Annotated in this window: 63 protein-coding genes (2 of these 63 running past the window's edge); 8 read left to right on the plus strand and 55 right to left on the minus strand. The window is 39.3% G+C overall.

The features are described 5' to 3' along the window. The 11 genes from MKX82_RS13715 to rpsU form a co-directional block, all read right to left on the minus strand. Positions 1–326 carry the 5' portion of a diacylglycerol kinase family protein gene (locus MKX82_RS13715; RefSeq protein WP_233313119.1) on the minus strand. The gene continues 76 nt to the left of window position 1, outside the view, so only the first 326 of its 402 coding nucleotides appear in the window; the start codon lies at positions 324–326; the stop codon falls past the left edge of the window. Beyond that, complete coding sequence (gene ybeY / locus MKX82_RS13720; protein WP_233313118.1) at positions 304–774, minus strand: rRNA maturation RNase YbeY; 471 nt, start codon at positions 772–774, stop codon at positions 304–306. Before ybeY ends, MKX82_RS13715 begins: the two co-directional genes overlap by 23 nt. Positions 775–788: 14 nt before the next feature. Next, entirely contained in the window at positions 789–2,942 is a 2,154-nt protein-coding gene (locus tag MKX82_RS13725; RefSeq protein ID WP_233313117.1) for an HD family phosphohydrolase, read from the minus strand. 290 nt (positions 2,943–3,232) lie between these two features. Beyond that, on the minus strand, positions 3,233–4,198 hold the full coding sequence (locus MKX82_RS13730; RefSeq protein WP_233313116.1) for a PhoH family protein: 966 nt from the start codon (positions 4,196–4,198) through the stop codon (positions 3,233–3,235). Then, positions 4,195–5,388, minus strand: a complete 1,194-nt coding sequence (gene yqfD / locus MKX82_RS13735) for a sporulation protein YqfD (protein WP_341077841.1) — start codon at positions 5,386–5,388, stop codon at positions 4,195–4,197. The genes MKX82_RS13730 and yqfD overlap by 4 nt, the downstream gene beginning before the upstream one ends. A 14-nt stretch (positions 5,389–5,402) precedes the next feature. Then, positions 5,403–5,687: a sporulation protein YqfC gene (yqfC, locus tag MKX82_RS13740; RefSeq protein ID WP_233313114.1), complete on the minus strand. Its 285-nt coding sequence runs from the start codon at positions 5,685–5,687 to the stop codon at positions 5,403–5,405. A 94-nt stretch (positions 5,688–5,781) separates the two neighbouring features. Further along, on the minus strand, positions 5,782–6,228 hold the full coding sequence (locus MKX82_RS13745; protein WP_233313113.1) for a hypothetical protein: 447 nt from the start codon (positions 6,226–6,228) through the stop codon (positions 5,782–5,784). Positions 6,229–6,253: 25 nt separating this feature from the next. After that, on the minus strand, positions 6,254–7,255 hold the full coding sequence (gene floA, locus MKX82_RS13750; protein WP_233313112.1) for a flotillin-like protein FloA: 1,002 nt from the start codon (positions 7,253–7,255) through the stop codon (positions 6,254–6,256). Beyond that, on the minus strand, positions 7,255–8,595 hold the full coding sequence (locus tag MKX82_RS13755; protein WP_341077844.1) for an NfeD family protein: 1,341 nt from the start codon (positions 8,593–8,595) through the stop codon (positions 7,255–7,257). Before MKX82_RS13755 ends, floA begins: the two co-directional genes overlap by 1 nt. Positions 8,596–8,753: 158 nt before the next feature. Further along, a complete protein-coding gene (locus MKX82_RS13760; protein WP_233313110.1) occupies positions 8,754–9,197 on the minus strand; it encodes a GatB/YqeY domain-containing protein in 444 nt (147 codons plus the stop codon). Between the two features lie 15 nt (positions 9,198–9,212). After that, on the minus strand, positions 9,213–9,386 hold the full coding sequence (rpsU, locus tag MKX82_RS13765; protein ID WP_003152957.1) for a 30S ribosomal protein S21: 174 nt from the start codon (positions 9,384–9,386) through the stop codon (positions 9,213–9,215). Between the two features lie 284 nt (positions 9,387–9,670). Between rpsU and MKX82_RS13770 the strand changes: the two genes are divergently transcribed. Then, positions 9,671–10,591 carry a Na/Pi symporter gene (locus MKX82_RS13770; RefSeq protein WP_233313109.1) on the plus strand — a complete coding sequence of 307 codons (921 nt, stop codon included), beginning with the start codon at positions 9,671–9,673 and terminating at the stop codon, positions 10,589–10,591. A 45-nt stretch (positions 10,592–10,636) separates the two neighbouring features. Here the strand turns inward: MKX82_RS13770 and deoC are convergent, their stop codons facing one another. The 13 genes from deoC to gpr form a co-directional block, all read right to left on the minus strand. Beyond that, the gene (deoC, locus tag MKX82_RS13775; RefSeq protein ID WP_341079550.1) at positions 10,637–11,308 is read right to left on the minus strand and encodes a deoxyribose-phosphate aldolase; all 672 of its coding nucleotides are present in this window, start codon (positions 11,306–11,308) and stop codon (positions 10,637–10,639) included. A 100-nt stretch (positions 11,309–11,408) separates the two neighbouring features. After that, positions 11,409–12,761, minus strand: a complete 1,353-nt coding sequence (mtaB, locus tag MKX82_RS13780) for a tRNA (N(6)-L-threonylcarbamoyladenosine(37)-C(2))-methylthiotransferase MtaB (RefSeq protein ID WP_233313108.1) — start codon at positions 12,759–12,761, stop codon at positions 11,409–11,411. 11 nt (positions 12,762–12,772) lie between these two features. Further along, positions 12,773–13,519 carry a 16S rRNA (uracil(1498)-N(3))-methyltransferase gene (locus MKX82_RS13785; protein ID WP_233313107.1) on the minus strand — a complete coding sequence of 249 codons (747 nt, stop codon included), beginning with the start codon at positions 13,517–13,519 and terminating at the stop codon, positions 12,773–12,775. A 113-nt stretch (positions 13,520–13,632) separates the two neighbouring features. Continuing rightward, a complete protein-coding gene (prmA, locus tag MKX82_RS13790; protein WP_341077852.1) occupies positions 13,633–14,574 on the minus strand; it encodes a 50S ribosomal protein L11 methyltransferase in 942 nt (313 codons plus the stop codon). A 23-nt stretch (positions 14,575–14,597) separates the two neighbouring features. Next, positions 14,598–15,719 (minus strand): molecular chaperone DnaJ, encoded by a 1,122-nt coding sequence (gene dnaJ / locus MKX82_RS13795; RefSeq protein WP_233313105.1) that lies wholly within the window; start codon positions 15,717–15,719, stop codon positions 14,598–14,600. 198 nt (positions 15,720–15,917) lie between these two features. After that, entirely contained in the window at positions 15,918–17,750 is a 1,833-nt protein-coding gene (dnaK, locus tag MKX82_RS13800) for a molecular chaperone DnaK (RefSeq protein ID WP_233313104.1), read from the minus strand. Between the two features lie 33 nt (positions 17,751–17,783). Beyond that, on the minus strand, positions 17,784–18,383 hold the full coding sequence (gene grpE, locus MKX82_RS13805) for a nucleotide exchange factor GrpE (protein WP_411229262.1): 600 nt from the start codon (positions 18,381–18,383) through the stop codon (positions 17,784–17,786). Between the two features lie 176 nt (positions 18,384–18,559). Next, the gene (gene hrcA / locus MKX82_RS13810; protein WP_233313103.1) at positions 18,560–19,588 is read right to left on the minus strand and encodes a heat-inducible transcriptional repressor HrcA; all 1,029 of its coding nucleotides are present in this window, start codon (positions 19,586–19,588) and stop codon (positions 18,560–18,562) included. 160 nt (positions 19,589–19,748) lie between these two features. Beyond that, on the minus strand, positions 19,749–20,885 hold the full coding sequence (gene hemW / locus MKX82_RS13815) for a radical SAM family heme chaperone HemW (RefSeq protein ID WP_233313102.1): 1,137 nt from the start codon (positions 20,883–20,885) through the stop codon (positions 19,749–19,751). A gap of 86 nt (positions 20,886–20,971) precedes the next feature. Then, positions 20,972–22,813, minus strand: a complete 1,842-nt coding sequence (gene lepA, locus MKX82_RS13820; RefSeq protein ID WP_237941723.1) for a translation elongation factor 4 — start codon at positions 22,811–22,813, stop codon at positions 20,972–20,974. A 141-nt stretch (positions 22,814–22,954) separates the two neighbouring features. Then, complete coding sequence (locus tag MKX82_RS13825; protein WP_233314700.1) at positions 22,955–23,311, minus strand: DUF3679 domain-containing protein; 357 nt, start codon at positions 23,309–23,311, stop codon at positions 22,955–22,957. A 35-nt stretch (positions 23,312–23,346) separates the two neighbouring features. Continuing rightward, positions 23,347–24,528, minus strand: coding sequence for a stage II sporulation protein P (spoIIP, locus tag MKX82_RS13830; RefSeq protein WP_237941724.1), 1,182 nt, complete (start codon positions 24,526–24,528; stop codon positions 23,347–23,349). Positions 24,529–24,639: 111 nt separating this feature from the next. Then, on the minus strand, positions 24,640–25,761 hold the full coding sequence (gene gpr / locus MKX82_RS13835) for a GPR endopeptidase (protein WP_233313099.1): 1,122 nt from the start codon (positions 25,759–25,761) through the stop codon (positions 24,640–24,642). Positions 25,762–26,023: 262 nt separating this feature from the next. On the opposite strand from gpr, the gene rpsT reads away from it, so the two are divergent. Further along, positions 26,024–26,290, plus strand: a complete 267-nt coding sequence (gene rpsT, locus MKX82_RS13840) for a 30S ribosomal protein S20 (protein WP_233313098.1) — start codon at positions 26,024–26,026, stop codon at positions 26,288–26,290. Positions 26,291–26,386: 96 nt separating this feature from the next. On the opposite strand, the gene holA is transcribed toward rpsT, so the two are convergent. The 4 genes from holA to MKX82_RS13860 form a co-directional block, all read right to left on the minus strand. Further along, entirely contained in the window at positions 26,387–27,406 is a 1,020-nt protein-coding gene (holA, locus tag MKX82_RS13845) for a DNA polymerase III subunit delta (protein ID WP_282581438.1), read from the minus strand. Positions 27,407–27,845: 439 nt separating this feature from the next. Then, positions 27,846–30,170 (minus strand): DNA internalization-related competence protein ComEC/Rec2, encoded by a 2,325-nt coding sequence (locus MKX82_RS13850; RefSeq protein ID WP_341077862.1) that lies wholly within the window; start codon positions 30,168–30,170, stop codon positions 27,846–27,848. Between the two features lie 25 nt (positions 30,171–30,195). Continuing rightward, positions 30,196–30,783 carry a ComE operon protein 2 gene (locus tag MKX82_RS13855; RefSeq protein ID WP_233313095.1) on the minus strand — a complete coding sequence of 196 codons (588 nt, stop codon included), beginning with the start codon at positions 30,781–30,783 and terminating at the stop codon, positions 30,196–30,198. Between the two features lie 87 nt (positions 30,784–30,870). Beyond that, complete coding sequence (locus MKX82_RS13860; protein WP_341077865.1) at positions 30,871–31,464, minus strand: helix-hairpin-helix domain-containing protein; 594 nt, start codon at positions 31,462–31,464, stop codon at positions 30,871–30,873. 88 nt (positions 31,465–31,552) lie between these two features. On the opposite strand from MKX82_RS13860, the gene comER reads away from it, so the two are divergent. Further along, entirely contained in the window at positions 31,553–32,386 is an 834-nt protein-coding gene (comER, locus tag MKX82_RS13865) for a late competence protein ComER (protein ID WP_233313093.1), read from the plus strand. A gap of 144 nt (positions 32,387–32,530) precedes the next feature. Here comER and MKX82_RS13870 read toward each other — a convergent pair whose 3' ends face one another. The 8 genes from MKX82_RS13870 to MKX82_RS13905 are packed head-to-tail and all read right to left on the minus strand — an operon-like array spanning position 32,531 to position 37,563. Further along, complete coding sequence (locus MKX82_RS13870; RefSeq protein WP_233313092.1) at positions 32,531–33,274, minus strand: class I SAM-dependent DNA methyltransferase; 744 nt, start codon at positions 33,272–33,274, stop codon at positions 32,531–32,533. After that, the gene (rsfS, locus tag MKX82_RS13875) at positions 33,271–33,627 is read right to left on the minus strand and encodes a ribosome silencing factor (RefSeq protein WP_233313091.1); all 357 of its coding nucleotides are present in this window, start codon (positions 33,625–33,627) and stop codon (positions 33,271–33,273) included. Before rsfS ends, MKX82_RS13870 begins: the two co-directional genes overlap by 4 nt. Beyond that, positions 33,628–34,197: a bis(5'-nucleosyl)-tetraphosphatase (symmetrical) YqeK gene (yqeK, locus tag MKX82_RS13880; RefSeq protein ID WP_341077870.1), complete on the minus strand. Its 570-nt coding sequence runs from the start codon at positions 34,195–34,197 to the stop codon at positions 33,628–33,630. Next, entirely contained in the window at positions 34,187–34,759 is a 573-nt protein-coding gene (locus MKX82_RS13885) for a nicotinate-nucleotide adenylyltransferase (protein WP_341077873.1), read from the minus strand. Before MKX82_RS13885 ends, yqeK begins: the two co-directional genes overlap by 11 nt. 22 nt (positions 34,760–34,781) lie before the next feature. Further along, entirely contained in the window at positions 34,782–35,075 is a 294-nt protein-coding gene (gene yhbY, locus MKX82_RS13890; protein WP_233313088.1) for a ribosome assembly RNA-binding protein YhbY, read from the minus strand. Beyond that, the gene (aroE, locus tag MKX82_RS13895; protein ID WP_341077876.1) at positions 35,076–35,906 is read right to left on the minus strand and encodes a shikimate dehydrogenase; all 831 of its coding nucleotides are present in this window, start codon (positions 35,904–35,906) and stop codon (positions 35,076–35,078) included. Positions 35,907–35,940: 34 nt separating this feature from the next. After that, a complete protein-coding gene (yqeH, locus tag MKX82_RS13900; RefSeq protein WP_233313086.1) occupies positions 35,941–37,044 on the minus strand; it encodes a ribosome biogenesis GTPase YqeH in 1,104 nt (367 codons plus the stop codon). A gap of 3 nt (positions 37,045–37,047) precedes the next feature. Continuing rightward, positions 37,048–37,563 (minus strand): YqeG family HAD IIIA-type phosphatase, encoded by a 516-nt coding sequence (locus MKX82_RS13905; protein WP_233313085.1) that lies wholly within the window; start codon positions 37,561–37,563, stop codon positions 37,048–37,050. Between the two features lie 423 nt (positions 37,564–37,986). Here MKX82_RS13905 and MKX82_RS13910 point away from each other — a divergent pair, with 423 nt between their 5' ends. Continuing rightward, positions 37,987–38,127 (plus strand): sporulation histidine kinase inhibitor Sda, encoded by a 141-nt coding sequence (locus MKX82_RS13910; RefSeq protein ID WP_233313084.1) that lies wholly within the window; start codon positions 37,987–37,989, stop codon positions 38,125–38,127. 34 nt (positions 38,128–38,161) lie between these two features. Here MKX82_RS13910 and MKX82_RS13915 read toward each other — a convergent pair whose 3' ends face one another. Further along, positions 38,162–38,947 (minus strand): phosphatidylserine decarboxylase, encoded by a 786-nt coding sequence (locus tag MKX82_RS13915; RefSeq protein WP_237941728.1) that lies wholly within the window; start codon positions 38,945–38,947, stop codon positions 38,162–38,164. A 125-nt stretch (positions 38,948–39,072) separates the two neighbouring features. Between MKX82_RS13915 and pssA the strand changes: the two genes are divergently transcribed. Further along, on the plus strand, positions 39,073–39,612 hold the full coding sequence (gene pssA / locus MKX82_RS13920) for a CDP-diacylglycerol--serine O-phosphatidyltransferase (RefSeq protein WP_233313083.1): 540 nt from the start codon (positions 39,073–39,075) through the stop codon (positions 39,610–39,612). A gap of 29 nt (positions 39,613–39,641) precedes the next feature. On the opposite strand, the gene MKX82_RS13925 is transcribed toward pssA, so the two are convergent. The 4 genes from MKX82_RS13925 to MKX82_RS13940 all read right to left on the minus strand — a co-directional run bounded on the left by MKX82_RS13925 (position 39,642) and on the right by MKX82_RS13940 (position 43,216). Further along, positions 39,642–41,435 (minus strand): M3 family oligoendopeptidase, encoded by a 1,794-nt coding sequence (locus tag MKX82_RS13925; protein ID WP_233313082.1) that lies wholly within the window; start codon positions 41,433–41,435, stop codon positions 39,642–39,644. A gap of 161 nt (positions 41,436–41,596) precedes the next feature. Continuing rightward, positions 41,597–41,788: a sporulation protein YjcZ gene (locus MKX82_RS13930; RefSeq protein ID WP_233313081.1), complete on the minus strand. Its 192-nt coding sequence runs from the start codon at positions 41,786–41,788 to the stop codon at positions 41,597–41,599. A gap of 132 nt (positions 41,789–41,920) precedes the next feature. Then, positions 41,921–42,703 carry an N-acetylmuramoyl-L-alanine amidase gene (locus tag MKX82_RS13935; RefSeq protein ID WP_341077886.1) on the minus strand — a complete coding sequence of 261 codons (783 nt, stop codon included), beginning with the start codon at positions 42,701–42,703 and terminating at the stop codon, positions 41,921–41,923. Between the two features lie 60 nt (positions 42,704–42,763). Then, the gene (locus tag MKX82_RS13940) at positions 42,764–43,216 is read right to left on the minus strand and encodes a hypothetical protein (protein ID WP_341077888.1); all 453 of its coding nucleotides are present in this window, start codon (positions 43,214–43,216) and stop codon (positions 42,764–42,766) included. A 281-nt stretch (positions 43,217–43,497) separates the two neighbouring features. On the opposite strand from MKX82_RS13940, the gene MKX82_RS13945 reads away from it, so the two are divergent. Beyond that, entirely contained in the window at positions 43,498–43,809 is a 312-nt protein-coding gene (locus MKX82_RS13945; RefSeq protein WP_233313078.1) for a hypothetical protein, read from the plus strand. 56 nt (positions 43,810–43,865) lie between these two features. Here MKX82_RS13945 and sigK read toward each other — a convergent pair whose 3' ends face one another. Continuing rightward, entirely contained in the window at positions 43,866–44,588 is a 723-nt protein-coding gene (gene sigK / locus MKX82_RS13950; RefSeq protein WP_233313077.1) for an RNA polymerase sporulation sigma factor SigK, read from the minus strand. Positions 44,589–44,884: 296 nt separating this feature from the next. Here sigK and MKX82_RS13955 point away from each other — a divergent pair, with 296 nt between their 5' ends. Beyond that, the gene (locus MKX82_RS13955) at positions 44,885–46,822 is read left to right on the plus strand and encodes a fructose-1,6-bisphosphatase (RefSeq protein WP_237941731.1); all 1,938 of its coding nucleotides are present in this window, start codon (positions 44,885–44,887) and stop codon (positions 46,820–46,822) included. Between the two features lie 231 nt (positions 46,823–47,053). Here the strand turns inward: MKX82_RS13955 and MKX82_RS13960 are convergent, their stop codons facing one another. The 7 genes from MKX82_RS13960 to MKX82_RS13990 form a co-directional block, all read right to left on the minus strand. Next, the gene (locus tag MKX82_RS13960) at positions 47,054–47,194 is read right to left on the minus strand and encodes a YrzI family small protein (RefSeq protein ID WP_233313075.1); all 141 of its coding nucleotides are present in this window, start codon (positions 47,192–47,194) and stop codon (positions 47,054–47,056) included. A 35-nt stretch (positions 47,195–47,229) separates the two neighbouring features. Next, entirely contained in the window at positions 47,230–47,382 is a 153-nt protein-coding gene (locus MKX82_RS13965) for a YrzI family small protein (RefSeq protein ID WP_233313074.1), read from the minus strand. A 458-nt stretch (positions 47,383–47,840) separates the two neighbouring features. Next, positions 47,841–48,086, minus strand: coding sequence for a YrhC family protein (locus MKX82_RS13970; RefSeq protein ID WP_233313073.1), 246 nt, complete (start codon positions 48,084–48,086; stop codon positions 47,841–47,843). Between the two features lie 134 nt (positions 48,087–48,220). After that, a complete protein-coding gene (locus MKX82_RS13975; RefSeq protein ID WP_237941732.1) occupies positions 48,221–49,354 on the minus strand; it encodes a bifunctional cystathionine gamma-lyase/homocysteine desulfhydrase in 1,134 nt (377 codons plus the stop codon). After that, complete coding sequence (locus MKX82_RS13980; protein WP_341077893.1) at positions 49,355–50,278, minus strand: PLP-dependent cysteine synthase family protein; 924 nt, start codon at positions 50,276–50,278, stop codon at positions 49,355–49,357. Positions 50,279–50,435: 157 nt separating this feature from the next. Further along, positions 50,436–51,131, minus strand: coding sequence for a 5'-methylthioadenosine/S-adenosylhomocysteine nucleosidase (mtnN, locus tag MKX82_RS13985; protein WP_233313070.1), 696 nt, complete (start codon positions 51,129–51,131; stop codon positions 50,436–50,438). A gap of 19 nt (positions 51,132–51,150) precedes the next feature. After that, a complete protein-coding gene (locus MKX82_RS13990; protein ID WP_233313069.1) occupies positions 51,151–51,786 on the minus strand; it encodes a class I SAM-dependent DNA methyltransferase in 636 nt (211 codons plus the stop codon). A gap of 188 nt (positions 51,787–51,974) precedes the next feature. On the opposite strand from MKX82_RS13990, the gene MKX82_RS13995 reads away from it, so the two are divergent. Beyond that, on the plus strand, positions 51,975–52,181 hold the full coding sequence (locus tag MKX82_RS13995; protein ID WP_233313068.1) for a DUF2536 family protein: 207 nt from the start codon (positions 51,975–51,977) through the stop codon (positions 52,179–52,181). A 43-nt stretch (positions 52,182–52,224) separates the two neighbouring features. Here MKX82_RS13995 and MKX82_RS14000 read toward each other — a convergent pair whose 3' ends face one another. The 6 genes from MKX82_RS14000 to MKX82_RS14025 form a co-directional block, all read right to left on the minus strand. Next, positions 52,225–52,866, minus strand: a complete 642-nt coding sequence (locus MKX82_RS14000; RefSeq protein ID WP_233313067.1) for a YrrS family protein — start codon at positions 52,864–52,866, stop codon at positions 52,225–52,227. Positions 52,867–52,992: 126 nt separating this feature from the next. After that, entirely contained in the window at positions 52,993–54,753 is a 1,761-nt protein-coding gene (locus MKX82_RS14005) for a peptidoglycan D,D-transpeptidase FtsI family protein (protein WP_233313066.1), read from the minus strand. A gap of 64 nt (positions 54,754–54,817) precedes the next feature. Then, positions 54,818–55,294 carry a transcription elongation factor GreA gene (greA, locus tag MKX82_RS14010; RefSeq protein WP_233313065.1) on the minus strand — a complete coding sequence of 159 codons (477 nt, stop codon included), beginning with the start codon at positions 55,292–55,294 and terminating at the stop codon, positions 54,818–54,820. A 294-nt stretch (positions 55,295–55,588) separates the two neighbouring features. Then, positions 55,589–56,224, minus strand: a complete 636-nt coding sequence (udk, locus tag MKX82_RS14015; RefSeq protein ID WP_233313064.1) for a uridine kinase — start codon at positions 56,222–56,224, stop codon at positions 55,589–55,591. Positions 56,225–56,227: 3 nt separating this feature from the next. Continuing rightward, a complete protein-coding gene (locus MKX82_RS14020) occupies positions 56,228–57,496 on the minus strand; it encodes a peptidase U32 family protein (protein ID WP_233313063.1) in 1,269 nt (422 codons plus the stop codon). Between the two features lie 21 nt (positions 57,497–57,517). Then, positions 57,518–57,671 carry the end of a peptidase U32 family protein gene (locus MKX82_RS14025; protein ID WP_341077900.1) on the minus strand. Its footprint extends 776 nt past the window's final position, so the window shows 154 of its 930 coding nt (coding positions 777–930); its start codon lies beyond the right edge, outside the window — the gene reads right to left on this strand; it ends in the stop codon at positions 57,518–57,520.

The raw sequence follows: 57,671 nt of genomic DNA on the forward strand, positions 1-57,671 counted from the left end.
GCAAACAATACTGCACCTGCTGCAATATCCTTTGCTTGTTTTGCCAATGGATGATATTTCTCTGTTACAAGATCTACAACACGCTCAAGGGCAGTGTTCATCAATTCCATACAGATGACCAGCCCTATTGCAATAGAAAGGAACATCCAGTTTTGTACAGAAATATGAAAAACAAATCCCAACAATATGACAAGCGCTGTAAAACATAAATGTATCCGTAAATTTCTTTCTTTCTTCACAGCCGATATAATGCCAATGAACGCAAGGCGAAAGGAAGATAGCTGACTGTTCTTCTGAATCCTTTTATCTTTGGAGTCCGAATTCATCTAAAATTTCCTTTTGAAGAGTAAACATTACTTCTTCATCCTCTTTTGTAAGATGATCATATCCTAACAGGTGGAGAAAACCGTGAACAGCTAGAAAACCTAGCTCGCGTGAATAAGTATGACCATATTCCTCTGCTTGCTCCTTTGTCCTGTCGACAGATATGATAATATCGCCGAGCACCCGTGGCATATCCATTCCTACAAGCTCTATTTCCCCTTCTCCAAGCTCTTCCATTGCAAAGGAAATAACATCTGTCGCCTGGTCTTTATTGCGGTATTCTTTATTGATTTCCTGGATGCGGTCATTATCGACAAATGTAACCGAAAGCTCAATATTTCCCGACAAGTTTTGTTTTTGCGCCGCAAACATCAACAATTTCTCTACTAATTCTTGGTCTGCTGCTGCCACCTTTGTAGTTTCATCAATAAAATCTATTTCTAAATTCATATTCAATTCATCCTTTACTTCTTCATGTCGGGATATTCTATTCTTGAATGAAATATCCCTTTTAATGTTTCACAGAGTGTGTTGCGAACCTGTTCTAATTCCTTTAAGGTAAGATCACAATCATCGAGCTGCCCGTCTTGAAGGCGGTCTGCAATAATATTTTTAATCAGGCTTTCAATTTGATCTGGTGTAGGGGAGCTTAGACTTCGTACAGCCGCTTCCACACTATCAGCAATTCCTATGATTGCTGCCTCCCTTGATTGCGCTTTTGGTCCCGGGTAGCGGAAGTCGTCTTCTGCAGCATCAGGATTTTTTTCTTTTGCCTTATAATAAAAGAACTTTAGCAGGGACGTGCCATGATGCTGTTCGGCAATATCAATAATCTCTTTCGGCATTTTTGAGCTTTTTAAAAGCTGCGCTCCATCCGTTGCATGAGCAATAATAATATTTTTGCTGGCAGCAGGCGGAAGACGGTCATGGGGGTTCCCCATATTCATCTGGTTTTCAATAAAAAACTGCGGTCTTTTTGTTTTGCCTATGTCATGATAATAACAGCCAACTCTTGCTAACAAACCATTTGCACCGATTGCTTCACATGCTGCCTCCGCCAAATTAGCAACCATTACACTGTGGTGATACGTTCCCGGAGCTTCAGTCAAAATCTTTCGCAATAACGGATGATTAGGGTTTGAAAGCTCAATCAGCTTCATCGTTGACAGGATGTTAAAGCCAGTTTCAAAAAACGGCAGTATCCCTATTGTCAAAACAGCCGATATAATTCCTGATAGAATGGCACTTAATAGATAAAATCCATATTCTGTTGCTTCAAGCTGACCATTTTGCATATAGAGCATGCCAAGGATTGTAATGATATTAATCAGTGCAACTAGCAAGCCTGCCTGCAAAATATTGGAACGCTGATTATGCTTTTTCAAAAACTGGATGCCTGCAATTCCCCCTGCTAATATATATATTCCAATACCGACATGGAATGCTCCTGCCGTTCCTTCATTGAACATAATCATCCCGCATACTGCTAGGGCAATGGTTACAAAGATTGCTAATTTCTCTTCAATTAAAATTTTTATCAGCATAACAGCCATTGCTGCTGGGAAGAAATAGCCGATTTCAATAATGTCCTCCTGCTGAAACAGGCTGATTGCTTTCATAATGAGAATGGAAATGATGAAAATAATCGAGAACATTAAATCATAGCCTTTAGTCCCCTTGTTTCTTCGGTCAATGCCGGCTATATAAAAGTAAAATAAACAAACAATAGACAGGACGATTAAGCCAAGTCCTAAAAACGGCTTACTCGTGTGTTCTGTATCCAGCAAGCCGACTAAACCAAGCTGACGGTAAACCTCCCTGCTAATAAGCTGTCCTTCTTCTACAAGAATTTGCCCTTGCAGTATTTTAACAGGCTCTACACTGTCTACTGCTTGCTGTCTCAGCTCCTCCGTACCTGTCGGATCATAGAATTCATTTTGGATAATCGCAAATCTTCCTAAGTCAATAACAGCACTTTTTATATCGCTGTTAATGCCGCTGCTGTTCCTCAGCTCGTCTTCCACTCGCTTTTTAGCATTTTCCACATCATCTGCCGGTATTTTGCTGCTCATAACAGAGTTAATCGCGGTGACTGTAATATCCTCTGCAATTTCGAGTTCTTCCTCAGATGAAGCAAGCAGCTCCTTAAGCGTGCTGTCCATAATCTCATTTGTTACATTTGCAGTCAGCTTTTCCTTTAGCAAAGAAAGTTTCTTATCAGGAGTAATACTGCTTGTATTCGTAGCTTTACTGTCTGTTTCTCCACTATCTGCTGCCTTATCTGCCTCATTGTTCACCTCTGTCACAGAATCGAAAATAGAGGTAATTAAATCAACACGGTTTTGGGCAATTTCTTTATTTACAACGTATACATCTTGCACTTGGTTTTTATTATCTTCTTTTTTCTTTTCCGTGCTTTCCGTATCTTCCACCGTTAAGGGAGAGCGAATCGTCTCGTTGGCGACAGTAAACACATCTACATTTAACTTTTCCGGTTTAACATTGCTGTACATCGAGAAAAACAATACCGCTCCAATAAGCACAAATAGCAAGATCCGAATTGCTGTTTTGTTTAGAAAACGGTTCTTATTATGTATGATTTTTTGAAGAAATCCCATTGTAACCTCCTAACTAACTGACAGATACCTCATGATTATATGTAAAAACTTAAAAATACTTATTAAACCTGATATTTATGTAAAATAATATCAGTTTTTCGCCATGTTTTCATCTTTTTTCTCGATATATCGCTTTACTAGCAGGGTTTAAGCGTAAAAATCCAGTTTTTTTAGCAAAAAATGACTAATATCCCTAGTCTGACCCCTACTTAGACGAAACAAACTATAGGCGCAAAGAAAAAGGCAAACCATGCTTATCTGATTAAGATGGTTTGCCTTTTACACTTACATTAGCTCTCTTGTGCATCGTATGCTCTTATTATTTTCCCAACAAGGGGATGTCTTACTACATCTGTTTCAGACATATAACTGAAGGTTATCCCTGAAACATTATTTAATATATGCTCTGCTGCCACTAAACCGGACTTAACACCCTTCGGCAAATCAATTTGAGTACGGTCACCAGTAATAACCATTTTTGAGCCGAATCCAAGTCTCGTTAGAAACATCTTCATTTGTGCTTGTGTCGTATTTTGTGCCTCGTCCAAAATAACAAACGCATCATCCAATGTTCGTCCCCTCATATATGCGAGCGGAGCAATTTCAATTGTATTTCTCTCAATCAAACGCTGAGTATGCTCCATTCCAAGTACATCATGCAAAGCATCATATAAAGGGCGGAGATACGGGTCGACTTTTTCCTTCAAGTCACCTGGCAAAAAACCAAGACTTTCCCCCGCTTCAACAGCAGGCCTTGTCAGGATGATTCGGTTCACCTTACCGCTTTTAAGGGCGCTGACCGCCATTACAACAGCTAAATACGTTTTACCCGTACCAGCTGGTCCGATCCCGAAAACTAAGTCATTTTTTTTAATGGAACGGATATATTCACTTTGTCCAATTGTTTTAACCCTGATAGATTTTCCCTTAATTGTTTTCGCAATTTCTTCATCGTAAAGTGCTCCAAAATACTCCAAGGTTCCTTTTCTGGCCATTTCAATTGCATAACTGACATCGCGCTGGCTAACGGAAATACCTTTCCGTATTACCTGCAAAAGTTTTTCAACAATGTCTCCAACCAATTCAATGCTGTCTGGGTTTGTAGAGGAAACATGCAAAGTTTCGCCTCTTGTAACAATTTGGCAATCTAATTCCTTTTCGAGGATTTCCAGATTGCGATCCCCTGTTCCAAGCAAGGCTACTGCCTCTTCTGGGCCATTTAATTTTACATTCATTGTCTTTAAATCTTCTGTCATTCCAAGTCTCCTTGAGTTATAGGTTGTACTTCTGCAATATTTTCAATTGTTGTGAAATCTATATTCAGTATTACTTTACCATTCTTTACCGATTGTCGCAAAATTTTTTCTTTCTTAATTTTTCCGTCTTCGCCAATTTCCTTTTGCACATCCTTACGGGCTTTTTCCTTGCCTGCTTTAATGGCTTCTTTTTCCGTATAGCTTCTCGTCACTTCTTCCTTTTCCCTGTATGTCTTATTTGTAACCTTTATTGGCAGTTCCCATTTCAAGAACTTAAGATTTTTTTCGTTTTCCTCTTTTTCATATTCCTTGTACTCTACCTTCCCAAAACCCCAAACAGGAATTTCAAAACCGCCTACTTTAAGGTAATGCTTTTGCTTTTCATTGCCATTAAAAACTTGGAAGGTACTTTCTAAAGGAATTGTCACGGTGGAGCTGTACCAGGTTTCTCCCCATATCTCCCCTCTGGCTGAGACGGTTTTTGTATCTTTATCTTTCCCATATGTTCCGGTTACTAATAATTGACCTTTTTTTACCACATCATGAACGCTGAAAACTTGGTCTCCTTCTTCAATGAAGTAATCTACAATCGTTGCTTTTTTAGCAGCGATAAGATTTTGCGGTTTTTCCTCTTCTACTTTATCAGGCTCATTCTTTTCCACTACTTGAAAGTGGTAAGTTGTCCCTTTTAACTCCACGCCAATCCAGGTGATTGCGTCAATATTATTGGTCAGTTCAGCTTGTATCTCGTCCAATTCTTTTGCGAAAAATTGAAATTCCCCAATTTTAATATCCATTTTATCCAGTTGCTTGCGGATTTGATATTCAGTTGCAGGATTAGCTCCCTTAATCTCAATGCCCCATACCATATTGGAAAGGGTGAGAACTAGTCCTAAGAATAAAAAGACACCAATCGCAAAGCCGCTGTTTTTCCGTATTCTTTTATAAAGAAAGGGAGCTCCAGCGCCACGCTGAAACTCTATTTTGATGCCACTCCCTCTTACAACCTCTCGGAACTTATGGATGCTTTTTAAGCCCATTTGAAACGTGATAGAGTGAGGGCCGTGTTTTTTAACACTCCAGACGGCAATCTTCTTTCTCAGCAGATTATTTAAAAAACGCTCCAGCCCTTTCCCTGTTGCTTTAACTGTTACAATCCCAGTAAAAAATTCTATCCAATGATTTTTCATAGCTTCCTCCCATGTTATTCGTTTATGTACATCACCTGATCTATTTTTCCTTCCAGCAGTATTTCCTCTGGCAAGATCGTCTTTATGACAAAGCCTTTGCCCTTTATTAAAAGCTGTCCCTGTTTTAAGAGCAGCCTTAGCTCTTTGTCTGAAAAAGTCAGCAAACCACGGTGGTTCTCAATATAAATATGGATTTGGCCAATCATTGTGATCCTGGGTAAGTCCATCATGACATCTTGAGGAAGCTCTAGGTTTTTAATCATCCAGTTCCGTACCGTATTTCCCCATTTTTTAGCCATAAAAAAAGAACCCCCTTTCATCTCATGTGTATGAGAAAAAGGAAGGTTCTAGCACCTATTTTTTAGGAAAATTCAGCATTGCTGCTAAATATTTTTACTGTTTAATCATTTGCTTCTTGCGGGTTGCAGGATGGGGCCGTTTAGCCCTTGGAGGCCCAATAATTTCCGAAAGAATGACCGCCTCAGCAAGATTTGAACCGTTAAGCAGGTCTTTTGATTCTATTGGCAGAATCTCCTGCTGTTTGTGCTCGTGCTGGCTTCGTGCGATATTTCTTTCCATCAGCTTCAGCTTCTTTTTGAGGGCATCTCTTTCTTTTTTAATGGCATCCAATTCATTCGGCACTGGCACTGTTTCTTTTCTCACAGGTGCTTCCAATGCCTGCTCCACTCTTTTCATTACTTGCTTCTTAATATCAGGCATATTAACAGGCGCGGTTTTCTTCTTCGCCTTTTTGCCATTATCCTCCTGTTTTTCTTTCTCTTTTTGGAATAAGGAGAACAGGAAGCCTACTATCACGATAATAATTGAAATATATTCCAAGAGAGACTACTCCCTTCAGCGTGCCTTACTTTTTATCTTCATCTTTATTTTCATTATTTACTTTGCCGATTGAACCTCTCATTTCCGTATCTGCGGTAATGTTCTGCAAGTTCATATAATCCATAACACCCATATTTCCAGAACGAAGAGCGTCAGACATCGCCATTGGAACTTCCGCTTCTGCCTCGACAACCTTCGCGCGCATTTCCTGAACTTTGGCTTTCATCTCTTGTTCTTGTGCAACAGCCATTGCTCGGCGTTCTTCCGCTTTCGCTTGTGCTATCTTCTTATCAGCTTCTGCCTGTTCTGTCTGTAATTCAGCTCCGATGTTTTTGCCTATATCCACATCCGCAATATCAATGGATAAGATTTCAAACGCTGTTCCAGCATCTAGACCTTTTGACAATACAGTCTGTGAGATCATGTCTGGGTTTTCGAGGACCTTCTTATGATTATTCGATGAACCGATTGTTGAGACAATTCCTTCACCGACACGAGCTACAACTGTTTCTTCTCCAGCTCCCCCTACAAGGCGCTCAATATTTGCGCGAACAGTAATTCTAGCTTTTGCTTTTACTTCAATTCCATCCATTGCTACACCGGCAATAAATGGCGTTTCAATAACTTTCGGGTTAACACTCATCTGTACCGCTTCGAGAACGTCACGGCCAGCCAAATCGATTGCAGCACAGCGTTCAAACGAAAGCTCAATATTTGCCCTGTGTGCAGCTATCAATGCATTGACAACTCTGTCGACATTACCACCAGCCAAGTAATGGCTTTCCAATTGATTGATTGTTACATTAATTCCAGCTTTATGCGCCTTGATTAACGGATTAACAACACGGCTAGGAATTACCCTTCTCAACCTCATCCCAATCAATGTAAATATGCTGATTCTTACGCCTGCTGCTAATGCTGAAATCCACAGCATAACTGGGACGAATGTCAACAGGATTCCAAGCAAGATAATTCCAATCACTACTACTGCAACCCAAAAGATTGTCGTTGCGCTTAATGCTTCCATTAATTTTCCTCCTTGTGCAGATCAATATCGGTGAATTCTCTAACGACAATTCTTGATCCTTCTGCTTTTACAATTTTAACTTTTACATCTTTTCCAATAAAGTTACCTTCACTGACCACATCAATTCGTTCGTCTCCAATAACAACCGTTCCTGAAGGACGAAGCGCAGTCATTGTTATACCTGTCTTGCCAACAAGATCATTTCTTGTTTTATTGGAAACATATCCTTCTTCCGTACTCGTAGAGTCTCTCAGCACAATTTTTTTGAAGAATTTCATTTTTCTACCAAACACCTTTACTAAAAGAATAGTGGCGATAATCGATACAGCTATCGCAATACAAATGCTAATGGCAATATGATAAGCATTCCCTCCGGCAAGAAAGATACTGCCTATAATTGCAACAATGCCCAATGTTCCAGCTATTCCGCCGACTATAAAGAACTCCAGCAGAACAAGAAGTATCCCTACAGCAAACAGAATGATTGTTTCATATCCTGCAAGCCCTGAAACAAGGTGGCCATAGAAGAACAAAAGCAGGGAAGAGATTCCCACAAAGCCAGGAACACCAAAACCTGGAGAAAACAACTCAAATATCAAACCAAGACTGCCAATTGATAACAAAATCGGAATAATGAGCGGATTTGTCACAAAGCGTGCCACTTTGTCGGCAAAGCTTTCATCCATTCTTTCGACTTTTGCATTTTCCATGCCCAGCTCACCAAGCAGTTCATCCAAATTAGAGACTGTTCCATTTGAATATTCAACGTGAAGACTTTCTGCAGCTGTCAATGTAAGAAACTCATTCTCATCATCACCGAGCTCTGGTATGGCAATCGATTTATCAGCCATAGCCATCGCATAACGAGGGTCTTTGCCCCCTTTTTCAGCGGCTCCTCTCATCGCAGACAGCCAGTATGATTGCGCTTTTTCGCCGGCAGTGTTTCCTTGTCCATCTATGATACCAGCTGCCCCGAATCTTCCGCCCTCATCCATATAAATCATATTTGTATTTAAGGCAATATAAGAGCCTGCAGAGATAGCATCCTGATTGATATATGTGACTGTCTTTATCTTTGTTTCAGAAATCGTCTTTCCGATCGCAGCAGCTGCATCAACTGCTCCCCCAGGTGTATCCATGTCAAAGATAATAACGTCTGCCTTTTTTTCTTCTGCCGTTTTGATCCCCCTGTCGATAAACTCACTCAGGCCTTTTTCCACTGTATTCTTTATTGGAATGATATAGACTAATGATTGGTCGTTAGCAAAACTGACTACAGGAAAAAAGGATAATAATAAACTAAAAAGAAAAGGCAAAATCAATATTTTTTTCCTATTCAAGTTCCTCCTCCTTTCCTGAACATCGTGGCTATAGTAAATATACGATTAACTTTTAAAAAAGTTTCATACATTTATTATTATTATAGACTTCTTCATAACTTTCCAACACAATGTAAAAAGGCTGCAGTCTGAGACTGCAGCCTTTAAAACAATTTCATTTATGAAAGGTGTTGTTGTACAAGTTTATTTACTAGTGAACCATCTGCTTTACCTTTAACCTTTGGCATTAAAGCAGCCATCACTTTTCCCATATCTTTCTTTGAAGAAGCTCCAGTTTCTGCAATTACAGAAGTAACGATTTCTGTTAACTCCTCTTCTGAAAGCTGTTCAGGCATATATATTTCAACATGCTTTAACTCCGCACGTACTTTGTCAACAAGATCTTGGCGACCTGCTTTTTCAAACTCATGGAGGGAGTCCTTGCGTTGTTTCACTTCGCGAGAAAGGACAGTTAACTCATCCTCTTCAGAAAGATCTCCGCCAATCTTAATGCTTTCATTTTGAATGGCAGCTTTCAGCATTCTGATATTAGTGAGTTTATCTTTATCTTTGTTTTTCATCGCTTGCTTCATATCATTGTTTAAGCGTTCGAGAAGACTCAATTAATACACCCTCTCTTAGAACTTACGTTTTCTTGCTGCTTCTGATTTCTTCTTACGTTTAACACTAGGCTTTTCATAGAATTCGCGCTTTCTAGCTTCCTGCAAAGTACCAGTTTTTGATACTGAACGTTTGAAGCGACGAAGAGCATCTTCAAGCGATTCGTTTTTACGAACGACGGTTTTAGACATTCTCTTTCCCTCCCTCCGAAACACAACACACTAACATCAACATGGATTCCATGTACCTTGACATTATAATATATCAAGGAAGCAAGGTCAACTGTATTTAGCCTTGTACCGAAAATTGTTTTCATTTTTTTTGTGATTTCTAAACAAGTATCCCTCATTGTCCATCCTCACACTTATATATTACCACAAAATAGAACTTTAAATCTTGTATATTTCTATCATTTTGCATTTTTAGCATGTCCATTTCCTTTCTTTCATATATTTTTTTGAAGGAGTGAACATTCATGCTTTATATTGGACTATTTATCATCATGATATTGTTATTTATTTATGGAATGACGTTGCTGCGGACAGGCCTTTTCAACCTCTCTTCCCATTCACTTAAAGCCTTATTAGAGAAGCTTACCAATAAGCCTTGGAAGGGCATGGTTGCTGCAATAATCATCACTGCTGTCCTGCAAAGCAGCTCTGCTGTTATGGTGCTGACAATCGGATTAATTGCTGCACGGGTATTGACCTTTCCTCAGTCAATCGGCATCATTCTCGGAACAAATATCGGCACGACCTTTACGACGGAATTTATCACCTATGATATTAGTGACTTTTTGCTTCCATTAGCAATAATCGGAGCTGTTTTCATACTAGTCAACAAACATAAACTAAGAAGTATCGGGTTTGTATTATTCGGGATAGCGATTGTCTTTACGGCAATGAAAGGATTTAAACATTTTGCGTCCATCATTCAAGACAACCCTTTTATGCAGACCTTCCTCGCTCATTTATCTGACCGGATTATTTTGGCTTTAGCTGTCGGAATTCTCCTGACAGCATTAATTCAGTCAAGCACCGCAACAATCGGGATTATCATGGGCTTTTTGACTGCTGATATGCTGAGTATTGAAGCCGGAATTGCAATTATGCTTGGCTCTAATATCGGCACCTGTATAACCTCCTATCTTGCATCTATCGGCGCCGAAAAGCAGGCAAAGCTTTGTGCATATGCTCATATTTGGCTTAATGTCGGCGGGGTGCTTCTGTTCTACCCGTTCATTGGCCAATTAACAGATGCTGTGGAATATATGACGAGTGCTAAGGACGTTCAGCTTGCACATGCAAGCCTTTTATTCAATGTGCTGTCCTCTATCCTTGTCCTGCCGTTTGCTGAACAGTTCGGGAAATGGATTATGAAGCTGCATAAGGTTTAGACGCAATAAAAAAAGGATGGACCCTAATGGGTACCATCCTTCTTCTTAGTAGTCGCTGTTGCTTGTTAGTCCGTTAACAATCGCAACACCAGAACTTGCGCCAATGCGAGTAGCTCCAGCAGCAATCATTTTCTCCGTATCTTCACTGCTTCTTACACCACCGGAAGCCTTAACACCGATATCTGGTCCAACTGTTTTTCTCATAAGAGCAATATCTTCAACCGTTGCTCCACCTGTTGAAAATCCAGTAGATGTTTTCACAAAGTCAGTTCCTGCTTCGACTGCTAAAACACATGCTTTTTCTTTCTCTTCATCAGTCAGCAGACTAGTTTCAATAATTACCTTTGTAAGTGCTTTGCCTTTTGCTGCATCCACTACTGCTTTAATGTCTTCTTTCACAAGGTCATAGTTCTTGTCTTTAAGTGCACCAATATTAATAACCATATCAACTTCCGTTGCTCCATTTTCAATAGCATTCGTTGTTTCAAACGCTTTTGTTACAGAAGTAGTTGCGCCTAATGGGAAACCGATAACAGTGCACACTTTTACTTCCGTGCCTGCCAATAGCTCACTAGCATATTGAACCCAAGTTGGGTTTACGCATACTGAAGCAAAGCTGTATTGTTTTGCTTCCTCACATAATGTTTTAACCTGTTCTTTTGTTGCGTCTGCTTTCAATAAAGTGTGATCGATCATTTTTGCAATTTGGCTGCTCATCATTAATGGCTCCTTTTACATGGTATGTATGATTTTTGTCATTAGAAAAGCATCGCTTCAGATGCTTTTCCACTCTTTGAAACTGTTGTACTGCTGCTAATTATACAATCGCTTTTTCTGTTTCTGTATATTCTTCCAATAATCGGACGAATTGACCTTCGTTAACTGGATAGCCTGCTTTAGTAATTTTCACTTTTACGATTTGGCCAACCATCTCTTCTGTTGCCGGAAATACTACTTTCAGATAGTTATCTGTATAGCCGACATACAAATCGCCGTTTCCAGATTCCTTATATACTTCCTCTGGAATCACTTCCACGACTTCGCCTTCGTAATTAGAAGCATATTCTTTAGCAAGCTGGTCTGAAAGGGCAATCAGTCGATGAACTCGTTCGTTTTTCACATCTTCATCAATCTGGTCTTCCATTCTAGCTGCAGGAGTACCCGTTCTTTTTGAGTAAGGGAAAACATGAAGCTCAGAAAACTTATGCTCTTTAATGAAGTTGTAAGTTTCCATAAATTCTTCTTCTGTCTCTCCTGGGAAGCCGACAATTACATCAGATGTGACAGCGAGACCAGGAAGCGCCTCTTTAAGACGAGTGATTCTTTCTGCGAAGAACTCCATTGTATACTTTCTTCTCATTCTCTTCAATACAGTATCAGAACCGGATTGAATCGGAATATGAAGATGATTTACAATTATTTTCGAATCATTAAGAACCTCAATGACCTCGTCCGTAATTTGGCTGGCTTCAATGGAAGAGATACGAAGTCTCTTTAATCCTTTTACTTGTGATTCTAAATCACGAAGCAATCTTGCAAGATTATAGTCTTTCATATCCTCGCCGTAACCGCCTGTGTGGATACCTGTAAGAACAATCTCCTTATAGCCTGCATGTACAAGCTGTTGAGCTTGTCTGATTACTTCCTGCGGATCTCTTGAGCGCATTAAACCTCTAGCCCATGGGATGATACAGAATGTGCAGAAATTATTACAGCCCTCTTGGATTTTCAAAGATGCTCTCGTTCTGTCCGTGAAAGCTGGAACGTCTAATTCCTCATACACTCTGTTTTTCATAATATTGCCGACTGCATTAATCGGCTGGCGTTCTTCTTTATATTGCGTGATGTAATCAAGCATTTTCACACGATCCTGTGTTCCAACAACGATATCTACACCAGGAATAGCCATGATTTCTGCCGGCGATGTTTGCGCATAGCAACCAGTAACACAAATGACTGCGTCGGGATTTTTGCGAACAGCCCGTCTGATTACTTGACGACTTTTTTTGTCTCCTGTGTTTGTAACCGTACATGTATTAATGACATAAACGTCAGACATGTTCTCATAATCTACTCTTTCGTATCCTTGCTCTTTAAATAATTGCCATATAGCTTCTGTTTCATAATGATTTACTTTACAACCTAATGTGTGAAAAGCAACTGTTGGCATTATATTTCACCTCATCCATTCATTAATTCAAAATGATAGGAAACAGCGGAAAGCAAATACAATGGTGCTGTTTCCGTCCTTAATATTCTTGGTCCGAGTCCACAGGCAATAAAGCCGTTGTCTGTCAGAAGCTCGACTTCCGTATCTGTAAGGCCGCCTTCTGGGCCAAATACAGCAAGAATCGACTGCCCCTTCTTCATAGAGGAAAGCGCTCTCGCTAGATTAGCTGATTCTAAAGCCTTAGCTTCTTCCTCATAGGCAATGATTAATACATCATAATCAGCGGCCATCTTTATTAACTCTTTTGGCGAAACCGGGGCTATTACATTGGGAATCGCAGCGCGGTGTGACTGTTCTGCCGCTTCTTTTGCAATCTTGTTCCAGCGGCTGATTTTTTTATCGGACTTTTTTGCGTCCCATTTAACAATCGAGCGAGATGCAATAAAAGGGATAAACTCGTGCGCACCTAATTCTGTGCCTTTTTGGATAATCCATTCTAGCTTATCCCCTTTTGGCAGGCCGCTTACTATTGTTACCTTGACAGGGAGTTCAATGTCTTCCTCTACCCATTGTATCACCTTTGCCACTACTTCGTTTTCGGTAATATTTTCAATTTTACAGCGGGCGGTTTGCTGATTTGAATTGACACAATAGATTTCTTCATCAGGCTTCATGCGCATGACCCTTGTAATATGATGGAAGTCATCTTCTTTTATTAGGAATGTGTCCTCTACATTTTCCGCAAAATAACGTTGCAATGCATAAAACCTGCCTTTACATATAATCAGGAATAATTTGACAAAGCACTACTTAAGCATTATAAGCATGCTAAAAGAAGTTTGCAGTGTATCAAACAAACTTCTTTTTTACCTTACTTTCCTTTTTTCGCTGTGATGCTGATCCAATCTTCCATTTGAACCGTTTCAACAATTTCAAGACCTGATGCTATAATCGCTGCTTTCACTTCTTCTTTTTTCTGAAGAATGATTCCTGATGCGATAAAATAGCCATCCTGTTTTAATAAACGGTAAACATCATCCGTAAAGCGGACTATCACCTCAGCAAGGATGTTCGCCACAATGACGTCTGCCTCCTCGCTGATACCGTCAAGCAAATTATTCTGCTGAACATGAGCCGTTTCATGCACTTTGTTCAGTTTAAGATTAAGTTTTGCTGACTGAACAGCCACTTCGTCTAAATCAAGGGCAAGAACAGATTTAGCTTTAAGCATAGCTGCTGCAATGCTCAGAACACCTGAACCTGTGCCGACATCAATGACAGCATCCCCTTTTTTTACTATTCTCTCCAAAGCCTGGATACATAATACAGTCGTTGGATGTGTCCCCGTACCAAATGCCATGCCTGGATCCAATTCAATGATTAGTTCATCACTGTGAACTGGTGTATAATCTTCCCAAGTTGGCACAATAGTGAATTTCTCCGAAATCTTAACAGGATGGTAATATTTCTTCCATGCTGTTGCCCATTCTTCTTCATTCACTTCCATAATGGAAACTTTATTTAAACCAATATCAATATTAAAAAGGATCAAATTATTGATTGCCTCTTTAATTTCCTCTACCGTTTCTCCCAAAAAGCTGTTGATGGGAAGATAAGCTTTTACCAATACGCCTTCTTCTGGATAATCGTCAGGATTGAGTTGGTAGATTTCGCCAAAACGGTCTTCTCTTTCTTTAATCAAATCGAAGGGATCTTCAATTACCACCCCGCTTGCACCTGCTTCATGCAATATGTTTGAAATAGGTTCAATCGCTTCATTTGTTGTATGAATTGTGATTTCAGACCATTTCATTTTCTACCAACTCCAATCAATCTTTATTCACCTTTAAAGGCTCTTTTAACTTTTGAAAAAAAGCTTTCTTCTTCTTCCCCTTGAGGAGCATTTCCTGTTACCTCTGCAAATTCCTGCAGCAATTGTTTCTGTTTATCGGATAGTTTTGTCGGCGTAATCAAGCGGACAATAACATGCTGATCCCCTGTACCGTAGCCGCGCACATTGGCAATACCTTTACCTTTTAGACGGAATTTCGTTCCTGTCTGTGTTCCTGCCGGCACTTTCAATTTCACTTTACCGTGCAGTGTTGGTACTTCCACTTCATCACCAAGGGCTGCTTGTGCAAACGTAATAGGCATTTCGCAGTATACGTCCTCACCATCACGCTCAAAGAACTCATGTGTTCTAACATGGAACACCACATATAAGTCCCCTGCAGGTCCGCCATTAACGCCTGGTTCCCCTTGGCCGCTGACGCGAAGCTGTTGACCGTCATCAATTCCAGCAGGAATTTTCACTTTAATCTTACGGCGTTTTTTCACTTTACCTGTTCCGCCGCATGTTCCGCATTTATGTTTAATTTCTTTACCAGTACCATTACAATGCTGACAAGTTCTTCTGTTAACAATTTTTCCGAATGGCGTATTTTGCTCCACATTCAATTGCCCTGTACCACTGCAATGTTTACATGTTACAGGTTTTGTTCCAGGCTTAGCACCTGTTCCGCTGCATGTTTCACAAGTTTCCTCACGCGGAATTTCAATTTCTGTTTCTTTTCCAAAAGCTGCTTCCTCAAAGGACAGAGTCATTGTGTACTGCAGGTCTGCTCCTTGTCTTGGTGCATTCGGATCACGTCGGCGTCCGCCGCCGCCAAAGAAACTGCTGAAAATATCTTCAAAGCCAAAGCCGCCGAAGTCTCCAGCTCCACCACCAAAGCCTTGGTTAGGATCTGTGTGGCCAAATTGATCATAATGGGCACGTTTTTGATCATCGCTAAGTACTTCATACGCTTCTTTTACTTCTTTAAACTGATCATCTGCTCCCGGGTCTTTATTAATATCCGGATGATACTTTTTTGACAGCTTACGATATGCTTTTTTGATTTCATCCTTGGAAGCCGTTTTTGCAACTCCAAGGACTTCGTAGTAATCTCGCTTATCCATTTATGATTGCCACTCCCCGATTCTTTTCACATAGATGATATTGTATCATTTTGCATTTCTAATGTACAATAGTTTATTCTAAACGATTAAAAAAAGCCTTTACTTTTATAGGTTAGAAAGGAACGCTAAAAATTAGCTCTCATAAAGAAAAAGCCAAAGCCAAGGATAACCTGACTTTGACTTTTCGAAAATTAGTGCTTATTTGTTGTCGTCATTAACCTCTTCGAATTCTGCATCAACTGCATCATCGTTTTTGCCAGCAGATTGACCTTCAGCACCTTGTGCTGCTTGTGCTTGTTTAGCTGCTTCTTCATAAAGCTTTGCAGAAAGGTTTTGAACGATTTCTTGAAGCGCATCTTTTTTCGCACGAATTTCTTCTAATTCGTTTTTCTCGATTGCTTCTTTAAGCGCATCTTTCGCTTCGTTCGCTTTTGCAACTTCGCTTTCGTCCACTTTGCCTTCCAAGTCTTTTAGTGTTTTTTCTGTTGTGAACACTAATTGGTCAGCTTCATTGCGCAATTCTACTTCTTCTTTGCGCTTTTTATCAGCTTCTGCGTTTTCTTCTGCTTCTCTAACCATTTTATCGATTTCTTCATCAGATAATCCTGTTGAAGACTTGATTGTGATAGTTTGCTCTTTGTTTGTTCCAAGATCTTTCGCACGAACATTCACAATACCGTTTTTATCGATATCGAAGCTAACTTCGATTTGTGGAATTCCACGTGGTGCTGGCGGAATGTCAGTCAATTGGAATCTACCTAATGTCTTGTTATCTGCAGACATTGGGCGCTCCCCTTGAAGAACATGAATGTCAACAGCTGTTTGGCTGTCAGCAGCAGTAGAGAACACTTGTGATTTAGATGTCGGAATTGTTGTATTGCGTTCAATAAGCTTTGTGAATACGCCGCCCATTGTCTCAATTCCCAATGAAAGTGGTGTTACGTCAAGAAGAACTACGTCTTTAACATCACCAGTGATAACTCCACCTTGAATAGCTGCACCCATTGCAACTACTTCATCAGGGTTAACGCCTTTATGCGGCTCTTTACCGATTTCTTTTTTGATTGCTTCTTGTACAGCAGGAATACGAGTAGAACCACCGACAAGAATTACTTTATCGATTTCAGAAGCGCTTAAACCAGCATCTTTCAACGCTTGACGAGTAGGACCCATCGTGCGTTCAACTAGATCAGAAGAAATTTCTTCGAATTTAGCGCGGGACAATGTTACTTCCAAGTGAAGCGGTCCAGCTTCACCAGCAGTGATGAATGGAAGCGAAATTTGTGTAGATGCTACACCAGACAGATCTTTTTTCGCTTTTTCTGCTGCGTCTTTCAAACGTTGAAGCGCCATTTTATCCTTGCTTAAGTCAATTCCGTTTTCTTTTTTGAATTGATCTACTAGATAGTCAATGATTACTTGGTCAAAGTCATCTCCGCCAAGACGGTTGTCACCAGCTGTAGATTTAACTTCGAATACGCCGTCACCCAATTCAAGGATGGAAACGTCGAAAGTACCGCCACCAAGATCGTATACTAGGATTGTTTGATCTTCATCTGTTTTGTCTAGACCATATGCAAGTGCTGCTGCAGTAGGCTCGTTAATGATACGCTCTACTTCAAGTCCAGCGATTTTACCTGCATCTTTGGTTGCTTGACGCTCAGCATCGTTGAAATAAGCAGGAACTGTGATAACAGCTTTTGTTACCTTTTCACCAAGATACTCTTCTGCATAGCCTTTCAAGTATTGAAGGATAATCGCAGAAACTTCTTGAGGTGAATAGTTTTTGCCTTCAACTTCCACTTTATAGTCTGTCCCCATATGACGTTTGATGGACATGATTGTGTTAGGGTTTGTAATAGATTGGCGCTTTGCCACTTCCCCAACTTGACGCTCTCCATTTTTAAATGCAACTACGGATGGAGCAGTGCGGTTACCTTCTGGATTCGGGATAACTTTTGGTTCTCCGCCTTCCAATACAGCAACACATGAGTTTGTTGTACCTAAATCGATTCCAATAATTTTACTCATGGAAAAATTCCCTCCAATTCATTTATGTAGACCTTACTGGCTAACCTTAACCATGGCTGGTCTGATTACTCTGTCTTTTAATTTGTAGCCTTTTTGGAACTCTTCTACTACAATATTAGGTTCTGTATCTTCCACTTCTACTTGCATTACTGCTTGATGAAGATGAGGATCAAATTCAGTTCCGACAGACTTGATTGTTTCAACACCCTCTTTTTCAAGTGCATCCAACAATCCTCTGTAAACCATTTCCATGCCTGTATATAGGCTTTTCGCTTGTTCTTCTGTTGCTTCTACCTTCAAAGCTCTCTCAAAGTTATCGATAGCTGGTAGCAAATCCAAAACTAGGCTTTGTGCTCTATATGTTTGCGCCGCTTCCATATCAAGCTTCGCTCTGCGGCGGGAATTATCAAAGTCTGCTTGCAGACGCAAATATCGGTTTGTTTCACTCTCTATTTTCGCCTCTAGCTCAGCAATTTTAGCATTTGCTGCTTCGAGATCCTCAGCAAGTGAGTTTGTGTTTTGAGCATCAGCAGTTGTTTCATCTTGCTGAACTTCTTCAAAGACCGCTTCCGTATTCTCTTCAGCATTGTCCTCTTGAATCTCTTCATTCATTGTTGTTTTATCTTCTGCCAACTTGTTCACCTCCCTCAAATGAATTAAATCTTTGTAAATAGTCTTCACAGTGAACTATTATACATAATCAACTTATATAAAGCTTCCAATAACTATCATTTTTTTTAAATGGTTTCCCTACTACCGTTTATCACTGATAATAGGGAGTTACTACATATTAACTATATCCTTCGCTGCTAGTTTTGATACAGCTTTGTCAACACTTTTGTGAGATCATGCGCCATCAGATTTAGCAGGCTGACTACCCGTGAATATTCCATTCTCGTTGGTCCCAATATGGCAATGGACCCTAGCTGCTTTTCCCCTAATGCATAAGAAGCGGAAATAACACTGCAATTATCCATTGCGGTAATATTGTTTTCTGTCCCAATCTTAATGTTGATGTCTGTTGTGTTATTACGGATTAAGTCATGGATGCCTTCCTCTTTTTCAATCATATTGAGCAAATCGCGAATTTTGCTGACATCATGAAATTCCGGCTGACTCAGCATATTCGTCTTGCCGCCGAAGAAAAGCTTCTCATGTGTGTCGATTTTAACAGCATCATAGATTGAATTCAAAAACAAATCATAATGGTTAATATGACGTTTTAAGAGTGTGGCAACTTCCTTATATATTTTGTTGTGCAGCTTCTCAAGAGAGACTCCTGCGAGCCTTTCATTAAGAATATTCACAAGCTTTTCAATTTCGTTTGCATCTGTCGATTCCGGCAAATGAAACATTTTATTTTCGACATGCCCAGTATCTGTGATGATAATGGCAATGGCTGTCTGGGCATTTAATGGCACAATCTGAATTCTTTTCAGTTTGTTTTCCTTTACAGCTGGCCCCAGCACTATTGTCGTATAGTTCGTTAACTCTGAGAGTATTTTTGCTGATTTTTGGACGATGTTCTCCAACTCATAAATCTTCTCAGCAAAAACAGAATTCAGTGTTAACACCTCTTCTTTACGAAGCTTTTGCGGCAATAATAAGTGATCGACATAAAATCGATAGCCCTTTTCGCTTGGAATTCGTCCAGATGAAGAATGGGTCTTTTCCAGATATCCCGATTCCTCCAAATCCGCCATTTCATTTCTAATTGTGGCAGAGCTAAAGGATATTTCCGGTTTTTTCGACAAGCTTCTAGAACCAACCGGCTGAGCAGATGCTATAAAATCATCAATAATCACTTGCAATATCAATAATTGACGATCTGTTAACACATTCATCACCTCTGTTAGCACTCATTAGCACCGAGTGCTAATTCTACTTATAAATTATCAAATAAAAGGGGAGTGTGTCAATAATTTGGTTTTTATTTCGCAAAAGAAATTCTTTCCTAATTAAACAGACAACCTCCCCCTATTTTAGGAGGAGGTATTGTTAAAGAATTCCGATGAAAGATTGAAATACTTCATTTCCTAAAAAACGGCCATTATATGTGAGTTTTAAATTCCCATCCTCAATGGAAATTAATCCTCTTTCCAATAATTTCTCCAGTTCAGCAGCAAACAGCGTCTCAATGTCTTGCTTATACTTTTCCTTAAACACAGCGAGACTGACGCCACTGTTTTTTCTCAGTCCTAAAAACAGCTCCTCTTCCATCATTTCTGCTAAAGTAACCTGATGATTGTCGAGAAGAGGCAGACTTCCTGCAGCCAAAGGCTCCATGTATTTTTTTAATGGGCCGAAGTTAGAGCGGCGGTAGCCATTAACGTAACCATGTGCTCCTGCACCAAATCCGTAATATTCTTCATTATTCCAATACGTTATGTTATGGATGCTTTCATAGCCCTCTTTTGCGAAATTACTAATTTCATACTGCTTGTAACCATGCTGTGCCATCTCCTCCATAAGCAGGCGGTACATGCTTGCTTCTGCATCTTCACCAGGTGTAAGCAGTTTGCCCTTGCGGAGAAGATTATAAAATACTGTCTTTGGCTCAATGATCAGCGAATAACCAGAAAAATGCTGGATATCTAAAGTAAAGGCCTGCTTTAAGGTAGCGGCAAAATCGTCTAATGTCTGACCTGGCAGACTGTACATTAAATCGATGCTAATATTGTCAAACCCGATCTTTTTGGCAGCCTCTACCGATGTGAAGACATCTTTAGCTCTGTGCGTTCTGCCTATCCTTTGCAATAGGTCATCATTAAATGATTGCACACCGAAGCTCAAGCGGTTGACTCCACCTTCATACAAGGCTTTCAGTTTATCTGGTGACAAGTCTCCAGGGTTTGCCTCAAATGTATATTCAGCATTTTCTGCTAGGTGCAGATTTTCACTGATAATCGCACATAACCTCTCCAGCTGCTTAGCATTAAGGCTTGTTGGTGTTCCGCCTCCGACAAAAACGGTTTTAAGCGGGGCATTATTTTTACTTGCCGTCAGCTTTATTTCCTGTTCCAGTGCATCCAAATATTCGTCCACAGGCTGGCCTTTTAAAAACACTTTATTAAAATCACAATAATGACATATATGTTCACAAAATGGGATATGGATATATGCTGCTTTAATCAATATGTCACAGTCCTTTCTCTTTGCAAAAAATAAGAAAAGAGGTTAGCACTGCTCTAAAGCTGCAGCCTAACCCCGATTTTAGCTCATTAATTATTTTTCGTCGTGTTATTGTCATCCATGCGCAGTACAGCCATGAACGCCTCTTGCGGTACTTCTACGGAACCGACTTGCTTCATCCGCTTCTTACCTTCTTTTTGCTTTTCAAGCAATTTACGTTTACGGGAAATGTCACCGCCATAACATTTTGCCAATACGTTTTTACGCATAGCTTTAATCGTTGAACGGGCAACAATCTTTTGGCCGACAGCAGCTTGGATAGGCACTTCAAACTGTTGGCGCGGAATAAGTTCCTTCAGCTTTTCAACAATGATTTTTCCTCGTTCATAAGCAAAGTCCTTATGGACAATAAAGCTTAATGCATCGACTTTTTCTGCGTTAAGGAGAATATCCATTTTTACAAGCGTCGACGTTTTGTAGCCGATTAGCTCATAATCAAAGGATGCATAGCCTCTTGTATTTGATTTCAGCTGATCAAAGAAATCATATACAATTTCAGACAGCGGAATTTCATAAATTATTTTAACGCGCGTCTCGTCCATATATTGCATATCAATGAACACACCGCGTTTTAGCTGGCAAAGCTCCATGATTGCACCGACATATTCGTTTGGCGCCATCATTGTTGCTTTTACATACGGTTCTTCAATATGATCAATTTTTTGCGGATCCGGCATTGCCGATGGGTTATCCACCTTCAATTCCGTTCCGTCTGTCATAATTACATCATAAATAACACTTGGAGCTGTCGTGATTAAATCGATTTTGAACTCTCTTTCAATTCTCTCTTGGATAATTTCCATGTGCAGAAGTCCTAAGAAACCACAGCGGAAACCAAACCCTAACGCCTGCGACGTCTCTGGTTCAAATTGAAGGGCAGAATCGTTCAGCTCTAATTTTTCTAATGCTTCGCGAAGGTCATTAAATTTCGCACTGTCGATTGGATACAATCCGCAATATACCATCGGATTCAGCTTGCGGTATCCAGGCAGCGCTTCTACCGCTCCGTTCTTCGCACTTGTAATTGTGTCCCCGACACGTGTATCGCCAACGTTTTTAATTGCTGCTGTAAGGTATCCAACATCACCAACAGACAGCTGATCTGTATTGACAGCCTTTGGCGTGAAAACACCGACCTCAATTACTTCAAACTCTTTGCCTGTCGCCATCATTTTAATCTTATCCCCAGGTTTAACTGTACCTTCGACTACACGAATATAAGTAACAACACCTCTATAAGCATCATAAAGGCTGTCAAAAATAAGCGCTTTAAGCGGCGCTTCCGGATCTCCTTGAGGAGCAGGAACCTTTTCAACCACTTGTTCAAGGATATCTTCGATTCCAATACCAGCTTTCGCAGAAGCTAGGACTGCTTCAGAAGCGTCTAATCCAATAACATCTTCAATTTCATTGCGGACACGTTCTGGATCTGCACTTGGCAAATCAATTTTGTTAATAACAGGAACGATCTCCAAGTCATTGTCAATTGCTAAATATACATTCGCAAGTGTTTGTGCTTCAATTCCTTGAGCAGCATCGACAACTAGCACAGCTCCTTCACAAGCTGCTAAACTGCGGGATACTTCATAGGTGAAATCGACATGTCCCGGTGTGTCAATCAAGTGCAGTGTATAAATTTCACCGTCTTTTGCTTTATATTTAAGCTGGACAGAATTCAGCTTGATTGTAATTCCGCGCTCTCTTTCTAAATCCATCGAATCAAGGAGCTGGTCCTTCATTTCACGGGCTGTCAGCGCATTTGTCTTTTCTAATATTCTATCTGCTAAGGTAGATTTTCCATGATCAATATGAGCGATGATGGAAAAATTACGGATTTTTGATTGTCTTTTAAGCATTTCTTCTCTGTTCATCTAGTTCACTCCTACAATAATCGCGCATATACACTATTTCTGATTATAGCAGTGTGATGGGTAAGATTCAATGAAATTATCTGCAAGAAAAAGCATTCATAGACACTTTGTCAGCATTCAATGGATTTTTCGCACCTGCTATTATGGCTGTTCACCGCTGTCTTGGCCCTTATTCATAAAACCGCCCACCAAATCAACCCCTTTTTGCGCAAGGGAAGAAACACCGTCAGCGACGCCCTTCCCAATCCCTGAAAGAAGATTAAAGGTTTTCATCTCCTCCATCTGCTCTTTCTTCTTCTGCAGATCATGGCTTGTTACATCCGTCCCTAGTATCGACGCCTCTAACCCGCCCTGCTCATTGCTGATTGATAGTGCACTGTTAAAGTTTTTATCTTCATATCCTTTCAAGCTTAGGATACCCCCATTTGCCTGCTGCATGCCGAATAACACACACGCAAACATTAATAGCGCAATCCCAACTGCCCGCAAAGTAAACATCTTCACGTATTAACACCTCTTTCTAAAACGCAAGTTTAGCCGCCGTTCACACTTTCTGCTTTCCAATAGTACTCACTGAAAGCATCAGCTAACGCCTTCGATGTTCGATTTAATTCTTCAAATGTATTATCAACACCGCCGATTTCGACCAACATGCTGTTCTCTGATAAATCCTGATTAAATTTTCCGTTTGTATAAGCACCTTTTTTTAGAATGACTCCTCGAGACAGAGATTTATATTTTTTCTTTAAAATAGAGTGGAGCTCTTCAGCGAGCTGCTGATTTTTTTCAAAATTATTATTGTTTCCGCCGATGACGAAGGCGATTTTCGCATAATCTTTTCCGTCTATTGTCGTCGTTGTGTTTTTTCGTCTCTGGGAATCACGGTGCACATCTATTAGGTAGCTTAAATCCTTATTGTCAGTCATCGCCGCTGTTACTACTTCTCTTGAACCTTGATAGGATTGAGTATAAGTCCAGCCTTTTTTATCTAGCAGTTTTTGAATATCCTGTTTTTCGACTGTTGTGCCAATCCCCTTCATTTCCAGTTCTTCCTTGATGACATCCCCTAATTTTGTAATGTTAATTTTAGAATGCTGAGCTAAGTTAGGATCTGTGACTCCTTTGAGGTACGGCAAAAATGATTCTCGGTTATGGGAAAAGTATAGATAGACAATTTTCTTGTCGCCAGTTGTAGGAGCGGCCGCAGGTTTTTGTTTCTCTTGCTCTTCCAGTCTTTTAATTTCATCTGTCCGCTGCAATGCCGCTTCTTTTCCAGCCTCAATAAATGGCTGAGGAGGTGCTGATTCTAGAGGCAGGTTCGTATAATTGGTTCCATCCCCAGCTACTAGTATTTCACTGTCATATAAGGAAAAGGCGGGAAGCTCTCTTCCTAATAAACTGCGGGGATCATCCAAATTTATATTTGTTGCTAGTTTTATAAACACTTGGCTGAAGCTTGTATTTTTCTGTTCTTCTGACAGTACGGACAAAAAGTGATGATTTTCTGCACCAAGCAGAGAATAAAAGAAGCTCCCATCTATTTCGCTAGGCGATTTCTCAAGTAAGGTTGAACTCATATTCATTTCCTGCTTTACAGAAGAAATAGCAATTACTGAAATAAAAATTAAAATAAAAAGGATAAATAATACTGGCAGGATGTTCAGCGCATTAGCATTCCATATATAAACTTCTGGTTTTTTTCGTAGTGGTTTCATATTCACCTCTCCTAGCAAGTCTATTAATAACTATGTAAATGCTAGGAGAGATAGAACTAGTAATTTAAATTGGAATGCTAGATTTCTCTATTAAACGAACAGCTTTCCTTATTAATGTGTATTAAATCCGGCATTATCTTGATTGATTGCACTGTGCAGTGCTGCATTCAGTCCGCTTGCGATGAGATTGGACATGTCTTCAATAAAAACATCGACTTCTTTCGGCGTGACCATCAAATTATGGCCAATTGGCGAAAGAACTTCATGAATAAGGCGGCGCTTCTCCTCTTCCGGCAGTGTGCCGATAATCCCTAAAAATGTTTTCCGATGGTGCTCCTCTGGTAAATCTTCGTCTGTCAGCACTCTTTTCTCCCCAAAGCTCAAACCAGCAGGCGCAAGTGCTCTTGACGGCCTGTCTCCTTCTCTAAGCTCCTTTCCAAAATGCTTCAGGATATAATCTATCGTGTCACTAGTAATGGAAACTGCATCAACTACTGTCGGAACGCCGATTGCTATTACAGGCCTGCCTAATGTATCTTCACTTAGCTCTTTCCGTTTATTTCCTACACCAGATCCAGGATGGATGCCTGTATCAGAAATTTGGATAGTAGAATTCACTCTATCAATACTTCTGGATGCAAGTGCATCTATTACGAGGACAAAGTCAGGATTTGTCTTTTCCACTACTCCTCTAATAATGTCACTTGTTTCAATTCCAGTCAGTCCCATGACTCCAGGAGAAAGTGCACTGACAGGTCTGTAGCCTTCTTCTACATTTTGCGGTTGCAATTCGAATAAATGCCTTGTAACAAGAATGTTTTCGCAAACTTGCGGACCGAGTGCATCAGGGGTCACATTCCAGTTCCCTAAACCAACGACAAGACAGGAGGCATCAGCGGGAATATTGCTAGTAACAAGAAATTGAGAAAACTCTTTAGCAAACACTTTTTCTACTTCTGCTTGAAGCTTGCTATCCTGCTGGCGAATACCTTGAACTTCTAAAGTTAAGTATCTGCCTTTTTTCTTTCCAATCAGCTCCTCGCCTTTTTCCGTCACTTCCACATAAGAAACTTTTATCCCTTTTTCTTCTTTTTCTTTAATAATGACACCATCTAGTTGTGATTGATTTGGTTCTGTTTCAATAAGGGATTTCTGTGCTAGCGCCATGTCTGTTGCTTCAATGGCCAAATCTGTTCGGACGGCATACTTGCTTAAATCCAGCTGTTCACTCATACAGTTTCTCCCTTCATAGAAAGTAATATATTTTTATCATGCCCGTGCAGCAGCCAAAAAATTCATGGAGAAACATACAGAAAAGGGAGGTTTTTTAACAGTTACAACAAAAAAATAGCTGTTAACGGTTCAAATTAAGTGGAGAGTATTGCATTATTAGAAACGGTTTGATAAAATATCATTTGTTCTTTAAGTTTTTTAGGAATGTAAAAATCGAGTTTATATATGATTCTCGATGCTTCTTTTTAGGAGGTGAACGTAAATGCCAAATATTAAATCTGCTATCAAACGCGTAAAAACTAGCAATGCTCGTAACGCTCAAAACACTACAGTGAAATCAGCAATGCGTACTGCTGTTAAAAAAGCTGAGGCTGCTATTGCTTCTGAAGATAAAAATGCTGCGAACGAAAGCTTTGCAGTAGCTGCTAGCAACCTAGACAAGGCTGCTGCTAAAGGTCTTATCCATAAAAATGCTGCTGCTCGTAAAAAATCTCGTCTAGCTAAGAGAAACAACGCGATCAACGCATAATAAGCACAAGCACAAACAAAATTGGCTATCCATTCGGTAGCCTTTTTTATTGCCGCAAATTAAAAACGCTGCCATCAAGGCAGCGTTTTTTTAGGTTTATTTAGCCTGTCCCAATTTAAATAGAATCATCTCAATAATCATTGTTTTATTCGCAGCGCCCGTCTTCATCTGGTAGTCGGCTTCAGCAAACATGCTGATACACCTTGTTAGCTCTTCATCAGTAAAGCGGTTAGCTTGGCCTGCAGCGAGCTTGACACGAAATGGGTGAACTTTTAAAACAGACGCAATTTGCTGTTGTCCGTAACCCGTTTTCGATAGTGCTTTAACTTGATAAATAAGTCGGAATTGGTTTGTGATAATTGCTAGCATTTTTAACGGCTCTTCATTTTGTTTCAATAAATCATAATAAATTCTTAATGCCTCATCAATTCGTTTGTTAATGATTTTTTCCACAAGCGCAAAAATATTTTGTTCCAATGATTTAGAAGCGAGTTCTTCCACTATTTCCTTGGTAATCAATTTAGAATCCTGTACATACAGCGCCATCTTATCTACTTCACTTGTTAAAAGGAACAAATTTGTTCCAGCAATGCTGAGCAAAGCTTCAAGGGCATCATTGTCCAGTTCGACTTTATTGTAGGATGCTCTTTGTTTCATCCAGTTTTTTAATTCCTGTTCATTTAATTTCTTAGCTTCTAAAATTTCTGCGGTTTTTTTTAGTTCTTTCGTAATTTTCTTCCGCTCATCAAGCTTTTCATAACTGCCTGTAAAGACAACAATCGTATAAGGAGAGGGCTCCTTTAAATAAGCTTCAAGTCTCTTTACATCATGTTCCACTTTCGATTTTGTCTTTTCACTTGTTAGAAAAAACGGGTTCTGCAGAATAACAACCTTTCTGTCTCCAAAAAACGGAATTGTTTCCGCATCTTCTATTGCCAGTTCAATACTGACTTCCTCTAAGTCGTATACAGACAGGTTAAAATCTTCTTCATCAGGATTTAAAGCTGTTTGAACCAATAATGTTCTTGTTTCATTTATTAGAAATGATTCCGGCCCATACATTAAATAAACAGGCGCAAATTCTTGCCTTTTAATTTTTTTCCAAATTTCTTGCATCAAAATTCTTCTCTCCGATCATGTCCTTTTACTTGCAAGGACAGCCTGATATTACATATCAAGCATGTTTTTAGCATCTATATTATATCGTAAAGAAGCATTTCTATTTTGACAAGCGTTAAACTAAAAAGCGGACAACTGTTTTTACGAAAAGCTCCAGCCTTCTTTGAAAAACTGGGAAGATGCTTTTCAAAGAAGGCATTCGCTTTTATAACAGCTGCCCGCTTTCAATCTATAATGAACGCAGCATATTAAGGCCTAGGATACTTAACATGCTCCGGTACACTAAGGTTAGTTTTTACACTCACCTATAGCTTTATATATGAAACTCAAATCCAAAACAGGAAAATTTCCGCTTTTGCATGGTAATCGAAATGTAAGTATTGCCCTAGGGATATTCACTATTTATTGCAGCTAATTTCCTCTGTTTTGTTATATGTTATGGCTGTTGCAAAAAAAAGGTGCCTTTTTTTTGAGAAAATTTAAAAGAAATGGTTCCATTCACATCTGTTCTCCACACAGTTATCTTTTTTGCTTGTAAACGTTTAAGCACCCCCTTATCCGGATGGCCGTAACGGTTGTTTTTTCCTGCTGAGATAATGGCAATATCAGGATTCACTTCTTCCAGAAATGCTTCTGTAGTGGAGGTTTTGCTGCCATGATGGGCTACTTTAAGTACATCTGTTTCTAGATTGGATTGTGCGGCAAGGAGCATTTCCTCCCCATTTTCTTCTATATCCCCTGTAAACAGCCATGACAGCCCTCCAATTTGTGCAGAAATGACAATTGATCCATCGTTCTCACCGCTGCTGTTCACAGTATTCCTACCTGGTGCAATAATTTGAAAAACGGAATTTCCATTTGTCCAGCCATCTCCCTCTCCTACAAAAAAGACAGGAATATTTTTCTGCCTTGCCAGCTCCCATATTTCCTTTTCCTTATCATTTGGTTGGTTACTAGATTTAGGCATAAGAATCTGTTTAACTGGAATGCTCTTTATTAGCGCAACACTTCCGCCAATATGATCCATATCACCATGGGTAAGAACTAGCTTGTCAATTTTGGTAATTCCTTTGCTTTTTAAGTACGGAACTAGAGTATCTTCACCGACCTCATAACTATTCTCTCTTTCCTGCCACTCTTCTTTTTGATATTCCATTGTACCGCCTGTATCAATTATATATGTCCCCCTATTGAACGGCTCATTAATAAGAATACTATCTCCTTGTCCAACATTAATAAAAGTAACTTCACCATATTTACTCCAAAATTCTCCTGTGTATTGAAATAAGAGCAAGCAAAAGGGGATTAAAAATGCACGTTTTCTCAAATGGGGCAAAGCTTCATAAAGGCAGAAAAACACTGGTATGAAACAAAAATACAGTATCAATTCAAGATTGTTCGGTTTACCGAAAATAATCATAATATAGGGAATGTCTGCTGTTTTTGTTACAAGCCAGTCTGACAGCTGACATATTTTGTCTATGGGGTAAAGAAAAGCTATGGTGACTTTAGGTAAAAGGAACGATAGAAAAAATACAAGGATGAAGTATGGGAGCAGAATCGAAAAAAGGGGGATATATACAAGGTTTGCAAGGAGTGACAAAGCAGGAAGCTCATAAAAATAACTCAATAGAAAGGGCAGCACAGAAAGCTCGCAAAAATAAGCAGTAAGCAGATATATTTTCACCGGCTGCTTTTCGCCTTTAAGAATAGACGTACTCAGCAATAAAAACAAGCTGACGATAAAGGACAATTGGAAGCCGATATCAGTCACAATTTTCGGAAACAGAAAAAGATAACCGAGGAACGCGATACTCAGCAAATCGATCGAGGAGTAACTCGATAGCCGCCACCTCCTCTGGAGAAGCATTAGGCTGGCAGTAGAGACTGCTCGGATAACAGAAGGACTTAAACCAGTCAAAACCGTATAGGCAGGCAATATAAGCAATATTATCGTGATGCTTCTCTCTTTCGTCATACCAACTCTCAACAGGAAATAATAACCTAATCCAATCAAAAGCAGGACATGAGAACCTGAGATGGCCAGCAAATGTACAATCCCTAATTTTTGATAGGCGTTTTGAATATCACTTGCTATATAATCCCTGTCACCAAACAATAAAGCAATGGCAACTGGTGCCGTATTTTCGGAAAAAACGGCTTCAATCCAAGCGATTCCCTGCTCTCGTAATACTTTAATGGCAGACAGCAAATCGAAGCTAAGCTCTTTGCAGGAGGTGATATCCTTCACTTGTAATACCCAATGAATGGACTGCCTTTTTAAATAAAGCTGATAATCAAACATTCCTTCATTGGCAGCTGCTGCCGGCTGCGCTAATTGCCCTGATACCACACATGTATTTCCAAGGAAAGACTGTTCCGTAACATCTAGCTTCTCTTGAAAAGTGTTTAATTGGTAATGAAGCAGCAGCTTCTCATCAGACTGATTGTCTTTTGCAACGGCTGTCCACTTGTCACCATCGATTTTAGTTGTTTCCGTTATTGTCAGTGAAAAGTTTGTTTGGGTACTTTTTAAGGAGGAGAAATTATTTTTGACATCTAAATGGGCCCTGTAAAAAAAGATAGCACCTATAAAAACTAGTAATAATAATAAGGGGATTGTCCATTTCTTTACAATAAACAGGAAGAATATGAACACAATTAAAGCAAGAAGGAAGATAAGAGAGGAGAAATTCGCTAAAAGAACAGCCAGAAGTGCGGCTACGGCAAAATAGAGGATATTATTATAAAGAAAATTCATGATTATTTAGGGAGAAACTTCTTCTTTAAACAGAAGAAGTTTCTGTAGGTATGATGGAGAACAGTTCTTCTGCTTGCTTTTCTAATTCCTCGATTCCCTCGCTGTCTTCCCCGCTCTCTTTCAACTGATTCAGCAATTGCTTTACAAGCAGTTTCTTTTCCTTATGCTTCTCATCAAAAATAACCTGCTGTGCTTCTACCTTTTCAACATGCACATTTGCCTGTTGAAACAACTCTAGCGCATATGGATGGTTTTTATAGTCATGAGCATAATAAACAGTCTTTATGCCAGCCTGTACAATTGCCTTACAGCATTGCAGGCACGGAAAATGCGTAACATAAATATCTGCCATGGATGTCGCCACACCGAATTTAGCGCATTGTAATATCGCATTCATTTCTGCGTGAATGGTGCGAACACAATGATGATCAATGACATAACAGCCTTCATCAATACAGTGCACGCCTCCGGCAATGCTGCCATTATAGCCCCCGGCGATAATCCGCTTATCTCTTACAATCGTTGCACCTACAGCAAGCCTTGTGCATGTGCTTCTTAAGGCAAGCAATTCGCTCTGTGCCATAAAATATTCATTCCATGATAATCTATCCATTTAATACATTCACTCCTAGTAAAAGTTTAAAAAGTATCCTTATTAGTTTATATGCAAGAAACCATGGCGTCAATTTCACCTATCATACTAGTTCACTCTTATTAAATCCAATAACTTCTCCAACGTCTTTTCTCCAATGCCGCTTATTTCCTTTAATTCCTCCTTCTCCTTAAAGCCGCCATTTTGCTCTCTGTATTCAATAATGGCTGCAGCTTTTGCTTCTCCGATCCCAGGCAATGTCATTAACTCCATGGCTGACGTCTCATTGATGTTTATCAAGCCGCCTTGCTCGTTTCCCCCACCAGCTGGAGTGTGAAGCTGCTCTTCCCCTTCTGTCGGAACGTAAACGACCATTTCATCTTTCAATCGCTCTGCAAGATTTACAGCATCACTTTCTGCATTCTCCGCGAACCCGTTTGCCCTTGCAATAATATCCATCACCCGTTCCCCAAGTTGCGCTTCATACAGACCTGGGTTATTTACAGCACCCTTTACATCGACAAAAATTTCTGTCTCATCCCCCGATTTCTCCTTATCCTCCACATCTGATACAGGCAACTCCTTTGCTGCTATTCCTAAGTTTTCTGTCTTATTGGCTGAAGTGATAAAGTGAAATACTAGCAGTGCGATAATTGCTGCACTAAGCAGCAGAACAAGTTTATGTTCTGTAATCCATTTCATTTCATTAATCCTCCTTTACAGGTATATTCTATTTGCAACTGTCATATCGTTATATGAGAAACCGCTCATTATAGGGGGGAAATAAACCGTGAAAATAGGAATGATTGGAACAGGTAATATGGGGAAGATTCTTATTGAAGCATTGCTTGACAGTAAGGCTATTTCTCCTGAAGATATGCTGATTCAAAACCGGACACTCGCAAAAGCATTTCAGATCAAAGAGGCATATCCGGCTGTCACAGTTTTAAAAACTGCCAAAAAAATTGCGGAAAGTGCTGATCTTATTTTTTTATGCGTCAAACCGCATGACATCTTTAGTGTAGCAGCAGAAATTACTCCACATATTTCATCCGATAAATGTGTTGTTTCGATTACTAGTCCTATCAACACAGAGCAGCTTGAATATATGCTGCCATGCTCTGTTGCCCGGATTATTCCGAGCATCACCAACAGGGCGCAATGTGGTGTGGCGTTATTTTCATACGGAAGCAAGTGCACACAAGAATGGAAGCAAGGATTAAATACACTGTTTAGTCACTTTTCCACTCCAATTGAGATTGAGGAGAATATTACAAGAGTTGCATCCGATATCGTAAGCTGCGGACCTGCTTTCTTCAGCTACTTGACACAGCGTTTTATAGACGGAGCTGTCGAGGAAACAGATATCGATGCGGAAACTGCCACAAAGCTAGCAAGTGAAATGTTAATTGGACTCGGTCAGCTGTTAAATAAAGGCTATTACACCTTGCCGACACTGCAGGCGAAAGTAAGTGTAAAAGGCGGAGTTACGGGAGAAGGCATCAATGTGTTAGAGAGAGAACTCGGAGATACGTTTAACCAGTTGTTTCAAGCGACACAACATAAGTTCGAAGAGGATTTAAAGATGGTGAAAAATTCGTTATTGATCAATAAACACCGATAGTTTCTTAGTTTGTATTTTCGAGATATAAAAGGATTTTCCTGCTTTTTTTTGTTTTTTTCCAGCCATGGATTTATACTTCATGGCTTCTTCACACTATATGTACATAAGAAAACACACCTATTAACTTTTAGGTGTGTTTTCCGCTTACTTCCGGCAATAAAAGAAGATTCTTTCCGCATCTTCCCCTAATTCTCCATCATGGAAATCTGCTGTTACCTTCAAAATAGAAAAGCCGGCATTTATTAGCCAACTGCTATATTGCTCAACAGAATAAGTCCGCTGAAAATGCAGTTCATCATAACGATCATATTTTTGGGAAGCCTCGTCAAGCTGGAAAAAAGATAAATCATGTTCCACACTGTCAGGATACTCCCCTTCATAACACAACCAGATGAGACTGACATCTTCATCATTTAGTGCGTATGTTTGGTTTTTGAACAAATGGTTCATTTTATATAAAGAATGAACATCGAACAAAAATAACCCGCCTTCATCTAAATGCTCATACACCCCTTTAAAGGTGTTTACTACTTGTTCTTCTGTTTGCAAATAGTTCAATGAGTCGCAAAATATACCGATAATATCAAATAAAGGCAGGTCTTCAAGCTCAGACATATCCTGCTCCATAAAAAACACGGAAAGTCCTTGTTCTGCAGCTTTGTTTTGGGCAACACTGAGCATATCAGAAGAGAGATCTGCTCCTGTTACCGTAAAGCCCTTTTCCGCCAGCCTGACAGACAGCTCCCCTGTTCCGCACGCTAGGTCCAGAAGCTTGCTGCCTTCAATTTGGTATTCCTCTTTTGCAGCTATCAGAATCTCAACCCACTTATCGTATGGAACGTCATCCATCAACCTGTCATATAGATAAGCGAATTTCTGATAACTCATTGTCCGATCTCGCTTTGAATATTTTCAGCCGGCGCATCGCCCCATAATCTTTCCAAGTTATAATATGTTCTTTCATCACGGTGGAACACATGGACAACAATATCCCCAAGATCTACAAGAATCCATTTTGCTTCTTGGTATCCTTCTAGTCGTTTTACAGGAACACCGATTTCTTCACATTTATCTTTAATTTCGCTGGCAATTGCTTGTACCTGCTTATCGGAATTACCATGGCAAATCACGAAATAATCCGAAACAAGAGAGATACCTTTCATATTTAATGCCACTATATTTTCTGCTCTTTTATCATCTGCTGCTTTAACTGCAGTCAGAAGCAAATTGCGTTCATCCATTTATTCAACCTCCGTTTTCATTACAATACTATTATACATCTCGAATGTCGCAGGAAAAACCGGCTGTCTGCGGCTCATTAAAAATGCTATTGTGTTGGTTACTGATTTCAAAAAAGCCTCATCCAAGCTAATCATCGCTAATTCCCTTACTTCATCCACTCCTGGAAAAACTCTTCCCGGTTCGATATAATCAGCTAAGTAAATTATTTTTTCAAGCTTGTTCATTCCAGATCTTCCAGAAGTATGGTACTTAATCGCATTAAGCACTGCTTCATCTTTTATGCCCGCTTCCTTTTCCACTAAATAAGCTCCAACAGGTGCATGCCACAGCTCTGAATGGAAGGAAAGCAATCGATTATCCATATTCTGCTCTAAAATGATTTGTTTCATTTCTTCTTTAGGGCGAAATTTCGCATAGTCATGAAAAATAGCGGCTAATTCTGCCTTGGCCGTATCTTCATCATACCGGTTAGCCAGCTCAATCGCTGTTCCCATAACACCCATTGTGTGTACATAACGCTGTTCCGTCAATTGTTCCTTCACTATAAGAAGCGCTTGTTCACGATTCATATAATCTATTCTCCTTAATGTATCGTTCCACTTCATCCTTAACTAGAAACGATATTGTTTCTCCCTGTAAAAGGCGGCCTCTGATTAGTTTAGAGGAAATGTTGACATCCGGTACAGCTACATAAGTGACAGGATAATTTGTATCATTACTGTAATTCGGTCTGTTCACACTTATAAATCTAACCAGTTTAAGCAATTCTTCTATCATATACCATTTTGGCAAATATTCAACCATATCTGCTCCGATAATAAAATGAAAGTCAAAATCCGGATACATCTCTTTTAATATCGTCATCGTATCAAATGTATAGGACTTGCCTTCCCTGTCCATCTCGATCGTCTGGACATGGAAACCTTCCTTGTCTTGAATAGCCAGCTCAAGCATCTTAAGACGGTCTTCATTTGATACGCTCCCTGATTTCAGTTTATGCGGAGGATCATAATTTGGCATAAACCATATCTCATCTAAACTTTCATGATGCATGACTTCATTTGCAATGATAAGATGACCAATATGGGGAGGATCAAAAGTGCCTCCCAATATTCCAATCTTTTTTTTCAAGATTATCGCCTCTTCTAACCCATTATGATGGTAAGTTAATGGTTTTGTTCTCTTTTGATTCCTTGTAAAGAACAATTGTTGAACCGATCAGCTGAACAAGCTCAGCCCCAGTTCCTTCTGCAAGCTCACTTGCCACAACATTCTTATCTTCTTCACAGTTTTGAAGGACACTCACCTTAAGAAGCTCTCTTACCTCAAGCGCCTCTGCGATTTGTTTAATCATGTTTTCATTGACTCCGCCTTTTCCAACTTGAAAAATTGGATTCAAGTGATGTGCCATTGCACGTAGATATCTTTTTTGTTTTCCTTTTAGCATTTAATTGCCTCCTAGTTGTTTCCATACATTTTTTCTCATTCTGTCTGTGTCCGGCATAAGACCGATCCACTTCTCAAAGGCTAATGCTCCTTGATATACAAACATCTCAATTCCATTTTGAACAATTGCCCCGCGCCTACTGCCTTCTGTCAGAATCTTAGGCTCTAGAGGGTTATATATTATATCACTTATAAGAGCATTTTCTTTTATGTTTTCAACATTTAACGGGGTTTCATCAACATTTGGAGACATGCCGATAGAAGTTGTCTGGATAATTAAGTCGTATTCACCAAGCTGCCTTTCTGCTTCTTCCCGTTCAAGTATTGCTGTCTTAACCGGAAACGGACAAGAGCTTTTCAAGCTTTGCGCTTTTCCAACAGTCCGATTTGTGATATCAATCGTTTCTACTCCATAATGGGCCAGCGTAAAATAAATGGCTCTTGCTGCACCGCCAGCTCCTATCATCAATGTTTTTTTATCCTTAATGTCAGGCATGACCTTAAGAATACCAGTAAGATATCCAGATCCGTCTGTATTATAACCAATCCATCTCCCCTGCTCGTTCACAACCGTGTTAACAGCACCAATTGCTTTACAAAGTGGGTCGAGTTCATCCAAAAAAGGGAGGATATCCGTCTTATGGGGAACGGTCACGTTAAAACCTGAGACACCGTCTTTCTTAAGCAGTTCAAGCCCTTTTTCAAGCTTTCCCTTTTCTATATGAACCCTATCATATTGGGCATCGATTTGATAGTGCTGGAACAAGTCGTTATGCATAAATGGTGACATGGAATGTTTAATTGGATCACCAATAACCGCAAACCTCTTCATATCCACTCTCTCCCGTATTTTCTCTTCTCTTTATTTAAATAAGCGACTTTCTAATCATTGCATGTACACCTTGGGGAACATGCACGGAAACTTTAATGTTTGGTTCGTTGACAGTGATCCAGCCTAAGCCAGAAAATACGATATCTGTTTTTGCTTCCCTAATAGTGAAATCATGCTTCACAAGCTTAGGAAAATGGTCCATTTCGTCTCGCTTCGGCGGTGTCAGCATTTCACCGGCATGTTTTTCATAGAGAGCATCTGCATTTTCCGTCTTTGTGCGGTGTATGTCAAGCTCATTAGAGAAATAACAAACAAATGAATTCCGATCTCCGCTTGTGAAATCAAAGCGCGCCAAACCGCCAAAAAACAAAGTTTGTCCTTCATTAAGCTGAAATACTTTTGATTTTATTTCTTTTTTCGGTGTAATGACTTTTAAGTCCCGCTTATCGACAAAATGGGCCATTTGGTGATGGTTGATAATCCCAGGAGTATCAACCAGCGCCTTGCCGTCTGCTAAAGGAATCTCGATAATATCGAGAGTTGTCCCTGGAAAATGGGATGTTGTGATAACATTTTCTTCTCCTGACACCTCTTTCAGAACAGAGTTTATAAACGTAGATTTGCCGACATTCGTACAGCCCACCACGTAAACGTCTTTTCCTTCGCGATGAGATTCAATAGCTTCCAGTACCTCTTTAATACTTTGCCCTTTTTGTGCGCTTACTAAAAAGACATCCGCAGGTCTTAACCCCAGATCTTTTGCTTCTTTTTTCATCCAGTTGATCACTTTTTGCTTGTTAACAGACTTTGGAAGTAAATCAACCTTGTTCCCTATTAATAATACTTTATTCTTTCCTGTAAATCGATGAAGTCCTGGAAGCCAGCTTCCATTAAAATCAAAGATATCAACAATCTTTACAATCAGGCTGTCGCTTCTGCCAATTTCGTTTAAAATTTTCAAGAAATCATCATCTGTTAATGATACATCCTGAACTTCATTATAATGCTTTAAGCGGAAACAGCGCTGGCAAATAACCGTCTCTTTCTGCAAAGAAGAGGCAGGTGCATACCCAAGTTCTTCTTTATTTTCTGTTTGAATGGCAACTCCGCATCCAAAGCAATGTATTCTTTCAGTCACTTATTAATCCTCCCATGTCAATTTTCCTTTTCTCCGGAACCAATTCAATATTCTTCTTTCAATTTTTCTGTTTATCCTTGTCGCAAAACCATCTGTTTGGGCAACAGGCACAACGAGAATAGTATGAAAGCCGCTGCGGTTCCCGCCAAGAACATCTGTAAGAAGCTGATCTCCTATTACGACTGCTTCTTCTTTACTTAACTTCATTTCTAAAAGCGCTCTTCGAAAGGCTTTCCCCATCGGTTTTCTGGCCGCAAAGATAAAAGGAATGTTTAAAGGATCAGAAAAAGACTTTACTCTTCCTTCCTTATTATTTGATACGATTGTAACTTTTATATTGTTTTTCTTCATATCTTCGAACCACTCTATTATCTTTGGTGTCGCCAAAGGGCGGTCCCATTCAACAAGCGTGTTGTCAAGATCTGTAATAATTCCCTTTACTCCCTTTTCTTTCAGAAGTTCTGGTGTTATTTCGAATATATTTTTGACAAACTGATCAGGCAAAAAATTATTTAACAATGATTGACACCTCTTTTATCTACTAGTTGATCAGAAATTATTTGCATTTAAGGTTTTTCACGTTGTATGTATGTCACACTGATTATTTTCCATCCGAAAAACAATTTTAATGAAAGTAATATTATACCTTTTTCTACCCGTGAAAAGAAGTTTATGTCTGTTTTTTTTTATATTCTAAAAATATTTTTCGACAAAAATCGCAAAATTCCGCATTTGTGGATAACCTTATTCACATTATACCCTTTGTTATAATAAACATCTTTATACTTACAAACAACTTAACCACAGGTTATCCACCATAGATTGTGGATAAGAGAACAGTTGTTCTAAATGTTTATTTTTGTTAAAGTTAGGTTACTAGATAATATATTCACTAACCGTTTACAGAATTTACAAAATATGGATTGGAGGTGATTTCCTGACATGCGCAAACTGTCAGATGAATTGTTGATTGAGTCATATCATAAGGCTAGGGAATTGGATTTAAGCCCTGAATTTATACGTCTCATTGAAACAGAAATCCACCGACGTTCATTAAGCAATAAGATAAAAGTTTCCTCCTAACCCGCCTACCGCGGGTTTTTTTTATTCTGTGCATTTAGCTTTTTAATTCGCCGATAAGCTCTCCCATTTTAACTTGGAAAGGTGCTTTTATATCTTCCCGAAGTTGAAATGCATCTTTTTCAAACAACAGAATAACGGTTGATCCAAAAGAAAAATAAGCAATTTCCTCACCCATATCAACCATATTTTGCTGATGACTTAAAATAATAGAGTTGATGAACATTGCTCCTACCTTAACGACCGCAACATTATGGCTACTATTTGTTTTCACTTCCGAAATTGTTCGGTAGTTTTTAGAAAGAGGATTTTTTCCGTATTTTAAGCCATATTTATTAACAGGGTATGATTTTTCTCCTGCAGTCCATTGCTTAACTATTTCTCCGGCAACAGGACTGTGAATGCGATGATAATCACTTGGGCTCAAATAGAAGATCAAATAAGTACCGTCCTCATAATCTCCTATTGTGTCGTCTTTGTCCAGCATCTCTTCAATGGAGTATATCTTGCCTTTCACTGTAATTGTTTTGTCTTTTTTAATTTTGCCGATGTCTTCAATAACAGCATCAACAGGACTTATTACACCATTATGCTTGTTATGTATTGCCCTGACGCCAGATTTTAACTTTCTAACAAAAAATTCATGAAGATTCGAAAACGATTCAACACTTTCTTCCGCTTCCCCAAGGTTTATTTGGTATACTTTGGAAAAGGAAGGGATCACCTTGGTGCTGATTTTTGAATGAGCAAATTTTTTTATCAGCATAGAACTCCACCTGCTGTTAGTCAGTTCTATTAATAATCGGTAAAAAAACTGTTTCAACGAAGAATCCTCCAGTAAATTGTAAATTTTTCTTTACGAACAATCATATATTACATTAAAATTAAATATTATTATATAAAAAATAAAGTTTGTATGAAATAAATTTCATACGAGGAGTGAATGGGATGTTTCTACATGAAGTGATAGAACAAACCGCAAAAAAGCTAAAGGCACAGATTGCCAATTTCCTTACCCTGACAAATCTAGGTCTTGGCGGGTTTTCCATTATTTTCAGCTTAAAGGGCCAAATTCAGCTTAGTCTTTTATTAATATTTATCGCTGCATTAGCAGACAGGTTGGACGGAATGGCTGCACGCAAGTTCCAAATCGAATCAGAATTAGGAAAGCAGCTGGATTCTATGAGCGATATCATTTCTTTTGGAGTTGCTCCAGCATTGTTGATTTACCAGGCAGTATTGTTTGAATTTAATGCAGTCGGTTCTTTCTTTGCCGTCTTGTATATTTGCTGTGGCGCATTTCGTTTGGCGCGATTCAACATTACAGAAAACAACGGCTTTTTCACTGGTTTGCCGATTACAGCAGCTGGGTGCATCATCACCTTCTTCAGCCTGGGTATAAACTATGTTCCGCCTCAAATGTATTTGTTTCTTCTTCTGATTTTATCTGTTTTAATGATCGCTAATTTCAAATGGAGAAAAATATAAAAGGATGCCTGCAGGCATCCTTTTTCCATTTACCTAGTTAACTCCATAAATTCTTCCACATCTTCTATGCATACTTTTATGGCGCTTTCCCAAAAAGCATCATCTGTTAAATCCACATTTAAATGCTTTTTCGCAAGCTCCTCAACAGACATGCTTGCCGTGTCTTTCAATAGGGCGATATATTTCCTTTCATATCCTTTTCCTTCTTGAATGGCTTTGGCGTAAATGCCAAGAGAAAATAAATAGCCGAATGTATATGGGAAGTTATAAAAAGGAACTCCTGTGATATAAAAATGCAGCTTAGAGCCCCAGAAGGACGGATGATATTCTGCCAATGCATCTCCGAAAGCTTCTTTTTGCGCATCTGTCATAAGCTCATTTAGTCTTTCCTTGCTTACAAGCCCTTTGCGTCTTTCCTCATAAAATCTGGTCTCAAAGAGAAAGCGTGCATGTATATTCATTAACAAGGCAACAGACCGCTGAATTTTATCCTCTAACAGACTGATTTTCTCTTCTTTAGTCTTAGCGTTTTTCACAGCAGCATCTGCGACAATCATCTCAGCAAGCGTAGAAGCTGTTTCTGCCACATTCATCGCATAATTGCGGTTCAGTGTATGCATATCCCTCATTGCATATGTATGGAAGCCGTGCCCCAGCTCATGTGCTAATGTGGATACGTTAGACGGCGTCCCAGAGTATGTCATAAAAATTCTTGATTGCCCGCTTTCAGGAAAGTAAGTATGGAAGCCTCCTGGTCTTTTTCCGTGTCTGTCTTCTGCTTCAATCCATGCGTTCTCAAAAGCCTTCTTAGCAAAACCAGTCATTTCCTCCCCAAACTTCTCAAAGTGATTGAGAATGAATTCTGCACCCTCCTGATAACTCATCTTTGATTCAGTCTTGCCAATCGGAGCATCAACATCATACCAAGTCAGCTTATCTATGCCGAGCATCTGGGCTTTCCTATTTAGGAATTCAACGAAAGGCTTCTTATTATTGCTGATTACCCTCCACATTGCTTCAAGCGTTTTTTCTTCCATTCTGTTATATTCAAGAGGCTCTTTGAGCACATTATCCCAATTTCTCATTTCATATGTATTTAACCGGAATCCAGCAAGATGGTTTAATGTCTTCGCCAATACAGCACCTTTCTCATCCCAGGCCTTTTCCCATTCAGCAAAAACCTTCTTGCGCACTTTTCGATCTGGATTGGAGAATTTATTCGCTGCCTGCCCTACAGACAGAAACGTTACTTCACCATTTTCTTCAAATGGGATTTGTATACTGCCCACAACTGTATCATACATTTGTCCCCAGCCGTGATAGCCGTCAATACTAAGCTTATTGATTAGCATTTCTTCTTTTTCGGAGAGCTTCTGCCTGGCATTTGTTCTTCTTTCTGTAAGAACGAAAGACAGTTCTTTCAGCTCTTCATCTTTAAGCAGAATCGCCCATTGCTTTTCCTCATATTGCGATAATTTTCCGTCAAATATGGTTAAAACATTCTGAAACTTGGCACTAAGCTCCGTTACCTTCCCCCTTAGGGCATCTGCCTCTTTATCATTCATGTTTTGCGCCTGCAGACAGCTGACGAATGCGCCTGCTTGACGGATTTTTTTGACAGTTCCTTCAAACAGGAAAATAATATGCCGCACCGTCTCCCTTTCGGCTGCTCCATCCATTGGAACATATTTACCTACAGCCCTTGCAAATTCTTCTATATTACTTCCAGTTTCATCAAGATGTTGTACAAATGCTTGCGAACTGCTTCCTCCAGGAAAAAAAACATCCAAATCCCATACATCAGAAAACGTTTTGTTTGTCAAAGTTATGCGCCCCCTTTATTACTTCTTATATTATTATAGTTTTATTATTAAAAAATTTCTATCTATTATAATAGAAGAAAGCAAAAACGATACTAACCAAAATATGTTTTCAGCAAAAAAAATCATTTGCCTAAAGGATGGCAAATGATGAATAATCACGCTTAATAGAAACAGTTGCCAAATGCCCAAATTCCCCAAAACAAAATAATGATAATAAATAGAACAATCAATAATGCATACCATGCTCCGTATCCTTGCTGTGCACCATAGCCGTATCCAGCTTGAGGCGGGTAGCCACCAGCTAAAAACGGTGCCCCTGGCACGGATTGATATGGGTAGCCGAATGCTGTCATAATGAAACCTCCCCTCCCTATTAACCTATTCGGCAGATAGCCTGGTGGGTTAGGCGCCAGTCCTATTTTTTATTGATTTTCTATGCTCATAAAAAAACTTGAGTCTTTATAAAAGACCCAAGCACTGTAGTTTTATGATTCTGTTAAAATGATGGTTGCATAGCCTGCATCCTTGGCTCTGTCTTCCATCGCTTCCGCATTTGCACGATTTGCAAAAGCTCCGATTTGGACTTTATACAGATTGTCCCTAAACAATACTGCTGCCTCAAGCCCATCTCGTCTTGCTTGTTCTGCTAAGCTGTCTGCATTTTCTTTATTCCTGAAGGCTCCGATTTGCACCTTATATAGATCTCCAGAACCGCCGCCGCCTGTATCTTTTTTGTTTAGGTTAAAGGCATCGGCTATGCCTTCTGCATGTCCTCTTGCCAATGTGGAAAGGAAAGAAGCGCTTTTCAGTTTATTTGCATCCGTTGCATTGTCAATAAATCCGTTTTCTGTCAAGATAGCCGGCATATTAGTTTCTCTTAGCACATGGAAATTCGCCTTTTTCTTACCGCGGTCGCTCCAGTTAGATAGGTTGATTATACGATTATGAATTGCCGTCTGGTATGTCGTTGTTGGAGCACCAACTCCAGTGTAAACATAGCTTTCAAATCCTACCCCCCCGCCTGCATTTACATGAACAGATACAAAATAGTCAGCTCCCCATGCGTTGGCAGCATTAGATCTTTCTGAAAGGCTGACCGTTTCATCAGAGGTTCTGCTCATCCTTACTGTTACATCTTCGTATTCACTGACAAGCATATCTCTAATCATTGTCGCAATTCGCAATGTGATATCCTTCTCCTGAATTCCATTTCCCACAGCTCCTGGATCAGAGCCGCCATGGCCTGGATCAATAAATATTTTCGCCATTATAATTCACCACCTTACTATTATTATAGAAAGGCGGTGAATCATTGCTTGTACGTATGACTAATTTGTAATTAAAACAAGATCCTTTTCCATCCTGTCACTAAACAGAACGGTTTCCCTAATACTTCCGTCATCCGCTTTGTAGTACATTGATTTTCTAATGATGTTACTCTCTGAGAAGCTTATAAAAATAATTCTTTCAACTGAATCTTCCGTAAGACCATTTATATCGACAGCATCCATTTCGGCTGGATAGCTGTAATGGTTGACTGTACACAAATCAAAACGCCACACTTCATTTCCATTCATAGCGTCTGTCATTGACTTGTAATCCCCTAACTGCAACGCCTCTATATCAGCTTTATTATGAAGGTTTTTCAGTGTTGCTTTCCACTCATTATCACTGCGTTCACATGTATCCTCAATGCCTGCCTTCACGTCTTTCGTCTCCTGTAAAGGCGAGATGATGGCAGTAATTAACACGGATAAAAAAAGCAGCTGTTTCAATAGCATTTAGTCTTCATCCTCCTACTGGGTAGTTCTTACATATCCGCTTATACGCTTATTTATATTTCAAAAACATTACTATTATTATATTTTATTTACAAATTGCGAATTTTTTTCAGGAGGGAAAATCAGCTGAAGTCTAGGGCATGTACTTTTTAAAGAATATGTGTTTACGAACCAATAAATGATAATATTTTCCTTTTCATCAAACTATCCTACCATTCCTGCCACATAGTAAGAATATGTAGGAAGGACATGCATAAATATGTAAGGAAGGAGGAGAGAAAATGAAGAAACGCCTTGCAGCAATCGTTGTAATTGTTCTGCTTGCCTTTATTGCATATGTGGAGACACCTACTGCGAAGATTAATGAGGATTATGTTTATTTTTATGGTGAGACAACGGAAAGTGAACCGGCAAGCACGTCTTCGGAGGTGTATGGAGCGCCAGAATTAGAATATAAATTAGAAGATACGCAGGTAGAGGATGGATTTGTTGTAGAAACATACAGAGAATACGAGATTTATAAGAATCGTGAGGGTGAAGTTGTTAAAAATGTTCCTACTTCTAATCGGGAATATTTAAGATACAAGCAATAGAAGTTTCGTTGTGACAAAAAAGAGGGCTGCACGAAAGACAGCCCTTTGTTTAGAGGCTAATCCTGCCCCTTTCTCCGTTTTTCCTTTTCCGCCCTGTAAAATTCATGGAACATCTTCATTAGCGCTCTTTTTTCAATACGGGAAACATAGCTTCTTGAAATACCAAGCTCTTTAGCAATTTCCCTTTGTGTTTTTTCCTTTTTTAAGTCTAGCCCGAATCTGCCGACAATAACTTCTTTTTCCCGTTCATCCAACACATCGATATACTCTTTCACCTTTTCCAGCTCCATATTCAATTGAATCGTATTCACTACATCTTCGGATTCTGACTTTAATACATCGATTAAGCTGATTTCATTTCCTTCCTTATCCTGACCAATCGGATCATGCAAGGATACATCTTTTTTTGTTTTTTTCAGTGCTCTTAAATGCATAAGTATTTCGTTCTCAATACATCTTGCTGCATATGTGGCAAGCTTCGTTCCTTTCCCTTCCGAAAAGCTTTCTATTCCCTTTATCAACCCAATTGTTCCGATAGAGATTAAGTCTTCCGAATCCTCGCCTGTGTTTTCAAACTTCTTCACAATATGTGCAACAAGCCGCAAATTATGTTCTATCAACATATTCCGTGCATGTGAATCTCCCTCTGCCATCAGTCTTAAGTACTTCTTTTCATCTGATGCAGACAACGGCTGGGGAAAGGCGTTATTTTTTACATAGGACACAAGAAATAACAGTTCTTTTACTAAAAGCCCGAGTGAATAAATTATCCCAGACATATTTCCACCTCCACTTTTGCCTATACTCCATTACTATGTAAAGGTCGAGGATGTCTTGCATGTCCTCGCTCGAATATTAATAGGAAAATATCCATTAATTATGTTTACGATAATCTGCCGCAGGGTATAAAGGACATCCTAAAAAAGTATAAGCAGTCATTAAAGCGGAATTATATTTTTAGAAAAAAGGTAAATTAAAAGAGGATTTTTCTTTCCTTGGCTGGAAAATAGGAATAAAATGGGCTTATGCGTTTTTTTAACAATAATTGGACAACTTTTCGATAGGAGAGGTGCAGATGGATACAAAATATTTAGACCTGCTAACAGAAAAATACGATAGTGAAGAAAAAGTAGTGACAGAAATAATAAATTTGGATGCCATTTTAAACCTGCCAAAAGGGACTGAGCATTTTGTCAGTGACCTGCATGGGGAATTCCATGCGTTCCAGCACGTCTTGAGAAACGGCTCTGGAAATGTAAAGGAAAAGATTAAAGAATTGTTTCATGAAGAGCTTTCCAAAAAAGAGATGGACGAGTTTGCTACACTTGTTTACTATCCTGAGGAAAAGCTCCAGCTTGTTATCAACTCATTCGAGTCAGACCAATTATTGTACGAATGGTATGTGGAAACGATTGAAAAGATGGTTCGCCTAGTTTCCTATGCTTCTTCCAAATATACTCGTTCTAAGGTTCGCAAGGAGCTGCCGAAGCAATTCGTGTATATTATTGAAGAGCTGCTGTATAAAAAAGACGAACTCGACAATAAAAAAGAATACTACTCAAAAATCCTCCAAAGAATCATCTCCCTTGGTCAAGCAAGCAAGCTTATTACAGGGTTAGCATATACGATTCAAAGACTGGTAGTGGACCATTTGCATGTAGTTGGCGATATATACGACAGAGGCCCTCATCCTGATAAAATTATGGAAACCTTAATGGACTATCATTCTGTTGACATTCAGTGGGGAAATCATGATGTTTTATGGATTGGTGCATTTGCCGGCTCTAAAGTATGCCTTGCCAATATTATCCGCATATGTGCACGCTATGACAACCTTGATATTATTGAAGATGCTTATGGCATTAATTTAAGACCATTGTTAAATCTTGCAGAGAAATATTATGAAGATAACCAAGCCTTCCGTCCGAAGCTGAATGCTAAAAGGGAAGAAATTGGCGAAGAGAATATCCTGCAAATCACTAAAATCCACCAGGCTATCAGCATGATACAATTTAAATTAGAGCAGCCGATTATTAAAAGACGACCAGATTTTAAGATGGAGCACCGTCTCCTTTTAGATAAAATCGATTTCAAATCAAATACGATTGTTTTGCATGGTAATACCTATCAACTTGAAAACACTTGTTTTTCAACCATTGATCCATCTGATCCGGCAAAGCTTTTGCCTGAAGAAGAACAAGTTTTAGAAAAGCTGCTTTTTTCGATTCAACATTCTGAGAAGCTTGCAAGACATATGACTTTCTTAATGAAAAAAGGCAGCCTTTATTTAAAATACAACGGCAACTTACTGATCCATGGCTGTATTCCGTTAAATCAAGATGGCAGTATGAAAACAATGGAGCTAAACGGCAAAGAGTACAGCGGCAAAAAGCTGCTTGATGTGTTTGAGAAATACTTGCGCGAAAGTTTCTCTCATCCTGAAATAACGGATGACCTGGCAACAGATATGATTTGGTATTTATGGACAGGCGAAAATTCCTCGCTGTTTGGAAAGAAAGACATGACTACCTTTGAGCGCTATTTCATCAAGGAAAAAGCGATACATAAAGAGCAGAAAAATCCTTACTATCAGTTAAGGGAAGAAGAAGCAACTTGCAGAAGAATCCTTGAGGAATTCAACATGAATCCTGATCACGGCCATATTATCAACGGGCATACGCCTGTTGAAGAAATAAACGGAGAAAATCCGATTAAGGCTAATGGAAGGATGATTGTTATTGACGGCGGCTTTTCCAAAGCATATCAATCTAAAACAGGGATAGCAGGCTACACCCTTCTTTACAACTCATATGGCATGCAGCTAGTGGCACATAAACGTTTTATTAGCAAAGAAGATGTTCTTCAGACAGGAACAGACGTCCTTTCTGTCAAAAGAGTTGTAGACCGAGAGCTGAAGCGAAAACGAGTTATGGAAACAAACATAGGAGAGAAATTGCTCGAGCAAAGAGACGACCTCCAGCATCTTCTCGAATACAGGTACAAAGTGAGATAATTAGAAGCTCATGCATCACAATGATGCATGAGCTTTTTTCATTGAGATTTCTTGCCGATTCTTTCTAACCACCACTTAAATTCTGCCGAAAGCAACAAAATAAATATATGCATATAGCCTTCTCCTTTTAAGTTTCGTTAGGTGGAGTCCTTCTCCACCCACAGGATTGATTGACGCCTTTGCAAAATGATAATCATATTGTTCACCCTTTCTCTTTTCTATTATTAAACATTATAAATATCGATGATGTGACATATGTTTGTCTTTCTGCTCTTCCATTAACTTTTCAATTCTTGCTTGATGCAAATGTTCCTCTGTACTTACTTTCCGCTTGCGAATAATGAGGGTAAAAAACAATAGATTCAGTGTCATTTATACCACCTCCTTCTTAGTCGTACTTTTCTTACTTAAAACATATTTCTGGGAAAATCACCTAGCAGCAATTGCTTTTGGTTGTTTTCTTCTATTAATTGCTCCATTAGCAAATCATGCATATGTTGCTCATGCGATTTTTGATTTTTTTTAATCGTTATCGACATAAATAGAATATTCAGTGTCATTTGCTCACCCCCTTTACGTTGCCATTACCATTATTTAACTAAAATGTTAATTTTTAATTAAAAAGGCGCAAAAAAACCGCAGTTAATCTAGGCTCCTGCGGCACTTTTTAAAAAAAGGCATATAAAAAACCGCAGGGACAGAATTCACCTGCGGTTGGATAGGCTATTATAATGAATTAGCTATTCCAAATTATCACTGGTTGAATTCGTGCATAAACATATTGAGTTGTCATTTTGCCTGCTGCTCCGATAAATACGTTTTGCATATCATTCAACCTCCTTTTGAAATAGTTTTTACATTGGCAATTATATCCTCGATTTCCAGTTTTGTAAACCCCTTTTTCCAGATATGGGTTTTTTATATTAAAGTTTTTGAATAATAGGTTTAATGCTTGTATTTAAAGGGCATAAAAAAAAGAGCATGATTTTCTCATCCTCTTTGTAGCATATATATTTTATTACATATCGTTATCTGTCATATCACTGATCATTTTTTTGTATTTCTTTACTTTAGCGAAAAAGAAAATAGATGTACCTAATGTTAAGACTGAAGTAATTGCCATCGCTTCATCATGCCATTTCACTTCATGAACAGCCGGAACGATAACCCCTAAATAAAAAAAGACTCCAACAGCTAGCAAAACAATGGCAAATCGTTTGTAGTCTGCCAATTTCCCCGACAAGTCCTTCAACGTTTTCTCCATTTTTATCCCTGCTTTCTACTTTTCTATAACTCTACTGTACCATAAGCATGGTCGTCTTTTCTTTAGCAATTGATAGCATGTTAGGAAAATAATAACAAGAAAAAAACTGCCTTCTATAAAAGGCAGTTTTCTTCTTATTTTAAGCCTTGTTCCAAATCCTCTAACAAGTCCTCTACGTCTTCTAAACCTACTGAAATGCGGACAAGTCCATCGGTAATGCCAAGTTCTGCTCTTCTTTCTGCTGGAATAGATGCATGCGTCATTTTTGCTGGTACAGATATTAGACTTTCCACTGCCCCAAGACTTTCTGCTAAAGTAAAATACTTTACTTTGCTAAGAAGCTTATCGGCATTTTCTGCACTGCCAACATCAAAGCTGATCATTCCGCCAAAACCTGACGCTTGTTTTTTACTGATTTCATGATTTGGGTGTGTTTCCAGTCCTGGATAGTACACTTTAGATACAGCAGGATGCTTTTCAAGGAATGCGACGATTTCGCTGGCGCTTTTTTCATGTTCCTCCATTCGAATACCTAACGTTTTCATTCCGCGGATTAACAGCCATGAATCATGCGGTCCAAGCACTCCTCCAGTGGAATTCTGAATAAAATGCAAATCTTCTCCTAGTTTCTCATTCTTAACTGCAACAAGACCTGAGACAACATCGCTATGGCCGCCTAAGTACTTTGTAGCACTGTGTAAGACGATATCTGCACCGAGTGTTAATGGTGTTTGCCAATATGGTGTGGAGAAGGTATTATCAACAATCGTTACTAATCCAAGCTCCTTCGCTGCAAAGGAAGCTGCTTGAATATCAGTGATTTTCAGCAACGGATTTGTCGGTGTTTCGATATAAAGTGCCACGGTATTTTCTTTTACTGCTTCTTTTATATTGTCGATATCGCTCGTATCAATAAAGGTAGCTTCTATTCCAAATTTATTAAGCACCTTTGTTATTACCCGAAATGTGCCACCATAAACATCATCTGTTATTAAAATATGATCGCCTTGTTTAAACAGCATTATAACCGCCGTAATAGCTGCCATTCCGGAGCTAAATGCAAATCCCCTAGTTCCGTGCTCTAAATCCTTTATAAGCTCCTCCAGGGCGTGGCGGGTAGGATTGCCTGTTCGTGAATATTCAAACCCTTTATGATTGCCTACTCCTTCTTGCTTATAAGTGCTGACTTGATAAATTGGAACATTGACAGCACCTGTATGCGGATCTCCTGGTATTCCTCCGTGAATGAGCATCGTTTTGCGTTTCATTTAAATTCCTCCTTCAAAAATCTTTTTACTTATATAGCGGTCGCTGCTGTCCGGTAGGATTACAACTATATTGGTGCCTGGTGCAGCTAGTTTCGCTACTGCCAAGGCGGCATATAGGGCTGCCCCTGAGGAGCTTCCCACAAGCAGGCCTTCCTTAAGCGCTGCCTCATTCACCTTTAAAAAGGCATCGCTATCACTGACTGTATAAATTTTATCGAAGTAAGCTGGGTCCATATAAGGTGGCAGAAACTCCATCCCAATCCCTTCTGTTTTATGAGGGCCAGACTTCCCGCCATTTAGGATCGATCCTTCTGGCTCGACAATAACCGTTTTTATTGAATGTTTTTGTTCTTTCAAATATCGGGCGGTACCCATAAATGTCCCGCCCGTACCTGCACCTGCAATAAAAACGTCAATATTGCCTTCGAGCTGTTCCCAAATCTCCGGTCCAAGTGTCTTGTAATAGGTGTCTGGGTTTGCTTCGTTTTCGAATTGGCCTGGAATAAAGGAATCGGGAATGCTTTTTTGCAGCTCTTTCGCCTTTTCAATCGCACCAGCCATTCCTTTTGCTGTTGGGGTATGGACAATTTCTGCTCCTAATGCCTTCATAACTTGCTGTTTTTCCACGCTGAATTTTTCTGGCACACAGACGATTACTTTCACATCTTGATTTAATGCTGCAAGAGCCAAGCCGATTCCTGTATTCCCTGCAGTCGGTTCAATAACCGTTCCGCCTTTCTTCAGCTTCCCTGTCTCAAAAGCATCTTGGATCAACTTGATTCCCAGTCTGTCTTTAATACTTCCTCCTGGATTATAATACTCAAGCTTTGCAAATATACGAACTTCATTGGGCAAAGGAAAATGGGTAATCTCAACCATTGGTGTATTGCCAATAAGCTGATGCACATTGTTGTAAACTCTCATGATCATTTCCCTCCTTCTATATATCATTGCCTGTTTTGCTTCTAACTCTGTTTGCAATTTATACCGATTACCGCTTATCACAGCTATCCCTATTTGAATAGTCAGAATTAAATGCTAGAATCGGGGAAGTTCCTATTATTAGGACTCCCCGCTATAATCAGTTCATTTTTTGAACGATTCCCACTACTAAGTTCGCCGAATGGACTGCTGCCTTTTCTAAGTATTGATCAAAGGAAAGATGTGATTCTTTTCCAGCTATATCCGATAGAGAACGAATGATAACAAATGGAATTTCATGCTGATAGGCAACTTGAGCTATTGCAGCTGCTTCCATTTCTACAGCCTGTAATCCAGTGAATTTCGTCTTGATGAAGGCTGCCCTTTCCGGATCATTAATAAAGGAATCACCTGTTGTAATAAGGCCTCTGACAACAGCATACTCCCCTATTTCCTTCGCGCTTGATTCAGCTATCTGGATTAGACCATTATCTGCTGCAAAACTCGCAGGCATTTGCGGTACTTGACCGTATTCATAACCAAATATAGTCGCATCCACATCATGATGTCTCACTTCGTCTGAGATGACAACATCGCCGACATTCAAGTCAGGGTTTAATCCTCCAGCAGAGCCTGTATTGATTAAATAGTCCGGTTTGAACGTTTGCAGCAGAATAGTCGTGCTCATCGCAGCATTAACTTTGCCTATGCCTGAGCGAAGCAGAACAACATCCTTCCCAGCAAGATTACCTTCAATAAATTGAAATCCGGCAATTGTCTGCTCTTTCTTATTGTCCATTTGTTCTCTGAGTATGGCAACTTCTTCTTCCATTGCACCGATTATTGCTATTTTCATGTACTTCCCTCTTTCTAAGCTACACTTTTGTTCCTTCCATGATCCAAACAAACTCATTTAAGCGGGTGAATGCGGCAGTAAAGCCTGCTTCCTCTAACATCCTCTGTAATACGGGAATAGTGGAATAGTATTCACGAGCTAAGTCTTCAGCCAGGTTATGGAAACCACTTTTTGCAGCGGCATCTTTTGCTTTTTCATAGTCTTCTTCGGAACGAAACATCGTATCCGCAAAAACTATTTTACCAGATGAAGGCAGTAAATTACTATAAAGAGTAATTGCTTCTGCTTTTTCTTCATCTGTTAAATGATGAAAAGCATAGGTGCTCACGAAAACATCTGGCGCACTCTCTGTTGAGAAGTTAAGAAAATCTCCATCCTTCACCACTGCTTTTTCATTCAGCTTCTCCTCTGCTAATTTCCGCATAGCTTTGGAAGGCTCTATACCTGTAACAAACAATCCTTTATCTGCAAGCTTTAAAGTCAAGTTCCCAGTGCCTGGGCCAAATTCGACTACTGTGCCGTAAGCCCGGTTTGCCACTTCATCTAATATCTGTTCGTAGTTTCGGAACACTTCTTTGTATTCTATATCTTTTGTTAAACTTTCATCATAAGTGTCAGCCCATTTTTCAAAGATCTCCATAAATTCTTTACCCATTTCTCATGCCCCTTTCATAGCAAACAATTCCAATATACATACTATGAATTAGACAAGAGTCATGTTCATAATTTACCACATCCCCTATGCCTTTTTCAATAATTGTGTTGAAGACAATGTCTCCTTGTTTCATGACATATGATAAAATAGGAAAAGAGACTATTTTATTTATTGAAAGGAAGTAAAGGATGAATTTCCAGCTAGATATTATAAAGGATAAAGTAGAGTTCTTTGAAGGTGATTCTTTAAGTACTATCGAAAAAAAAATTACAGAACAAATTGAAATTAACAAAGCAATCCTGCTTGAGGTCCATTCTGTCAATCACCAAACAACACTCCAAGAAAACGGCAGACCTTATCATACGGTTATGGTTCATTTTAAAATAAAAAAATAACAAAAAAGAAACTGCTTATAAGATTATAAGCAGTTTCACTCATTTAACGTATATTTAAATCATTGATTTCCTCTACTTTTGTCGGTTTCCAGCCGCTGCCGTCCACCCACTCAATATAAACGCGATATTTTTCGCTTTTATCCTTTGTAGAAACAGTGCCGATTGATTTATTCTGATCTTTATTATTGTTCCCTAAAAACCAAACAACCATATTGCCTTCATCTATTCCTGTTCCGTATGCCAAAGCTTTTAACTGTTCATCCCAATCAACACCTGCTGAGTAGGAAGCTGTATGTTCACCTGACTGCGTTGTTCCAACAGGCTCCCATGAAGGATTCTCGATGGTTTTAATGACGTTTGAATCACTTCCGCCTTCGGTGATAATAGCCTCTCCATCTTTTTGTGTTTCCTGCTCTTCATCACTTTCAGAGTCGTCTGTACTTTTTGCAGCATCATTATCTGCTTGAGCGGAAGCTTGCTCGTCTTTTGTACTCTCTGTTTGGGCAGTTTTCTTATTTTCCTGGTTATCTGTCTTATTATCACCATCACTGAAAATGGAATAAGAGACAAAAACAATTAATGCTATCACAAGAATGATTAAGGCATTAAGAATAATATTCGTTTTTTTCCTCTTTGAACGCTGTTCAGATCTGCTTCGAACATTATCGTTAGTGTCTGTGCTCAACTTGTTTCTCCTCCCTATTGTTCATACATTTGTATTTACTTTTAATTAATATCTGTATTTAAGCCAACAAAGGCTGTACATATTCTATCATGACTTTTGAATAGTGAAAAGGAAAATGGGTATTTTCTATTGAGCATGACTCTCTTCATGGTCATAAACCGCCTTTACCATATCAGCAAATAGCGGATTGACTCCTCCTTCATCTGCGAATACCTCAAGGTTGACTGCAACTAAGGCATATTTGGGTTTATCATATGGAAAATAGCCTGCAAACCACTTATTATGAAGCTGTTCCTCTCCCTTATAGATGCCAGTCTCTGCCGTACCGGATTTACCGGCAACTTCATACGGCAAGTCTTGAAACCATCTTCCTGTACCTTCTTTGTTCTCAACAACTTCTCTTAAGAGCTTCTGAAGTTCTTGTGCTGTATATGGCGAAATCGTTTCACCATCTAGCTTTTTCTGATCGAATTTCAACAATGTACTGCCATTTTTATATTCTATCTCAGAGGCCACTCTGACTGCCTGCTTTTCCCCGCCTCTGGCGATTGTAGCCATCATGTTGGCAACAGCTATTGGTGTAACCCTGACTTCATTCTGACCAATGCCTGTCAATGCTACATAATTCTTATCCTTTTTTGCATCCTCTGAAAGGAACACTCTGCCTTTTTCTTCATCTTGTATTTGCTTAAAGTCGCTTGAATGAAAAATAGTCCCTTCCCAGCCTGTCGTTGTTGTTAAAGACAGCTTCTTTGCGTAATCTTCTAAGATATTTTTGTCAATATCCTTTAACTCTTTGGCAATTGTTGCGAAAGTATTATTGCAGCTGACAGCAAAGCTGTTTGTGAAATTAAGCATACCATGCTGATAAACAGGGTCTGGATCTCCATTTATTTTTTGGCTGCAGTTATAAATGGCATCATCATTATTCAATTTATTATCTATCGCAGCTGCTGCCACTACGGTTTTGAAAACAGAACCGACTATCTGCTGTTTAAGCATAAAATTATTAATACCATCTGTTTCATAAGGATTTTTATCAATAATAGGACGAGATACCATAGCGGCAACTGAATTTGTCTCTATATCTAAAAGCACAAGTCCGCCTTTTTTGATATTATGCTTGTCCACCAGCTCTTCTGCCACTTCTTGTAATTCTTTATCAATGGTCGTTTTAATATTTACAGGATAAAATGGATTGCCAGGCTCCACATATTTAACGTTCGTTCCAAACAACGGACCTCCTGTGGCATCGACATGATAGACAAGCTTAGATTCTCCATCTGGGAGAAGAAACTCATCAAAGCTTTTTTCTAGTCCCGTTAACCCGATTAATGTGTCATAAGACAGTTTTTTGTCAGGGTATCTTATTTCAAGCTCTGCTTCATTTTGACCGGTAATCCCTAACAGTTGTTCAGCTAACTCATTTTGGACCCTGAATTTTTTATTAACGGCAAATACACCGGGAATTTTCAAATTATTAATATCGGTCATTTGTTTTGCGGAAAGCTCTACCGGCTTGCTGCCACCAAGGACTACAGGCTCTTTTGCCTCCGCTATCGTTTTCGTTAAAGTATATTCAGTTGTCCCAATAATATCCGCAATTTTTCTACTGTCCCATTCCATATTTTTTAAAAACGGAAATAGAATAAGAACTGTTTTCGTTTGCTGTGTCAGCGACTCCCCATTTCTGTCCAAAAATCCCCCGCGGCCGTTATCCAGTACCATCTCCTGTGATCGTTGCTTCACACTAGCTTCCACTAAGTTAATATTATGTTTAGTAAAATGTTCTGTTTCCACAAGCTGTATTTGCACAAGTCTTGCAAGCAGCACAACAAGCATACAAATAAAAAATACACCGATAAATATTGCTCTCTTTCTCCACATAAAAAAACACCTCATCAAGAGTGTTGACGAGGTGTCCTTTTTTCAAACAATTACCGTGAAATTGTTATTTAATTGTAACGATTTCTACATTCATTTCTCCACCAGGTGTTTGAACAACTACTTTATCGCCGACTTTTTTGCCGATTAGGCTTTTTGCGATCGGTGAATCATTGGAGATTTTACCTTCGAACGGATCAGCTTCTGCACTGCCCACAATTGTGTATGTTTCTTCGTCACCATCAGGAAGCTCAATGAAAGTAACAGAACTACCTAGTGAAACAGTGTCACGATCTAATTCATCTTCTGAGATGATCTTCGCATTGCGGATCATGTTTTCAATTGTAGTGATGCGTCCTTCTACAAACGCTTGCTCTTCTTTCGCAGAATCATATTCCGAATTCTCTGATAAGTCTCCGAAGCTGCGCGCTATTTTAATACGTTCAACGACTTCTTTACGTTTAACCGTTTTTAATTGTTCTAGTTCTTGTTCCAGTTTCTCTTTACCAGCCAATGTCATTGGAAATTCTTTTTCGATAGCCAAAATGTTCACTCCTTAAAGTATCCAGCACAATCTATATATTTTGATTGTTGGTTTATGGTATGTATTAAAGTTGATGATGTAAACTCAAGCTAAATTACTAATAGGATGAGTTTAATACGTATTCCGAAAAAAAGAAAGCATTTTCTTTCAAAAAAAGAATAATTATTCCCTAAAATGCATTATTTTAGGGAAATAATAATGCCTCTAATCCTTTATATAAAAGGGGTTAAAAGGTAAAATCAAAGATTTTAAAAAACCTTATCATTTCTCTCGGGAAAAAATAAATTACAGAGCTTATAATAACGATTTTTGCTCAAGAATCGTCTGTATCTTCGTTACCATTAAGTCGATAGCAACGTGATTTTGACCGCCTTCTGGAATGATGATATCAGCATAGCGTTTTGTCGGCTCAATAAATTGATTATGCATCGGTCTTACAACACTCACATACTGATCAATAACAGAGTCCATTGTTCTACCTCTGTCTTGAATATCCCTAACAAGCCTTCTAATAATGCGCAAATCTGCATCTGTATCCACGTACAGCTTCATGTCCATTAGATTGCGAAGTCTTTCATCCTCTAAAATAAGAATGCCTTCCACAATAATAACATCACGAGGTTCGACAAGTATTGTCTCATCTGATCTCGTATGCATGGCGTAATTATATACAGGTTTATCGATTTTTTCATACTTAAGCAATGTTTGGATATGTTCAATTAATAATTCTGTATCAAATGCCAACGGATGATCATAATTTGTTTTTAGTCTTTCTTCAAATGGAAGATGTGATTGATCTTTATAATAATAATCCTGTTCAATCATCAGGATGGAATGTCCTTGAAAATGCTCAAAAATAGCTTTGGTCACGCTTGTTTTTCCTGATCCGGAGCCACCTGCGACACCAATTACAACTGGTTTGCGCTGCATGCTTTAGAGCTCCTTTCTCATCATGTTATTTGGAAATACAGGGTGATCCACTTTAAATTTAACAATTTGCAGCGGATGGCGGGCTGCATCAAGCTCATTGCCTTTTTCATCCCATATCGTATCAATAACTGTCGTAAAATTAGATATTTCTGGACCGAAGAATTCTACTTCCTGTCCTGGTTTAAAGAAGTTGCGCTGCTGCAGCGTTACAATCTTTTCCTCTTTGTCATAATCAAGAACAAGTCCAACAAAATCAAAAGTTGTCTTTTTGCTATGATTACCAAACATTTGCTCTTTATACCCTGGCTGCCCTTCAAAGAATGCTGGTGCTGTTTCTCTGTTTGCACATTTATCCAGCTCTTTCAGCCATTCTTCGTCAATAACAAAATTATCAGGATCAGCACAGTAAGCATCAATTACTTTACGGTACACGCTGACAACTGTTGCCACGTAGTGAATAGATTTCATACGACCTTCAATTTTCAGACTGTCAATGCCCAGTTCAATCATGCGGGGAATCGATTCAATGAGCTTAAGGTCTTTAGGACTCATCGCAAAAGGTGCATCCTCTTCAGAGAAAAGCGGCTTTTCTTCTGTGTTTTCCAGTCTGTACAGATCATAATCCCAACGGCATGATTGACAGCATCCGCCTCTGTTAGAATCCCTTGCTGTCATATGATTGCTTAGTGTGCATCTTCCAGAATACGCAATACACATTGCTCCATGAATGAATGTCTCGATTTCAATATCGACTTTTTCTTTCATTTCCTGGATTTCTTCTGCACTGGTTTCACGGGCAAGCACAACTCTTTCTAAGCCCTCTTCCTTCCAGTACTGAACAGCTTTCCAGTTGGAAAGAGACTGCTGTGTGCTTAAGTGTACTTCTATTTCAGGTGCTACTCTGCGGCATGTTTCAATAATGAGCGGATCAGCAACAATAATGCCGTGAATGCCTGCTTCTTTTAATCCAAGCAGATATTCTTCCAGTCCGTCGATATTTTCATTATGCGCAAAAATATTTGTTGTTACATATATTTTCGCATCATAGTTTTTTGCAAATTCCACTCCCTCTTTCATTTCCTCGAAAGTGAAATTTCCAGCGTTAGAACGGAGTCCATATTCTTGGCCTCCGATAAAAACCGCATCAGCTCCATAAGCAACGGCTATCTTCAATTTTTCAAGATTGCCTGCAGGCGCCAAAAGCTCCGGCTTTTTGACAATGATTCTTTTACCGTCTCGAATTTCAGAGATAGGTGTTTTCACTGCTGTCATCGTCTGTACTCCTCCTAATTATTAATACACTGTTTCTTTAAAGAAAAATCCTGTGTCCAACGGTCTATTTGCCGGCTGTATCTGTTCAATTTCTGCTAGTAGATTATCCTTTTCCTCATCGTACTGATCAGGATTATTTACAAACATCGTTATTGCTCGATGATAAATGCTCGTC

This window comes from Niallia sp. FSL R7-0271 (assembly GCF_038005785.1).
Lineage (GTDB): Bacteria > Bacillota > Bacilli > Bacillales > Cytobacillaceae > Niallia.

Coding starts and splice junctions, on each gene's coding strand:
- sigK (WP_233313077.1), bottom strand. CDS start 44,588: ATGTCTGGGATAATTTATTCACTCGGGCTTTTAGTAAAAGAACTGTTA.
- MKX82_RS13955 (WP_237941731.1), top strand. CDS start 44,885: ATGGATACAAAATATTTAGACCTGCTAACAGAAAAATACGATAGTGAA.
- rpsU (WP_003152957.1), bottom strand. CDS start 9,386: ATGTCTAAAACCGTCGTTCGTAAAAACGAATCGCTTGAAGATGCTCTT.
- rsfS (WP_233313091.1), bottom strand. CDS start 33,627: ATGGATGAACGCAATTTGCTTCTGACTGCAGTTAAAGCAGCAGATGAT.
- MKX82_RS13855 (WP_233313095.1), bottom strand. CDS start 30,783: ATGGATAGATTATCATGGAATGAATATTTTATGGCACAGAGCGAATTG.
- yhbY (WP_233313088.1), bottom strand. CDS start 35,075: ATGCTAAAAGGAAAACAAAAAAGATATCTACGTGCAATGGCACATCAC.
- udk (WP_233313064.1), bottom strand. CDS start 56,224: ATGCAGCGCAAACCAGTTGTAATTGGTGTCGCAGGTGGCTCCGGATCA.
- MKX82_RS13965 (WP_233313074.1), bottom strand. CDS start 47,382: ATGACACTGAATATTCTATTTATGTCGATAACGATTAAAAAAAATCAA.
- floA (WP_233313112.1), bottom strand. CDS start 7,255: ATGGAAGCATTAAGCGCAACGACAATCTTTTGGGTTGCAGTAGTAGTG.
- spoIIP (WP_237941724.1), bottom strand. CDS start 24,528: ATGAAACCACTACGAAAAAAACCAGAAGTTTATATATGGAATGCTAAT.
- MKX82_RS14005 (WP_233313066.1), bottom strand. CDS start 54,753: ATGTGGAGAAAGAGAGCAATATTTATCGGTGTATTTTTTATTTGTATG.
- MKX82_RS13970 (WP_233313073.1), bottom strand. CDS start 48,086: ATGGAGAAAACGTTGAAGGACTTGTCGGGGAAATTGGCAGACTACAAA.
- dnaK (WP_233313104.1), bottom strand. CDS start 17,750: ATGAGTAAAATTATTGGAATCGATTTAGGTACAACAAACTCATGTGTT.
- mtaB (WP_233313108.1), bottom strand. CDS start 12,761: ATGCCAACAGTTGCTTTTCACACATTAGGTTGTAAAGTAAATCATTAT.
- yqfD (WP_341077841.1), bottom strand. CDS start 5,388: ATGAAAAATCATTGGATAGAATTTTTTACTGGGATTGTAACAGTTAAA.
- aroE (WP_341077876.1), bottom strand. CDS start 35,906: ATGAAGAGGTTTGCGGTTATTGGTGATCCAATTAAACATTCCATGTCA.
- MKX82_RS13935 (WP_341077886.1), bottom strand. CDS start 42,703: ATGGCGAAAATATTTATTGATCCAGGCCATGGCGGCTCTGATCCAGGA.
- MKX82_RS13850 (WP_341077862.1), bottom strand. CDS start 30,170: ATGAATTTTCTTTATAATAATATCCTCTATTTTGCCGTAGCCGCACTT.
- yqfC (WP_233313114.1), bottom strand. CDS start 5,687: ATGGCTAAAAAATGGGGAAATACGGTACGGAACTGGATGATTAAAAAC.
- yqeK (WP_341077870.1), bottom strand. CDS start 34,197: ATGAATCGTGAACAAGCGCTTCTTATAGTGAAGGAACAATTGACGGAA.
- MKX82_RS13960 (WP_233313075.1), bottom strand. CDS start 47,194: ATGACACTGAATCTATTGTTTTTTACCCTCATTATTCGCAAGCGGAAA.
- MKX82_RS13770 (WP_233313109.1), top strand. CDS start 9,671: ATGCTTTATATTGGACTATTTATCATCATGATATTGTTATTTATTTAT.
- holA (WP_282581438.1), bottom strand. CDS start 27,406: ATGCAAGAAATTTGGAAAAAAATTAAAAGGCAAGAATTTGCGCCTGTT.
- mtnN (WP_233313070.1), bottom strand. CDS start 51,131: ATGAAAATAGCAATAATCGGTGCAATGGAAGAAGAAGTTGCCATACTC.
- deoC (WP_341079550.1), bottom strand. CDS start 11,308: ATGAGCAGCCAAATTGCAAAAATGATCGATCACACTTTATTGAAAGCA.
- MKX82_RS13870 (WP_233313092.1), bottom strand. CDS start 33,274: ATGAGTTATCAGAAATTCGCTTATCTATATGACAGGTTGATGGATGAC.
- pssA (WP_233313083.1), top strand. CDS start 39,073: ATGTTTCTACATGAAGTGATAGAACAAACCGCAAAAAAGCTAAAGGCA.
- MKX82_RS13995 (WP_233313068.1), top strand. CDS start 51,975: ATGAATTTCCAGCTAGATATTATAAAGGATAAAGTAGAGTTCTTTGAA.
- MKX82_RS13975 (WP_237941732.1), bottom strand. CDS start 49,354: ATGAAACGCAAAACGATGCTCATTCACGGAGGAATACCAGGAGATCCG.
- MKX82_RS13825 (WP_233314700.1), bottom strand. CDS start 23,311: ATGTTTACTTTGCGGGCAGTTGGGATTGCGCTATTAATGTTTGCGTGT.
- MKX82_RS13730 (WP_233313116.1), bottom strand. CDS start 4,198: ATGACAGAAGATTTAAAGACAATGAATGTAAAATTAAATGGCCCAGAA.
- lepA (WP_237941723.1), bottom strand. CDS start 22,813: ATGAACAGAGAAGAAATGCTTAAAAGACAATCAAAAATCCGTAATTTT.
- prmA (WP_341077852.1), bottom strand. CDS start 14,574: ATGAAATGGTCTGAAATCACAATTCATACAACAAATGAAGCGATTGAA.
- rpsT (WP_233313098.1), top strand. CDS start 26,024: ATGCCAAATATTAAATCTGCTATCAAACGCGTAAAAACTAGCAATGCT.
- ybeY (WP_233313118.1), bottom strand. CDS start 774: ATGAATTTAGAAATAGATTTTATTGATGAAACTACAAAGGTGGCAGCA.
- MKX82_RS13940 (WP_341077888.1), bottom strand. CDS start 43,216: ATGCTATTGAAACAGCTGCTTTTTTTATCCGTGTTAATTACTGCCATC.
- MKX82_RS14020 (WP_233313063.1), bottom strand. CDS start 57,496: ATGACAGCAGTGAAAACACCTATCTCTGAAATTCGAGACGGTAAAAGA.
- MKX82_RS13930 (WP_233313081.1), bottom strand. CDS start 41,788: ATGACAGCATTCGGCTACCCATATCAATCCGTGCCAGGGGCACCGTTT.
- MKX82_RS13860 (WP_341077865.1), bottom strand. CDS start 31,464: ATGAAATGGATTACAGAACATAAACTTGTTCTGCTGCTTAGTGCAGCA.
- MKX82_RS13980 (WP_341077893.1), bottom strand. CDS start 50,278: ATGAGAGTTTACAACAATGTGCATCAGCTTATTGGCAATACACCAATG.
- MKX82_RS13990 (WP_233313069.1), bottom strand. CDS start 51,786: ATGGGTAAAGAATTTATGGAGATCTTTGAAAAATGGGCTGACACTTAT.
- gpr (WP_233313099.1), bottom strand. CDS start 25,761: ATGAGTGAACAGCTGGATTTAAGCAAGTATGCCGTCCGAACAGATTTG.
- dnaJ (WP_233313105.1), bottom strand. CDS start 15,719: ATGGATAAGCGAGATTACTACGAAGTCCTTGGAGTTGCAAAAACGGCT.
- MKX82_RS13910 (WP_233313084.1), top strand. CDS start 37,987: ATGCGCAAACTGTCAGATGAATTGTTGATTGAGTCATATCATAAGGCT.
- MKX82_RS13725 (WP_233313117.1), bottom strand. CDS start 2,942: ATGGGATTTCTTCAAAAAATCATACATAATAAGAACCGTTTTCTAAAC.
- MKX82_RS13945 (WP_233313078.1), top strand. CDS start 43,498: ATGAAGAAACGCCTTGCAGCAATCGTTGTAATTGTTCTGCTTGCCTTT.